Annotated in this window: 54 protein-coding genes and 7 pseudogenes (2 of these 61 only partly in view); 26 read left to right on the forward strand and 35 right to left on the reverse strand. The window is 60.2% G+C overall.

The genetic code is table 11. The features are described from left to right. The 15 genes and pseudogenes from QNJ43_RS08100 to QNJ43_RS08170 form a co-directional block, all read right to left on the reverse strand. Nucleotides 1–34 carry the 5' end (the start) of a biotin/lipoyl-containing protein gene (locus tag QNJ43_RS08100; protein ID WP_300468908.1) on the reverse strand. 179 nt of this gene lie to the left of the window's left edge, so 34 of the gene's 213 nt are visible here — the first part of the coding sequence; it begins with the start codon at nucleotides 32–34; its stop codon lies beyond the left edge, outside the window. Between the two features lie 177 nt (nucleotides 35–211). Next, nucleotides 212–760 carry a phosphoribosyl-dephospho-CoA transferase MdcG domain-containing protein gene (locus tag QNJ43_RS08105; protein WP_300468911.1) on the reverse strand — a complete coding sequence of 183 codons (549 nt, stop codon included), beginning with the start codon at nucleotides 758–760 and terminating at the stop codon, nucleotides 212–214. A 177-nt stretch (nucleotides 761–937) separates the two neighbouring features. Beyond that, on the reverse strand, nucleotides 938–1411 hold the full coding sequence (locus QNJ43_RS08110; RefSeq protein WP_300468914.1) for a hypothetical protein: 474 nt from the start codon (nucleotides 1409–1411) through the stop codon (nucleotides 938–940). After that, nucleotides 1387–1905, reverse strand: coding sequence for a hypothetical protein (locus tag QNJ43_RS08115; protein WP_300468917.1), 519 nt, complete (start codon nucleotides 1903–1905; stop codon nucleotides 1387–1389). The genes QNJ43_RS08110 and QNJ43_RS08115 overlap by 25 nt, the downstream gene beginning before the upstream one ends. A gap of 25 nt (nucleotides 1906–1930) precedes the next feature. Continuing rightward, nucleotides 1931–2572, reverse strand: coding sequence for a biotin-independent malonate decarboxylase subunit gamma (gene mdcE / locus QNJ43_RS08120; protein ID WP_300468919.1), 642 nt, complete (start codon nucleotides 2570–2572; stop codon nucleotides 1931–1933). Beyond that, on the reverse strand, nucleotides 2520–2828 hold the full coding sequence (locus tag QNJ43_RS08125) for a hypothetical protein (protein ID WP_300468921.1): 309 nt from the start codon (nucleotides 2826–2828) through the stop codon (nucleotides 2520–2522). Before QNJ43_RS08125 ends, mdcE begins: the two co-directional genes overlap by 53 nt. 33 nt (nucleotides 2829–2861) lie before the next feature. Next, nucleotides 2862–3818 carry a biotin-independent malonate decarboxylase subunit beta gene (locus tag QNJ43_RS08130; RefSeq protein ID WP_300468924.1) on the reverse strand — a complete coding sequence of 319 codons (957 nt, stop codon included), beginning with the start codon at nucleotides 3816–3818 and terminating at the stop codon, nucleotides 2862–2864. An 11-nt stretch (nucleotides 3819–3829) separates the two neighbouring features. Further along, nucleotides 3830–4147: a malonate decarboxylase acyl carrier protein gene (mdcC, locus tag QNJ43_RS08135; protein WP_300468926.1), complete on the reverse strand. Its 318-nt coding sequence runs from the start codon at nucleotides 4145–4147 to the stop codon at nucleotides 3830–3832. 19 nt (nucleotides 4148–4166) lie between these two features. Then, a pseudogene (mdcA, locus tag QNJ43_RS08140) lies at nucleotides 4167–5790 on the reverse strand (malonate decarboxylase subunit alpha). 360 nt (nucleotides 5791–6150) lie between these two features. Beyond that, nucleotides 6151–6711 (reverse strand): biotin--[acetyl-CoA-carboxylase] ligase, encoded by a 561-nt coding sequence (locus QNJ43_RS08145; protein ID WP_300468928.1) that lies wholly within the window; start codon nucleotides 6709–6711, stop codon nucleotides 6151–6153. Between the two features lie 91 nt (nucleotides 6712–6802). Next, on the reverse strand, nucleotides 6803–7432 hold the full coding sequence (locus QNJ43_RS08150) for a sodium ion-translocating decarboxylase subunit beta (protein WP_346432911.1): 630 nt from the start codon (nucleotides 7430–7432) through the stop codon (nucleotides 6803–6805). Between the two features lie 34 nt (nucleotides 7433–7466). Beyond that, a pseudogene (locus QNJ43_RS08155) lies at nucleotides 7467–7868 on the reverse strand (sodium ion-translocating decarboxylase subunit beta); the annotation flags it as partial. A gap of 447 nt (nucleotides 7869–8315) precedes the next feature. After that, nucleotides 8316–8999 (reverse strand): EAL domain-containing protein, encoded by a 684-nt coding sequence (locus tag QNJ43_RS08160; RefSeq protein WP_300468930.1) that lies wholly within the window; start codon nucleotides 8997–8999, stop codon nucleotides 8316–8318. Then, a complete protein-coding gene (locus QNJ43_RS08165; protein ID WP_300468932.1) occupies nucleotides 8947–9372 on the reverse strand; it encodes a hypothetical protein in 426 nt (141 codons plus the stop codon). Before QNJ43_RS08165 ends, QNJ43_RS08160 begins: the two co-directional genes overlap by 53 nt. Continuing rightward, nucleotides 9369–9797, reverse strand: coding sequence for a hypothetical protein (locus tag QNJ43_RS08170; RefSeq protein ID WP_300468934.1), 429 nt, complete (start codon nucleotides 9795–9797; stop codon nucleotides 9369–9371). Before QNJ43_RS08170 ends, QNJ43_RS08165 begins: the two co-directional genes overlap by 4 nt. A 315-nt stretch (nucleotides 9798–10112) precedes the next feature. Here QNJ43_RS08170 and QNJ43_RS08175 point away from each other — a divergent pair. The 5 genes and pseudogenes from QNJ43_RS08175 to QNJ43_RS08195 all read left to right on the forward strand — a co-directional run bounded on the left by QNJ43_RS08175 (nucleotide 10113) and on the right by QNJ43_RS08195 (nucleotide 14530). Continuing rightward, a pseudogene (locus QNJ43_RS08175) lies at nucleotides 10113–11020 on the forward strand (sugar kinase). Between the two features lie 124 nt (nucleotides 11021–11144). Further along, complete coding sequence (locus QNJ43_RS08180) at nucleotides 11145–12326, forward strand: hypothetical protein (protein WP_300468936.1); 1182 nt, start codon at nucleotides 11145–11147, stop codon at nucleotides 12324–12326. A gap of 61 nt (nucleotides 12327–12387) precedes the next feature. Then, entirely contained in the window at nucleotides 12388–12936 is a 549-nt protein-coding gene (locus tag QNJ43_RS08185; protein WP_300468938.1) for a hypothetical protein, read from the forward strand. Between the two features lie 160 nt (nucleotides 12937–13096). Next, nucleotides 13097–13498 (forward strand): hypothetical protein, encoded by a 402-nt coding sequence (locus tag QNJ43_RS08190; RefSeq protein ID WP_300468940.1) that lies wholly within the window; start codon nucleotides 13097–13099, stop codon nucleotides 13496–13498. A gap of 54 nt (nucleotides 13499–13552) precedes the next feature. After that, nucleotides 13553–14530 (forward strand): hypothetical protein, encoded by a 978-nt coding sequence (locus tag QNJ43_RS08195; RefSeq protein ID WP_300468942.1) that lies wholly within the window; start codon nucleotides 13553–13555, stop codon nucleotides 14528–14530. A 102-nt stretch (nucleotides 14531–14632) separates the two neighbouring features. Here QNJ43_RS08195 and rnd read toward each other — a convergent pair whose 3' ends face one another. Further along, nucleotides 14633–15838, reverse strand: coding sequence for a ribonuclease D (gene rnd, locus QNJ43_RS08200; protein WP_300468944.1), 1206 nt, complete (start codon nucleotides 15836–15838; stop codon nucleotides 14633–14635). Nucleotides 15839–15975: 137 nt separating this feature from the next. Here rnd and QNJ43_RS08205 point away from each other — a divergent pair, with 137 nt between their 5' ends. The 4 genes from QNJ43_RS08205 to QNJ43_RS08220 all read left to right on the forward strand — a co-directional run bounded on the left by QNJ43_RS08205 (nucleotide 15976) and on the right by QNJ43_RS08220 (nucleotide 19314). Continuing rightward, complete coding sequence (locus QNJ43_RS08205) at nucleotides 15976–16380, forward strand: ParA family protein (RefSeq protein ID WP_300468945.1); 405 nt, start codon at nucleotides 15976–15978, stop codon at nucleotides 16378–16380. Between the two features lie 5 nt (nucleotides 16381–16385). Continuing rightward, entirely contained in the window at nucleotides 16386–16607 is a 222-nt protein-coding gene (locus QNJ43_RS08210) for a hypothetical protein (protein WP_300468947.1), read from the forward strand. 368 nt (nucleotides 16608–16975) lie between these two features. Then, nucleotides 16976–18757: an aspartate--tRNA ligase gene (aspS, locus tag QNJ43_RS08215; RefSeq protein ID WP_300468949.1), complete on the forward strand. Its 1782-nt coding sequence runs from the start codon at nucleotides 16976–16978 to the stop codon at nucleotides 18755–18757. An 83-nt stretch (nucleotides 18758–18840) separates the two neighbouring features. Further along, nucleotides 18841–19314, forward strand: coding sequence for an FkbM family methyltransferase (locus QNJ43_RS08220; RefSeq protein WP_300468952.1), 474 nt, complete (start codon nucleotides 18841–18843; stop codon nucleotides 19312–19314). A gap of 303 nt (nucleotides 19315–19617) precedes the next feature. On the opposite strand, the gene QNJ43_RS08225 is transcribed toward QNJ43_RS08220, so the two are convergent. From QNJ43_RS08225 to QNJ43_RS08265, 9 genes and pseudogenes are all read right to left on the reverse strand, one after another. Then, on the reverse strand, nucleotides 19618–20232 hold the full coding sequence (locus tag QNJ43_RS08225; RefSeq protein WP_300469054.1) for a glycosyltransferase: 615 nt from the start codon (nucleotides 20230–20232) through the stop codon (nucleotides 19618–19620). Further along, nucleotides 20218–20481: pseudogene (locus QNJ43_RS08230) on the reverse strand (glycosyltransferase); the annotation flags it as partial. The pseudogene QNJ43_RS08230 and the gene QNJ43_RS08225, both read right to left, overlap by 15 nt. 279 nt (nucleotides 20482–20760) lie before the next feature. After that, entirely contained in the window at nucleotides 20761–21453 is a 693-nt protein-coding gene (locus QNJ43_RS08235) for a glycosyltransferase (RefSeq protein WP_300468953.1), read from the reverse strand. After that, on the reverse strand, nucleotides 21438–21698 hold the full coding sequence (locus tag QNJ43_RS08240) for a hypothetical protein (RefSeq protein ID WP_300468954.1): 261 nt from the start codon (nucleotides 21696–21698) through the stop codon (nucleotides 21438–21440). Before QNJ43_RS08240 ends, QNJ43_RS08235 begins: the two co-directional genes overlap by 16 nt. 147 nt (nucleotides 21699–21845) lie before the next feature. Continuing rightward, nucleotides 21846–23357, reverse strand: a complete 1512-nt coding sequence (locus QNJ43_RS08245; RefSeq protein ID WP_300468955.1) for a Ppx/GppA phosphatase family protein — start codon at nucleotides 23355–23357, stop codon at nucleotides 21846–21848. A 16-nt stretch (nucleotides 23358–23373) separates the two neighbouring features. After that, entirely contained in the window at nucleotides 23374–25509 is a 2136-nt protein-coding gene (locus QNJ43_RS08250) for an RNA degradosome polyphosphate kinase (RefSeq protein WP_300469056.1), read from the reverse strand. Nucleotides 25510–25863: 354 nt separating this feature from the next. Continuing rightward, entirely contained in the window at nucleotides 25864–26457 is a 594-nt protein-coding gene (locus tag QNJ43_RS08255; RefSeq protein ID WP_300468957.1) for a class I SAM-dependent methyltransferase, read from the reverse strand. 228 nt (nucleotides 26458–26685) lie between these two features. After that, complete coding sequence (locus QNJ43_RS08260) at nucleotides 26686–27126, reverse strand: DNA polymerase III subunit chi (RefSeq protein ID WP_346432912.1); 441 nt, start codon at nucleotides 27124–27126, stop codon at nucleotides 26686–26688. 375 nt (nucleotides 27127–27501) lie between these two features. Beyond that, nucleotides 27502–29001: a leucyl aminopeptidase gene (locus tag QNJ43_RS08265; RefSeq protein ID WP_300468961.1), complete on the reverse strand. Its 1500-nt coding sequence runs from the start codon at nucleotides 28999–29001 to the stop codon at nucleotides 27502–27504. A 426-nt stretch (nucleotides 29002–29427) separates the two neighbouring features. Between QNJ43_RS08265 and lptF the strand changes: the two genes are divergently transcribed. The 6 genes from lptF to rsmA all read left to right on the forward strand — a co-directional run bounded on the left by lptF (nucleotide 29428) and on the right by rsmA (nucleotide 37165). Beyond that, a complete protein-coding gene (gene lptF, locus QNJ43_RS08270; protein WP_300468962.1) occupies nucleotides 29428–30618 on the forward strand; it encodes an LPS export ABC transporter permease LptF in 1191 nt (396 codons plus the stop codon). A 4-nt stretch (nucleotides 30619–30622) separates the two neighbouring features. Beyond that, nucleotides 30623–31705, forward strand: coding sequence for an LPS export ABC transporter permease LptG (gene lptG / locus QNJ43_RS08275; protein WP_300468964.1), 1083 nt, complete (start codon nucleotides 30623–30625; stop codon nucleotides 31703–31705). Continuing rightward, a complete protein-coding gene (locus QNJ43_RS08280; RefSeq protein ID WP_300468967.1) occupies nucleotides 31705–34116 on the forward strand; it encodes an LPS-assembly protein LptD in 2412 nt (803 codons plus the stop codon). The genes lptG and QNJ43_RS08280 overlap by 1 nt, the downstream gene beginning before the upstream one ends. Nucleotides 34117–34302: 186 nt before the next feature. Continuing rightward, on the forward strand, nucleotides 34303–35289 hold the full coding sequence (locus QNJ43_RS08285) for a SurA N-terminal domain-containing protein (protein WP_300468968.1): 987 nt from the start codon (nucleotides 34303–34305) through the stop codon (nucleotides 35287–35289). A gap of 8 nt (nucleotides 35290–35297) precedes the next feature. Further along, nucleotides 35298–36305 (forward strand): 4-hydroxythreonine-4-phosphate dehydrogenase PdxA, encoded by a 1008-nt coding sequence (gene pdxA, locus QNJ43_RS08290; RefSeq protein WP_300468970.1) that lies wholly within the window; start codon nucleotides 35298–35300, stop codon nucleotides 36303–36305. Next, entirely contained in the window at nucleotides 36305–37165 is an 861-nt protein-coding gene (gene rsmA, locus QNJ43_RS08295; protein ID WP_300468971.1) for a 16S rRNA (adenine(1518)-N(6)/adenine(1519)-N(6))-dimethyltransferase RsmA, read from the forward strand. The genes pdxA and rsmA overlap by 1 nt, the downstream gene beginning before the upstream one ends. On the opposite strand, the gene gmk is transcribed toward rsmA, so the two are convergent. From gmk to fabD, 7 genes and pseudogenes are all read right to left on the reverse strand, one after another. Beyond that, on the reverse strand, nucleotides 37151–37837 hold the full coding sequence (gene gmk, locus QNJ43_RS08300) for a guanylate kinase (RefSeq protein ID WP_300468973.1): 687 nt from the start codon (nucleotides 37835–37837) through the stop codon (nucleotides 37151–37153). The genes rsmA and gmk overlap by 15 nt on opposite strands. Nucleotides 37838–37842: 5 nt before the next feature. Continuing rightward, a complete protein-coding gene (locus QNJ43_RS08305) occupies nucleotides 37843–38727 on the reverse strand; it encodes a YicC/YloC family endoribonuclease (RefSeq protein WP_300468975.1) in 885 nt (294 codons plus the stop codon). Nucleotides 38728–38846: 119 nt separating this feature from the next. Next, the gene (mltG, locus tag QNJ43_RS08310) at nucleotides 38847–40103 is read right to left on the reverse strand and encodes an endolytic transglycosylase MltG (protein ID WP_300468977.1); all 1257 of its coding nucleotides are present in this window, start codon (nucleotides 40101–40103) and stop codon (nucleotides 38847–38849) included. 386 nt (nucleotides 40104–40489) lie between these two features. Further along, nucleotides 40490–41755 (reverse strand): beta-ketoacyl-ACP synthase II, encoded by a 1266-nt coding sequence (gene fabF / locus QNJ43_RS08315; RefSeq protein ID WP_300468979.1) that lies wholly within the window; start codon nucleotides 41753–41755, stop codon nucleotides 40490–40492. A 72-nt stretch (nucleotides 41756–41827) separates the two neighbouring features. Then, the gene (locus tag QNJ43_RS08320; protein WP_300468981.1) at nucleotides 41828–42061 is read right to left on the reverse strand and encodes an acyl carrier protein; all 234 of its coding nucleotides are present in this window, start codon (nucleotides 42059–42061) and stop codon (nucleotides 41828–41830) included. Between the two features lie 299 nt (nucleotides 42062–42360). Further along, the gene (gene fabG, locus QNJ43_RS08325; protein ID WP_300468983.1) at nucleotides 42361–43098 is read right to left on the reverse strand and encodes a 3-oxoacyl-[acyl-carrier-protein] reductase; all 738 of its coding nucleotides are present in this window, start codon (nucleotides 43096–43098) and stop codon (nucleotides 42361–42363) included. A gap of 18 nt (nucleotides 43099–43116) precedes the next feature. Beyond that, nucleotides 43117–44086 (reverse strand): annotated as a pseudogene (gene fabD, locus QNJ43_RS08330) (ACP S-malonyltransferase). 399 nt (nucleotides 44087–44485) lie between these two features. On the opposite strand from fabD, the gene rpsF reads away from it, so the two are divergent. From rpsF to alr, 6 genes and pseudogenes are all read left to right on the forward strand, one after another. Next, on the forward strand, nucleotides 44486–44920 hold the full coding sequence (rpsF, locus tag QNJ43_RS08335) for a 30S ribosomal protein S6 (protein WP_300468985.1): 435 nt from the start codon (nucleotides 44486–44488) through the stop codon (nucleotides 44918–44920). Beyond that, nucleotides 44920–45168 (forward strand): 30S ribosomal protein S18, encoded by a 249-nt coding sequence (gene rpsR / locus QNJ43_RS08340; protein ID WP_300468987.1) that lies wholly within the window; start codon nucleotides 44920–44922, stop codon nucleotides 45166–45168. The genes rpsF and rpsR overlap by 1 nt, the downstream gene beginning before the upstream one ends. Nucleotides 45169–45320: 152 nt before the next feature. Beyond that, complete coding sequence (rplI, locus tag QNJ43_RS08345) at nucleotides 45321–45887, forward strand: 50S ribosomal protein L9 (RefSeq protein WP_300468989.1); 567 nt, start codon at nucleotides 45321–45323, stop codon at nucleotides 45885–45887. 221 nt (nucleotides 45888–46108) lie between these two features. Beyond that, nucleotides 46109–47362: pseudogene (locus QNJ43_RS08350) on the forward strand (cyclopropane-fatty-acyl-phospholipid synthase family protein). Nucleotides 47363–47761: 399 nt separating this feature from the next. Beyond that, entirely contained in the window at nucleotides 47762–49246 is a 1485-nt protein-coding gene (locus tag QNJ43_RS08355) for a replicative DNA helicase (protein WP_300468991.1), read from the forward strand. A gap of 4 nt (nucleotides 49247–49250) precedes the next feature. Beyond that, on the forward strand, nucleotides 49251–50390 hold the full coding sequence (gene alr / locus QNJ43_RS08360; protein ID WP_300468992.1) for an alanine racemase: 1140 nt from the start codon (nucleotides 49251–49253) through the stop codon (nucleotides 50388–50390). 273 nt (nucleotides 50391–50663) lie between these two features. On the opposite strand, the gene QNJ43_RS08365 is transcribed toward alr, so the two are convergent. Both QNJ43_RS08365 and QNJ43_RS08370 read right to left on the reverse strand, forming a co-directional pair. Further along, entirely contained in the window at nucleotides 50664–51011 is a 348-nt protein-coding gene (locus QNJ43_RS08365; RefSeq protein WP_300468994.1) for a hypothetical protein, read from the reverse strand. After that, a complete protein-coding gene (locus tag QNJ43_RS08370) occupies nucleotides 51012–51641 on the reverse strand; it encodes an MFS transporter (RefSeq protein WP_300468996.1) in 630 nt (209 codons plus the stop codon). A gap of 204 nt (nucleotides 51642–51845) precedes the next feature. Between QNJ43_RS08370 and QNJ43_RS08375 the strand changes: the two are divergent. The 5 genes and pseudogenes from QNJ43_RS08375 to QNJ43_RS08395 all read left to right on the forward strand — a co-directional run bounded on the left by QNJ43_RS08375 (nucleotide 51846) and on the right by QNJ43_RS08395 (nucleotide 57349). After that, nucleotides 51846–52748, forward strand: a pseudogene (locus QNJ43_RS08375) (LysR family transcriptional regulator). 88 nt (nucleotides 52749–52836) lie between these two features. After that, nucleotides 52837–54222 (forward strand): DNA repair protein RadA, encoded by a 1386-nt coding sequence (gene radA, locus QNJ43_RS08380; RefSeq protein ID WP_300468998.1) that lies wholly within the window; start codon nucleotides 52837–52839, stop codon nucleotides 54220–54222. 129 nt (nucleotides 54223–54351) lie between these two features. Beyond that, nucleotides 54352–54987 carry a CvpA family protein gene (locus QNJ43_RS08385; protein WP_300469000.1) on the forward strand — a complete coding sequence of 212 codons (636 nt, stop codon included), beginning with the start codon at nucleotides 54352–54354 and terminating at the stop codon, nucleotides 54985–54987. Nucleotides 54988–55068: 81 nt separating this feature from the next. After that, entirely contained in the window at nucleotides 55069–56565 is a 1497-nt protein-coding gene (gene purF, locus QNJ43_RS08390) for an amidophosphoribosyltransferase (RefSeq protein WP_300469002.1), read from the forward strand. A 43-nt stretch (nucleotides 56566–56608) separates the two neighbouring features. Next, nucleotides 56609–57349, forward strand: coding sequence for an SDR family NAD(P)-dependent oxidoreductase (locus tag QNJ43_RS08395; RefSeq protein WP_300469004.1), 741 nt, complete (start codon nucleotides 56609–56611; stop codon nucleotides 57347–57349). Nucleotides 57350–57484: 135 nt separating this feature from the next. On the opposite strand, the gene der is transcribed toward QNJ43_RS08395, so the two are convergent. Further along, nucleotides 57485–57671 carry the 3' portion of a ribosome biogenesis GTPase Der gene (gene der / locus QNJ43_RS08400; protein ID WP_300469006.1) on the reverse strand. 1238 nt of this gene lie beyond the right edge of the window, so only the last 187 of its 1425 coding nucleotides appear in the window; the start codon falls outside the window, past its right edge — the gene reads right to left on this strand; the stop codon is at nucleotides 57485–57487.

Raw genomic sequence — 57671 nt, forward strand, 5'->3', positions numbered from 1 at the left:
CCGTAGACGGCATCTTCACTTTAACATCCATCATACACTCCATTGGTTAGATGGTTGAGATTTTGGGTAATTATTCTGTTCTACCATATATTTTTCTGAGTCTAAACGTTTCAAACGCCAATTAATTCGAGAAAATATTAATTTTATTATTTTAAAAAATTTATATAAAATGACAATATTTATAAATATTTTTTCCTTCAGAGTAATACTATTACAACTTTACACCGAGGGAGTTTTCTACTTCCATCTCGACGTCGATGGAGATTCCGCGTTCCTCGCTGAACGAGGTGACGCGCTTGTAGAAAGCCTTGACATCGCCGCCGTGCTCAGCATCGACGAGAATGTCGAGGTCAGATTCCGGCCGCACGTACGCGAGGCCGGTTACCGCCGCCAGAGCGGCGGATCCGATGAGGCCCAGACGCACGCCGCAGCTTTCGCCGAGCTTTGCGATGGGCTCGAGCCCCGGATGCGACGGGGGCGTCACCGCCACCGCGCGATCCATGACCTCATAATGCGTAATGAACCCGCTTACCTGATCGGCATCGACGATCAGCGAAGAGCGAACGCGTTCCTCTCCGATCCGGAGCGGGAACCCGAAGCCAAGCTGCCCCTGCCCTTCCCCGCACGGACGCGTCGGGTGGCAGACGATGCCGGGAATGCGATCCTCGAGGAACGTCTTGAGAACGGCCTTCTCGATCGCTTCGTCGTGCATCGTGTATGGCAGCCCCTCGAGCAGAGCTGGCACGAGTGCATCGCGCACTCCCGGTTTCTGCTCTGCGAGGACATGGCACCGGTTCAACATCGTTACCGTCCCTTGATCTAGGCAGGATCCGTCTTTGCGGATTTCTGCAGGTCGGCCTGGGCCTCGAGGAGCGTGTCGAACAGGAGGGTCTTCTCGGGCCCTTCGATCTCGATCTTTTCGTCCCACTTGGCTTCGTCAGCCGGGACGCCAGGGAGCAGTTTTAGTTTTGTGGCCGGAATGTTGGTCTTGAAGGTCCTTGGAGATCTTCACCACCCGCCCCTTGATGCGCAGGATCGTGCGCGCAACCTTCTCGATGGTCGAAGCCGCATGCGTGGTGGTCGCGGTGACGACGACTTCGTATTCTGGATAGGTGCGCTCGCGCCGATACGTGATGATTTCACCGGCCGGATTACAGACGTGGTCGGATTTGGAGATGATAAAGTTGTCGCCCATGGGCAGGTCGCCGACGACCAGTTCGCGATAGGTATCGCCGCACGGCGAAGTGACGAGCGTGATGTCGTCTCGCAGCGGCACGCCATCAAGCATCAACCAGCCGAATTCCTGACAACCGTAAAAATTCCGCACCGAGTAGCCGTAGCTCTCGGCAACCGGCAGCAGTTTCTGATCGAGCGGAGTGCCGGCGGTCAGAAGGATCGAGCCCTTCGGCATCTGAGCCTTGGCCCGAGCTTGTTGGCCTGCTCGAAGTTCGCCCGCAGGAAAGAGGATTCACCCAGGATGATCTTCGGCTGCTCGCGGCAGGCCGAAACGATGAAAGCATCCCGGCTGGAGCGTTTCAGGAAGCTCCATTCAACGCCGCAGGCAGGCAAAGCGTCTGCGGCGAAAACGTTCACAAGCGGAGGATAGCTCACCAGCATCTTCGCTTGTGGTCCGGACCCGAGTCTTTCGAAAAGGGTCCGGACCACCGCGCAGCGGCCGGAAATCTCGCTATGAGTCACGCCAACGATGTTCTGGAACGCAGAAGAGCCTGTCGTGAAGGTGAGATACGCCAAATTGAAAGGCGTATGCACCTCCTCGATGACATGGGCGGCCGTCGGGCCGTCGATTCCCTTGTCCGCCAGAGTCCGCCTCGGCACCTCCTGAAGGGTGGGAACTGTTCCGAAAGCGTTCAGGGCTTCTTCAAGTACCGTCAGATCGTCGGACATGATCATCGTCCCTTAAAAAGGATCGTCAGCGAGATGGAGCGTATTTCTCGGCGACTGCAGCGAACTCCTTGTTCATCAGATCGATGACCTTGGGTCGCACGACACGGCCGTTGCGCTCGGCACCAAGCGTACCGCGGCCCCAGGGGCCGAGCTTGTCGGCTTCACCGTTGGCAATAGCCTTCCGGATCTCCGCAATGTGCTTGATGATCGTGGGACGCATGCCATCGGTCTCGGAGGCCTGCTCTTCCACGCCGCCAAGGGCATAGAAGAACTGCGGGCCAGCCGCGAAGACCGGGTTGCCCTTGGAAAGCTCTTCCAGGGTTTCCAGATCCTTCTTGATGATGCGAGAGATCAACGTCAGCGGCATCACGTGGATCATCGTGCCAAAGGACGATTCCAGCGACAGGATGTTCGACGCCTGCAGGCCGTGACACAGGAACGCGCCGGAGATGGCGCGGCCGATGACCATCGCCACAATCGGGTGACCTTCGAGACGAGCTTCTGCCAGCGCGAGCTGGTAGGCGCCCGTGGCCTTGTTCATGCCGATGATCTCTTCGACCTTGCCGGGGCCGTTGCCCGGGGTGTCGACGATAAAGACCAGAGCACGCTTTTCCTCAGCCGGCTTGTCGGCGTCGGCAGCAAGAGAGACGTAGACGGCCTGAGCCATCTTGTACCCTTCCTTCCATGCCGATGATGCCCGCATAGACGACCGGGAACTTCTCGTTGAAGGCCTGCGCGTCGGAAGCAATGATGGTGACATCCTTGCCTTCAAGCGCCGCCGTTCCGACGACTGCACCCGGCGGACCGAATTCCGGATCGTCGAAGGTCTTGGCACCAACGGTGCCTTCCTTGAAGCTGTCGGCATCCACGATCATGTCGATCGCGTCCCGACCTCGTCCCATCATGGTTTCTTTGGCTTCCATGATTTTCTCCTGAATTGGGATATCTGACCGTGATTAGATCGTGAGACGCTTGGTCTCGGCGAGGAACTCGTCGATCGGCTTGTTCTCGGTGGCGATCGGGTCTGCGTTTCCGGCCTTGGCCCACAGATCACGGGCGTCCTTCGGCTGCAGCTCGGCCGTGAGAGCGACGAGCTTCAGCTGCTTCTCGACCAGCTCGGGGGAGGCGACGCGACGCATCGCCTCGAAGTCTGAGACCGGCAGAGGCGCAAGTTTCTGCAGAGCTTCACGGAAGTCCTTGATGGAACCCTTCACGAGGACGTCGCAGTCACCCATGATGTACTTGTGACGACCACCGGTGGTGCGGAACACGAGAGCACGATCACCAGAATCGAACTCTTCCTTGCCCATCTCCTGCTCGATCACTTCAGGACCGGTCAGGCCAAGACGGCCGTACTCGCTCATCACGATCGCGTCGGTCGCGGCGGCAACGAAGCCCATGCCGCCGAAGCAGCCGATTTTCGAACCGATCACGGAGATCACCGGCACCTTGTGACGGGCCTTCTGGATCTGATCTATCACCTCGGCGTGGGCCAGAAGACCGGCGTTGGACTCGTGCAGACGCACACCGCCCGTCTCGAACGAGATCACCACGATCGGCTTCTCTTCGTCCGTTGCGTCCGGATGCTCGGCAACGAGCTTGTCGTAGAACTCCGTGGCGAGACGGATGGTGTTCACCATCTTCGCACTGCCAACCTCACCGACGGAACCGCCGATGAAGCGGCCTTCTTGCGAGATCACGAAGACCAGGGTCTTACCAATCTTGCCGACGCCGGTGACGATACCGTCATCGAACTCGACCGCTTCGCCAAGCGTCTCCAGGTGCGGAGAGTGGAAGCGGTCAAACGGACCAGCCAACTCCGTGAAGGAGCCTTCGTCGACCAAGCCGATCGCTCGGGCCCGGGCGTCCGATTCCAGGAAGTTCTGTTCCTGAAGGTCATTCCATTTCGGCATAGGATATCTTCTTACTCTTCCGTCGCTTCCGTAAAGGCCTGGCGCAAGCGCAGCAGGACGACGGCGGGGGTAGCGTTGTTGTCATTGATCTTGAACTGGACGTCGCCGAGGAGCGTTTCGGTCGCAAAGGTCTCGATGAGCCGCTTCCAGAGCTCTTCGAAACCCGCAACCGGGGTGACGACCTTTACCGAAGCGGCCCCTTTCAGGTCCTTCGGCTCCATCAGGACTTCCATGTCACCCGAGCCGACAACACCGAGGTGAAGCGGCTTGTCGATGCTTTTGGTAGCCGCGCCGATTTTGACGTAGAATTCCAGTGTGTTCAAAGCCATGGTTTAATGATCCTTCGTATCACCAGTTGCGGAACCGAGCCGGCGGGTTGTAGAGACCACCAAACCAGGTCACGAGGTCCTGGATGCTACGGGCAGCCAACATCGAGTGGTTCGCACGCTTGCGATCGACGCCAAGATCTTCCGGCGTCATGAAGATGCGCTGCTCGCGAAGGCGCTTGGTCTCGGCTGGATCGGCCTGGAGCCCGATTTCCGTGTAATCTGCGACCGCACGAATGGCAGCCATGCGGGCTTCGATGTCCGGAGCGCGGTTGAGGTAGGCGATGCCTTCCTCGGTCACGATGTGGGTCAGGTCATCGGCGTAGATCATGACCGGAGGCAGCGGGAGGTTGGCGTTCTTGGCCAGCTTCCAGGCATCCAGTTCCTCGACGAAGACCGGAGCGCGGCCCTCACCAAACGTCTCAACGCCCTGCACGACCAGCTTCTTGCCGCCAGGCATGTTGTCGAGCGTACGATCCAGGGTCGGCTGTTCCTCACCGCACTTCAGCCAGGCATCCGTGGAGTGACGACGATCATGGGAGTCAGAACCCATGTTTGGGGAACCACCGAAGCCGGCAACGCGGTTCGCGGTAGCTGTGGAAGAGTTGCCGTACTTGTCGATCTGCAGCGTGCCGCCGATGAACATGTCGCAAGCGAACTGACCGGCAGCCTGCGAGAACGCACGGTTGGACCGCAGCGAACCGTCCGGGACGACGAAAAACACGCCCGGATGTGCCGAAACGAACTTCTCCATGCCCAGCTCACCGCCGAAGCAGTGGATCTGTTGCACCCATCCGTCTTCGATTTCGGGGATCATCGTCGGATGTGGGTTCAGAACCATGTGCGTGCAGATCTTGCCCTTCAGGCCAAGCTCAGCACCGTAGGTCGGCAGCATGAGTTCGATCTCGGAGGTCAGGAAGCCGATGCCATGGTTCAGCCGCTTCACTTCGTACTCGGTACTCGGCATAGATGCCCTTGAGGCAGAGCATCGCCAGCAGAATCTGGTTGTCCGTGATGAGAGCCGGGTTACGCGTGAACAGCGGTTCGATGAAGAACGGCTTCGGCGACTGCACGACAGCGTCGACCCAGTCGGCCGGGATATCAACGCGGGGCAGCTCGTCAACGATCTCGTTCACCTGGGCGATAACGATGCCCTGGCTGAACTTGGTCGCCTCGACGATGGTCGGCGTATCCTCGGTGTTGAAGCCGGTGTACAGATTGCCCTTCTTGTCCGCCTTGTAGGCGCAAATCAGAGAAACCTTCGGGGTCAGGCCGAGGAAGTAACGGGCGAACAGTTCCAGGTACGTGTGGATTGCGCCCAGTTCCATCTTGCCGTCACGGATGAACTCAGTAACACGGCCGGCCTGAGGGCCACCGAAAGCAAAGTCCAGCTTCTTGACGATGCCGCTTTCAAACAGGTCGAGGTGAATCGGAAGCGAAACCGTGGACTGCACAATGTGCAGATCGTGGATCTTGCCTTTATCTGCCTTGTTCAGGCACTCGGCCAAAAAGTCGACCTGTTTCTGGTTATTACCTTCAATATTGACGCGGTCGCCGGGGCGGATGACCGCCTCAAGCAGGTCCACCGTATTTTCCGGCTTAAACTGCTTGCCCGGGCCAATAAAATGGGCAGTAGCCGCCAACAAATCTGCAGTATCTGTAGATCGGCGGTCCCACTTCTTCTTTGTACCGTTAGTGGATATGGAACAAGATCTGTTTATTTGTATTAGCGCTTCAGAACCGAAGTGTTCGGTGATTGAAATGCCTCTCCGTAGTAGAAGCTGTGTGTCACGCTGCTCCTATCGCGAATGCTTAGGCTCCCATCGAGTCTGAGATCGGTTGCCGTCCCTTCCAGGCGCTCGTTACCCGCATCGAACAGGGCGTCCTGTCCGATCGTGCAGGAGCGCTCCAGCTAGGCATCGCGAACGGGAGAGAACCTCTCCTGTTCCCAACGGGCAGTCCAGATCTCGATTTGTTGGAAAATTGCTTCCAGAAGGACGTGCTCGTCAGTCTCGCGTCCCGTTTCCATTGCAAGAGAGGTAGCAATCCCCTTCAAGCACCGGCGGCACATCAGTTGCCGCCATATTCACGTTAATTCCGATCCCGGCGATGACATGCGCCATCTTGCCTTCATCGGTCAGTACCAGTTCACACAGAATGTCGCACAGCTTGCGCCCGGCGACAAGAATATCGTTCGGCCATTTCACTTCGGCCGGGATTCCTGTTGTTTGCCTTACGGCCTCGACCACGGCGACTCCGAGTAGGAGTGTGTATTTGGAGATTTCTTCAAGCGGCCGCTCGGGACGCAGAAGAATGTAGATCTCGAGCCCTTTGCCCGGTTTGGAGAACCAGAAACGCTTGCCCTTGCCTTTTCCCGCGGTTTGGTGAGCAGCTACCAATGCGAGACCCGTCTCAGCGCCGCCTTGTTGGAGGTCCGACATGAGGCGGTTCGTGGAGTCTACTTCCGACAGGAAGCAGATCGGGTCGATAAGACCTACACGCCTCTCCATGTCGCTGAAATTAGCGAGGCCGTAGAACACCGAAGCGTTGGCAGTTTGGGTCAGCATCGTGTTTTACGCTTCTTGGTTTACATTTTCGCGGACAAGCCGCAGGTGTCCGGCGCCCACCGGGTTTGAGAAGTGGGCGCCGGACATAGGATCAACCGACCAGGCCGATCGTCGAGGCGAACACGCTCACGGCGATGGCGGAGACGATTACGCCGCAGATCGAAGCACCCATTGCGAGGGGCATGATCATTGCGTACGGGCTGGCCTCAAAGGCGCAGCGCTGCGCGATCTTCGCGGTCGAAGGCATGCACGACACACCGGCAATACCGATCGCCGGGTTTAAGTTGCCCTTCGTGAGCCACCACATCAGCCAACCGCCGCCGAGGTCACCGAGAGCCGAAACGGCCAGAGCGGTGATGCCGAGGAGCAGCAGGATCGCGACGCGGGGGGCGAGCAGGGTCGAAGCTTCGCAGAGCACGCCCAGGACCAGACCCAGGAACAGGGTCGAACCGTAGGTGATCGTGTGCTCGAGGAGCTGCTGATACGGCTCGATCTCGGCTTCCTTGATCACAACGCCCATGAAGAAGGACAGAATCAGCGGAGTGGCGACCGGCAGCAGCAGGCAAAGCAGAGCCGCAGCGACGATGGTGAAGACGAACTTCGCCTGCGGGCTCACGTCTGGGAACTCGAACTGGACTTCCAGGTCGCGATACTTCGCGGGAACCAGCCAACGAACCAGGTATGGGTAACCGACGTAGCAAAGCGACAGACAGGTACAGATACGCGATGATCGAGATCGGGACGAACAGGTCCTTCGCCATGATCAGCGAGGCAAACAGCACCATCGGGCCGTCAGCACCACCGATCGAGCCAACGGCAGCGGCCTGGCCCGGCGTCAGGCTGAAGTAGTAGCCGATGACGAGGGTCACGAACGTGCCGAGCTCGGCGCACACCGCCACGGTGATCGAGGCCCAGGGTCGCGCCAGGATGAACGAAATGTCCGCCATCGTGCCGATGCCCATGAAGAGCAGACACGCGACCAACGAGTTCACGAAGGTCTTCGTCACAGCGGTACGGACGCCGCTGATGAAAGTTATACCTAATTTTAATCGCGTGTTGGCAGCCACATACTGCTTGAAGGTCTCTTCTTCTTCCTCGCGCGAGCTGATAGCAGCGATTATCGCCACTTTGCCCAGGCGGTCGGGATTGATGTCCATTCGGGGCGCCTTCTGTCCACGACAAGTGTGATTGCTCGGCGACGATCATTTGTCATCGCAATATACACCCGGCCAGGCGACCTGCTCCAAGGCGCGCGACCGGGCTGCGGCCAAGCGATCACTCGATAGTGTTTTGAAATCGACCAGTAAACCCTAAAGTCCCGATCATCGGTGAAGTACCAATTTCTCCCAATGCGCCACGACCCTCTCGCGCAGCCACCCGCGATCTTGATCTGTCAGACAAATAAATAAATTGATAAATTTAACTATAGAGCATCGCGCGCGTGCGCTCTCTTTCCACAACCAACGCGAGAGCGCGTCTGAGACTTCGCAATGCGAAAACGGCTGTTTCATAAGGGACGCCGGCCACACCCTGTGGCGGGCTACCGCATGACGAATTAGGCGTTGACGATCTCGTCAAACCCTTCTTCGCCCGCCTCCATGGCGTCATCGAGCTCGCGTTCGGCGTTGCCTTCGAAGGCCTCTCCGTTGGTCAGCGCTTCGGCAAGCTGGACATAGAGATGGCCTGGCAGGGGCGGTGCAAAGATGTATCTCTGCGCGGATGTGACGCCCAATCTGCGCGGATGTGACGCCCAATTCCCGCAGGCGTCCGATCTGTTCCATCATCTCCACACCTTCGGCGATGATTCCCATGCCAAGCTTCCCGGCGAGCTCCACAAGCATGTCGACGATGGAGGAGGAACTCACCTCCGTCCACAGCGTGTCGACGAACATCTTGTCGATCTTGATGATGTCGATACCGAGCTTTTGCAGATAGGCCAGGCCGCCGTGGCCCGTGCCTGCGTCGTCGAGCGCCACCCGAATGCCCAGCGACTGCATCTCCGCGATGATCTTGCGCGCCATGTTCATGTCGCGCAGCGGCTGGCGCTCGGTCACCTGCCGCACGATCTGGCTGTAGCTGATCCGCGAGTCCCCGTAGATCTCGATCAGATCCTCGATGATCCTCCGATCCTCGAAGTGCCCCGCGAACAGATTGACGGAAAGCTTCAGATCCGGATTTTTCGAATAGAGGTTGCCGACGTCGACAAGCGTCTGACGCATGATATGGCGCGTCATCTCAAAGATGTGGCCGGACGTCTCGGCGTACTGCATGAAATGTCCCGGAGACACGATCGATCCGTCCGGACGTTTCCAAGCGAATCAGCATCTCACAGTCGCGCAGGCCGCCGGTTTCGATATCCATGACTGGCTGGTAGTAGGGAATGAATTCGCCTTTGCGGATAGCGGCGACGAATTCATCGTTCGTTTCCTGATCCGGCTGCCACGAGATCCAGAGCGCGATGATGATGAAAATCATCGCGAGACCGCCTGCGGCCACGGCGGTCAGGACTTTCAGATTGGAGACAAGGAGCGTGGCCGCAGCGCGCGGCGCGACGATGGTCGCCTGCAACGGGTAGCGCTTGGACCGGACGTATTCGACCATCTCTTCGCCGCCATCCGCCGTCGGGTCCGCCTGTTCGTCCTTGCTTTCGCCGACGGTCAACCACCGGACATTCTGCGCGAGCCGCACTTCCACCCGCCAGTACGCCCGGAGATATTCGGGTCCTGCATAGATTGAGACGGACGGGGCGGAGATCTCCGCGATGAGGCGCACGCCGTTTCCGACGTGCCATGCCACGGTCGCCAGGTGCACGCTTTCGAAGGACTTGTCGAGAAGCCCAGCCCGACCATCGCCGCGTCCTCGCGGTAGGCGGGCACGATCGCCTCTCCCGAGCGCTCGCGCACTGGCGTTGAGCACATCGGCACGCCGTTGGAATCAACGACATCGATCGCCTGGACGAAGACGTGATCGCGGATGACCTCGCCATAGGCCAGATGATCGTGCGGCAAACACGTGATATGTCTCTCGCCGACCAGAGTCTGAAGCGCCGTCACACCGTCGGACAACGCTTCTTCGGCGCGATTCACATATCGCTCGGCCGCGACCCGCAGTTCAGTATGCGCGCGCGATTCGGCGTAGTGGTCCAAACTGAACTTGGCCACCGACAAAGGCGCGATCGCGAGTAGAACCGCGACAAAAAGTGCTCTGAAAAAGGTTTTATACCGACGGGACAAGCTGTGGATCCGAAACGCATAGGGTGACTGATCTGTTAAGAGTGCCTAATGAACGTAAATGCCGACTAAATCGCGCGAAAAATACGAGACCCGGTTGCACTGATATCCAAACTTGCAAAAACTTTCTCACCCATTCCCAAGCCCGTGATTGTCCGACAGAGAGGATGCATGGAAGCCCTGTTCATTGGTCAAGCCTTATCGACATCACCTTCATCACCGACCACCTGCCCACCGGTGACGAGAAGACGATTGCGGAGGACTACGCCGTAAGTTTTGGCGGCAACGCCGTCACCGCTGCCTTTTGCTGTGCCAAGCTTGGCTTCAAGTCCGATCTGATCGGCTCTCAGGCGAATGACTGGCTCATCCACATGTTCAACGACATGGCGGGCAAGTACGGGATCGAGATTCACGGCCGCAAGGTGCGGGAATCATCGCTGTCCTTCATCATGCCGAAGGGTTCGCAGCGTGCCATCGTGCGCTGCCGGGACGACAGCTTCCTCCACCCCTTCCCCCAGCTCAATTTCAACGGCTGCCGCGCCCTGCATCTTGACGGCTATCTCCCCGACGCGGCCCTGCACTACGCGAAGACGTGCCGTGAAGTGGGCATCCTGACATCACTTGACGGCGGTGCGGTGCGCGCGAATACCGACGAGCTGCTGCGCTACATCGATATCGCGATCGTGTCGGAGCGCTTTTGCGAGCAGATGAACCTGAATGCCCATCAGACGCTCGAATATCTGAGGAGCCGGGGCTGCCGCATCGGCGGAAACACTATGGGTGAGCGCGGCCTCATCTGGTACGATGAAGACTGGACCATGCAGGTGATGCCGTCGCTGGCCGTTCCTCTGGAAAAGATCGTCGACACGAACGGCGCCGGCGACGTTTTCCACGGTGCGTACATCTATTCTTACCTGAACAAGCCTGACGCACGCTGGAGCGATCATTTTCGCTTTTCGCGGGCGGCTTCCGTCCATGCCATCCAGCATCTGGGCAACGAGGCCAGCCTGCCGAGCCTTGAAAACGTTCAGACCGCTAACGGTATGTTCCCCGAGGCTGCTTCCGCAGAAATTGCGTAAAACGCAACATGACGCGATCCCGCCTCACGTTTGTCGCCGTTTGAACACACAGAGCCGTTTTCGCGTCCCGGATCCCGAGAAGGTCTACACGCGAAAGACCTGAACCTCAGCTTGGAGACCTCGAATGGGTGCCCATAAATTCTCGCAGGCCGGATACGCCCTGATCCTCGGCGCAGCGCTTGCCCTGCCGCAAACTGCTTTCGCGTTCGAATCGACGAACAACCCCGTGGCGGATGTGTTTCTGACCTCTCTGGAAGCCGGCGACGCCAAGAACGTGGCCGTCGAGAATGTCGCGGTTTCCGGCAATCAGATTGTCCTGAACAATCTGACGGTCGACTACGAGAGCGACGGAGACACGGGCAACGTCACCATCGGCAACCTGGCGTTCTCCGATGCAACCGTTGCAACCGACGGCAGCATCAGTGCGGCGGCCCTGGCGTTGACCGACGCCAACCTCGTCGATGACGAAGACACCATCGAATTCGCTGCAGCCGTGGTAACGGACGTGCGAATACCCTCCCCGGCCGAAATCGAGAACCCGTCCAAGGCGCTCAACGTGAAGCCCGCGTACAAGTCGCTGGAAATCACAGGGATCACCCTCAAGGCGGAAGACGAAGTGGACGTCCCGATCGAGCGAATTTCCAGCACGTTCGAGACCATGGGCACTGACGGCTCTGCGAAGGCTTCCTTCGCGATCGAGAAGTTCACGCTCGATCCCGCCGGTGTCGATGACGAGGATTTCGGTAAGACGCTGGCTGATCTCGGCTATGACGCCCTCCAGCTCGACGTCAAGGCTAAGGGCGAGTGGTCGGCGGCCGACGGCCGTCTGAACCTCGAGGATTTCCAGATCTCCGGTCAGGACATGGGCGCTTTGCACCTGTCGGCCACGATCCTAGGCGTGACGCCGGATTTCATCGGCAAGCTCGACACCGCTCAGGAGAACTTCGGCAAGTTGATGGAGCTCCTGCAGTCGCTCTCGATCTCCGATATCCGCATTCATTTCAAGAATGACACGGTTGTGGAACGCGTTCTTGACTGTCAAGCCAAGGAAGTAGGCACGGATCGTGCCGGTCTCGTAGACCAGCTTTCCTCCTCCCTGCCCGGCATTCTCAGCTTGCTCGGCAACCCGGGCTTCCAGGAGAAGGTTGCCAAGGCCGCCACGACCTTCCTGAAGGAACCGGGCACGCTGACCGCTTCGACGCATCCCGCTCAGCCGGTTCCCGTGGCTCAGGTTGTCGGCACGGCCATGATCGCGCCGCAGACGATCCCCGACGTCCTGTCGGTCGAAGTCACGGCCAATCAGTAATCTGCGGCATCAGATCGGCAGGCTTGAGAGCATAAGGCTGTCTTTCGATAGGAGTTATTCCATGCGCTCACACGCAAGCGGCCTTTATGCCTTCGGGCTGGCCGGTCTACTCATCACCACGTCCCCTGCCCTGGCAGCACGCCAAGGCTCGGAGATCGTTGCCGGCTGGTTCGAAGACATGCTCTCGGCGGGTGCAGTCACCGCGGATTACGGCGAGATTCGCCAGGACGGTAACGAGACGATCGTCGACAATGTCGATGTGAAGTTCTCCTTCAACTACGACTTCCATACCTTCAAGAACCTGTTTTTCGAATTCGAGGCCACCTCGCCGGAAATCCGCTTCACCGGATTGACCGAAACCGACAAGACATTCTCCGCCAAAGAGATCACGTCCGCCGACGGGCTTACTCTCGATTTCAAGATGGCAACCTTCCTCGTGAAGGCAAAGGTCGGAGGGAGACGGAGCCGACGGCTCCCGCCGGAGAGACTACACCGGAGAGCTCCGGAGAGGCCAAGGAGGGCACGTCGAAGTCCCCCGAAACGGTTGAAGACGATAGCACGATCGAGGCCCCAGTCGCCCACGTGTCTCAGGTCTATAACGGGGCTGTGATCTCTGACATCGAATGGCCGCGGTTCATTGAAGTGCCGATCGCTCCGGACAAGCAGGTCATTGGCCTGCTGCGCATGATTTCGCAGAATTTTATACGGTGGCGTCTGGCATCCTTCACCGTCGCCAAAGTGTCCAAACGGAACAGAAGCTGCCTGACGGGATGACCAGCTCGGGTACGGCATCCGGTCTGAAGGTCACCAATTACAAGAACGGGTATCTCGGACGCGAAATAATCAGCGATTACCAGATCACTGAACGGACGCCCGTGGTTGGCGGTGAAACGCGGATCACGCACACGACGATCAATTCCGGCACCGTTTCGGATGTCGATTACCGCCCGATACTGCGCGCCCTCGACCCTTCATTTCCAAAGGAAACGACAAGCGATACCGTTATGGGCGACCTGTCCGTCAAGGGCATTACGGTCACAGTACCGAAAGAAAACCTTACTCTCACCATGGATGACCTGTCCTTCAAAGATATGGGGCTGGCTGCAAAGAGTGGTTCGCTTTTGACGCTGCTCGACCATCTGGCATCGGGGCAGGAAGTGGATTCGAAGTAGTTCGTCGAGCCGATTTTCGAATTCATCAGCGGCTACCGTCTTGCCGATGCGCACATGCACGGGCTCCAGGTCAAGGTGAAGAACACGCTTGTCGGCCAGATCGATCACTTGAAAGTCGCCGATATCGACAACGATGGTATCGGGACCGTTCTGATCGAAGGCGCAGGCGGTCTGAATCCTGAAAACACCTCGCAGGCGGGCGTAGCGCGTTTCGCTTTGAACAATCTGCGCTTTCCCATCCGCGAGGCCATCTTCGCGGTGGCGGAAAACAAGTACTCTACGAACCTTGCCCAGCGTATGGCGGTGGTTCTCACCATTGGCGGCATCGAACTCGATGATGCCGTGCTTTCGGGCATCACCCGGACGGGCTTGTTCTCACTCGCCAAATACCGGTTGCTGCTGGAGAACTATATCGGCCCGATCCCCACGAGCATTTCGAGCACGCTCACCGATCTCGATATGCCCGTCTCGCTGGTGAACAATCCGCAGGGCCGCGCCGCGCTCAAGGATCTCGGCTTCGACGTTCTCAAGATCAACCAGGATCTGTCCGTCCACTGGGACAAGGATACCGGCGATCTTGATCTCGAGCAGGCTCACGTCTCTCTTGAGAACGGCGCGACGGCGACCGTGAAGCTGACCTTGGGCGGCGTACCGCAATTCCTCTTCGAGGACCCGCGCCGGGCGCAGGAATCGCTTGCGACCCTGACCGTTAAGCGCGGCTCCATCGTGATCGAAGACGCCTCGACGATCATCCGCATGATCGAGTTGCAGGCCAAGAAGGCCAATGTTTCGCAGCTTGAAATTCGCGCGGCTACCGTCGCGCAGATCCGGGACGCTCTCGGCCCCCTCGCATCGTCGACCTTTGCGGATGACCTGAGCGATGCGGCGGACAGGTTCATGCAGAACCCGGAACGTCTGGAAGTCCGCCTGGATCAGAAAAGCCCGATTCCCGTGACCCAGCTTCTCGGCATGGCGGCGACCGCGCCGCAGGCGATCCCGAACGTGCTCGGCGCGAACGTCAGCGCCGACTAGCGGTGGCCGGACCTCCGGACCTCCAATCAAACAAAAAAGAAGGCCCGCTCCGATGAGGAGCGGGCCTTCTTATGTAAGCCAGAAATGAAAAACGCTACCGCTCTATTCCACGGCAGCGACCTCAACTTCCTTGTTGCCCTTGCCCGCGGGCTCGTCCTGCGGCAGGTCAATCAAAATAGTGCGGCCGTGCGCAAATGCCAGCGCCAACCGTCCGTGTTTAAGCTTGATGGCGGCCTGTCCGAACAACTCTCCGCGCCAGCCTTTCAGCGCGGCGACGTCCGCATTGTCGTCGGAGGCGATCTGCTCCAACTCGTCCACGGTTGCGACCACCTTCGCGGCGACGCCGTGATCCTCGCACACGAGCTTCAGCAGAACCTTCAGCAGTTCCACCGCTGCCGCGGATCCTTCCGCCTGAAGACAGTCGCGCGGCACCGGCGGCAGATTCTTCTTCGGAATGGCGCGTGCACGAGCAACGGCGGCCAGAATATCGTCGGCCACACGTGAGCGTTCGAAACCGCGCGGGATCGTGCGCAACGCACCGAGCGCAGCGGGATCGCCCGGCTGCTGGGCAGCGATCTCGTAAATCGCCTCATCCTTGATAACCCGGCTGCGCGGCACATCGCGGCGCTGGGCCTCTTTCTCGCGCCAGGCGGCAACTTCCTTGAGAACCGCCAGCTCGATCGGCTTGCGCACGCGTATCTTTAGGCGCTTCCAGGCGTTCTCTGGCGCCATGCGGTACGTCTCGGGCGAGGTCAGGACCCGCATTTCCTCCGAAACCCAGTGCGCCCGGTTCTGCTCCTCGAGGTTCGCCTTCAGGAACAGATAGACCTCACGTAAGTGAGTCACATCGGCCAGCGCGTAGACGAGCTGTTTCTCGGTCAGCGGGCGATGCGCCCAATCGGTGAAGCAGTGCGTCTTATCGGTGCGGTGCCCGGTGATCTTTCCGACGATCTGGTCGTAGGAGACGGAATCTCCAAAGCCACACACCATGGCTGCGACCTGCGTATCGAAGACCGGTTGGGGAACGAAGCCGCCCAGATGGAACACGATTTCGATATCCTGACGGGCGGCGTGAAAGACCTTCACGACGCTTTCGTCGCGCATCAAATCGAAAAAGGGTGAGAGATCAATACCGTTGGCCATGTGGTCGACGATCACGGCGTCTTCAGGGCCTGCCAGCTGGATCAGGCAAAGCTTCGGCCAGAACGCGCTCTCGCGCATGAATTCGGCGTCGACGGTGACGAAATCGAATTTCGCGAAGCGGGAACAGGCAGCTGCAAGATCGGATGTTTTTGTAATCGGCGTCATAATTCAAGAGCTATAGCGCAGCTTGAATGCCTTGTCGCCCCTTCGCCTCCAATACGCCGCAATTCGCGCCTTGGAGAAGCGCACAAGGTGCGCTTATATGGTTGAAACACGATTTAAAAAGAGGGAGGCAGGCCCAGATGCGCACGATCCTGGTTGCGAACCGCAAAGGTGGTTGCGGAAAAACCACCGTAGCGACGACCATTGTTTCCGCACTCACCGCGCGCGGTCAATCGATCGCGCTCGCTGATGCCGATCGACAGAAGTCATCCTTGAAGTGGATCGATCTGAGACCGAAGGTCGCAACGCCGATCACGAAGCTCAACTGGACGAAAGACAAGGCGTTGGGCGATGCGCCGGACAACATCGACACAGTCGTTATCGACGGCCCCGGAGCGTTGTCGACGGCGCATGCCGAAAGCCTGATCAAGGAGGTGGACGAGATTGTCGTGCCGGTTCTGCCTTCAATCTTCGACATGGATTCCACGGATCAATCTTCGACATGGATTCCACGGATCGTTTTCTGGAGAAGATCGCGAAGCTGAAAAAGGTGCGGAAGGGAAAGGCCGATATTCAGGTCATAGCCAATCGCGTGCGGCTCAAGAGCCAAGCTCTTGCGCAAACTGGACGGCCCCTGCTGGCACATATCAGCGATCGCGTCGCCTACTCCAATCTCGCAGGTCAGGGGCTCACCATCTTCGACAGCACCACACGGGAGTTCGCCCCACTGCGCAATCAGTGGCAACCGCTCCTGCTGGCATTCGACGCCTGAGGGAAACGACTCGCGCGCGCGGTGCCTTGTCTTTCGGTCGATTGGTACCGAGACTGCGTCCGTATGGCCTTTTCGCACGGCCGCGCCGCCGGCCCTCTTGAAATCGGTCGAAGGATATCGTCACTATCGTGGGTGTTGCTTGTCGATCGACTTTCCGTCGCGCCCGGCTTGGGATGACACGCGCGGGCCCCGTTTCGATCATCAATGGCGGATATTTTACCAACCAAATCGTTCACCCCGCACGCAACGGCGCTCTTGCATTGACAACCCGCCTCGAGCATGTCTTCTGCGCCGGTCGCACCATGCGACCATTGTTGCGCGCAAACAGCGCGTGATTTGACGTCAAAAGCCCAATTGCCGAGGAATCCATGCATCTCTATAGGAGCCATACTTGCGGGGAACTGCGCGATACCCACGTCGAAGAGACCGTGCGCCTGTCCGGCTGGGTTCATTGCGTTCGAGATCATGGCGGGCTTCTGTTCATTGATCTGCGCGACCACTACGGCCTGACACAGTGTGTCGTCGATCCGGATTCCAATGCCTTCAAGATCGCGGAAACCGTTCGTTCGGAATGGGTAATCCGCGTCGAAGGCAAGGTCAAGAAGCGGTCGTACGAGACCATCAACGAGACGCTGCCGACGGGCCGGATCGAAGTTTATATCGATGAGCTCGATGTGCTCAGCGCTGCCAAGGAGCTTCCGCTGCCGGTCTTCGGCGAGCTGGAATATCCGGAAGAGACGCGGCTGAAGTATCGCTTCATCGACCTGCGCCGTGAGACGCTGCACAACACGATCGTCAAGCGCTCCGCCGTCATCGCCGCCATGCGCCGCCAGATGAACGGTGCCGGTTTCACCGAGTACCAGACCCCGATCCTCACGGCCTCTTCCCCTGAAGGCGCGCGTGACTTCCTGGTTTCCTCGCGTATCCATCCGGGCAAGTTCTACGCCCTGCCCCAGGCGCCGCAGCAGTTCAAGCAGCTGCTGATGGTTGCCGGTTTCGACCGCTATTTCCAGATTGCCCCCTGCTTCCGCGATGAGGATCCGCGCGCCGATCGTCTGCCGGGCGAGTTCTACCAGCTCGATCTGGAGATAAGCTTCGTCGAGCAGGAAGACGTCCTCACCACGATGGAGCCGGTCATTCGCGGCATCTTCGAGGAGTTTGCCGAGGGCAAGCCCGTCACGCAGGAATTCCCGCGCATCCCCTATGACGAGGCGATCCGCAAATACGGCTCCGACAAGCCGGACCTGCGCAACCCGATCGAGATGCAGGGCGTGACCGAGCACTTCGCCGGTTCCGGCTTCAAGGTCTTCGCCCGGATGATCGAATCCGATTCCAAGACCGCAGTCTGGGCGATCCCGGCCAAGACCGGAGGCTCCCGCGCCTTCTGCGACCGGATGAATTCCTGGGCGCAGTCTGCGAGCCAGCCGGGCCTCGGTTACATCTTCTGGCGTATGGAAGGTGACGAGATCCAGGGGGCAGGCCCCATTGCGAAGAAAATCGGGCCGGAGCGCACCGAAGCGATCCGCACCCAGCTTGGCCTGGAAGCGGGCGATGCCGCGTTCTTCCTGGCGGGCGATCCGAAGAAGTTCGCCGACTTCGCGGGCGCTGCGCGCACCCGCGCCGGCACCGAACTGAACCTTGTCGACGAGAACCGCTTCGCCCTGTGCTGGATCATCGATTTCCCGATGTACGAATGGGACGACGAGGAAAAGAAGATCGACTTTTCGCACAACCCCTTCTCCATGCCCAAGGGTGGCCTGGACGGGTTGGAGAACACCGATCCTCTGGAACTCAAGGCCTATCAGTACGACGTGGTGTGCAACGGCTACGAGATCGGCTCCGGCGCGATCCGTAACCACCTGCCGGAAGTCATGGTGAAGGCCTTCGGTATCGCGGGCTACAGCGAGGAAGTGCTGTACGAGCGCTTCGGCGGCATGTACCGCGCGTTCCAGTACGGTGCGCCCCCGCATGGTGGAATGGCAGCCGGTCTCGACCGCATCGTCATGCTGCTCGCCGGCAAGCAGAACCTGCGTGAGGTCACGATCTTCCCGATGAACCAGCAGGCCCAGGATCTGATGATGGGAGCACCGTCCGAGGCGACCCCGAAGCAGCTCCGCGAACTGAGCCTTCGCTTGAACGTTCAGGAATAGGATCCGTACCGCCGGGGTGGCTGAAGCTATCCCGGCGGTTTCGGGAAGGAGCGTCGTGAATGGCCCTGCAGAAGAAACGTCGTGTGTCTCAGCTCAAGAAGCTGCAGTTCACCGCACGCAAGCTGTTTAAGCCCAAGACGGTCAGCTACGCAGGCCTCCTCACCCTGTGGACCGGGGCCCCTTCCCTGCCGCAAGACATCTGCAAGGCCCTCTACAAGGAGTGCCACCAGCATCTGGAACACCAGCTTGCAACCGCGACGCTGTCGCGCGGTAACCGGGTTCTCGAAATCGGCGCCGGTATCGGACTCATCAGCCTCGTCTGCGCCCGCATTTGCGGCCCGGACGCGGTTCTCTCCTATGAAGCCAATCCGAAGATGGCGGACATCATTCGCCGGAACTTCGAGTTGAACGGAATGATCGCCAATTTGCGCAACAAGGCGGTTGCCACGCAAAGCGGTGAGATCAGTTTCTATTTCAACGACAATGTCGTTTCATCGTCCATCATAGACCGCGGTTTCGGCGGGGCGACCACGGTTGCGTGTGACGGCTTCGCATAGGTGATCCCCGAATTCGCCCCCACGACGATCGTCATGGATGTGGAAGGTGCCGAGACGAATCTGCTCGCCGACGCCCCCGCTCGACGACGTCTCGAAAATCTTGCTTGAAGTTCATCCGAAGATCGTCGGTCAGGAAGCGATCGACAAACTCATCGCAACGCTTGCGGACACAAGGGTCTGATACTGCGCCTGGACTATTCCGTCGACGACGTGGTCTTCCTGTCGCGCGACTGATCATGTCGTCGTGAGGGGAATGCAGGCCATGCAGTGCAGTGGCGCCCGTAGCCCGCGAGGCTCTGACCTTCAAGCGTTCCCGACAGCCGCAGACATGATCTCTTCGAGCTGCCGGTAGAGCTTTTCGGTATCGAGGTGCTCCAGAACGTAGTTCCGGCTGTTTGCGGACATTTTCTCGACATCGATACGACGGGACATCGCCTCGGCGATCCGATCGCGAAACGCGGCTTCGTCACGTTCAGCCACAAGGAAGTCCGTTTCTCCCTCGCTGATGAGATCGGGAATACTGGCGTGCCGGGTTGAGATGACCACGCACCCGGCCGACAGCGCCTCCTGAATCGAGGTCGGCGTGCCCTCCGTATCTCCCGAAGGGCTGGTGACGGAGTATTGCAGGAAATATTCACTCGCTGCGAGGTGCTCGCAGACTTCCTGATGCGACAACTCCCCGAGGAAATGGACCCTTTCAGTCATGCCTTCCTTGCGAACGATTTCTTCGCATTCGTTCCTCATCTCGCCGGCGCCGATAACGGTCAATGTTGCGTCGTCGCAACTCCGTGCAGCCTGGCAGAGCGCCCGAACGGTTATATCCGGTCGCTTTTTCGCGATCAGCCGCCCGATGGCGATAAAGCTGTTGGGCGTCTTTTCTCTGGGCGTAAACCGCCGTGTATCGACCCCACTGGGCAGAACGTGCGTATTGGAATGCGTCGCTCCTACGCGAGCCAGATTGTCCACGAGGGACCGCGACACCGAAAAGATGCCCGCGAACTTCGGGAGGTACTTCCTCTGCCGTTTGGACTTCAGCTTCTCCGAAGCATCCTGACCGCGGAAATAGCAGAAGACGGGAACCCCTGAATCTAACAGAGCACGACCAAGCGCGGTTCCAACGCTTCCGAACTCGCAAAGGACGACGTCTACGCCTTCGTTCTTCAAAAACCGCTCCGCAGCCTTTTTCCGATTTCCGAATACGCGTCATTTCTGCACACCGCCCAGGAGGTCCGAGATTATATTTATCGGCTGCAAGACCTTGCCGATAAGCCCGGGGGCGATGCTATTCAGTTCTAGAACCGATACCTTCCGGTCGAACGCTCTCCGCTCCTTCCAACAGCATACACACGTGTTCCCTTCAAACAGTCCCCGCACATGTGCGTTGACCATCGTGTGATGCGGATGGGGGAAATCGTACGTTACGATGCAGAGCTTCATGAGAGCTACTCACGGCCAGTCGAAATTGATTTTCTCAGTCAGCCCGAGTTTCTCGATCTTGGCCAAGGTAGAATCGCGTTGCACTGAAAGATCCGGGATACGATTGCAATGGTCCTCAACGTAGACCATGTTGATCTGATCCATCACACCCGCGTCAAGCAATGCATTGATGACGCGGTACTCCATCCCCTCGATGTCCATCTTGATTAAGGCAATTGGAACCACACAGATGTCTGCGCTCTGCAGGAGGGCTGCCTGGTCATCGCGCCAGCCCAGGAAACGAATACGGTCGGTGATGCCCGCAGCTTCCGCCTGGGCCTTCAACGGGGCTTCAAGTTCGCCCGTGCCAGCAAGCCACAGATAGGCGCCCTCGACCTTCGTAACCGCGTCGATCAGCGTGTCGAAACCTTTCGAGACATGAAGTCTGCCCATGGAGAGCAGGACGAACGCGTCCTCCGGCGTATCGAGTGAGGCGCGCGATGTGGGCGGCATCGGCTCCAGTTCGCCGAAGTTCGTCAGCATGCGTACCCGGTCAGCCGGCCAGTCACCGTCCTTGATGTAGCGTTCCAGATCGGGCGTATTCGCGATCAGCCAGTCGCATTTCTTGTAGTATTTCAGCGGGTAGTAGCCACCAAGACGCCCAACCTTCACGAAGTTTCCCCGTGGCATTCGTCGCACGGCGCGGTTCATCCACGCCACCACGACATCTCCGGAGCGAAGGCCTTGACCTCGCGGGCAAGCGCCATGCGCGCGAATATGTCGCCGATACCTTTCTGGAAATCGAGCTCAACCGGCTCCACGCCAAGCGTCCGCAGGTCGCGTGCGCGTTGTTCATCCCGCTTGATGATGACTTTCGAATCTATATCGCGCTTTTCGAGTGCACCGGCCAATTTCACGAAAAACCGCTCGGCTCCGCCCCAGGACTCGCCGACGAGGAGATGGATCACCCTAGGTTTTCTCGGTTCATTTGACACGGGATGAAGCTCCTGAGACCGATCGGGATATCGCCAACCTATTCAGCGATGAAAGAACGCCCATAGCCCATCAGCCTCTAACCGACAACACCGACACAATCCACGGCGGAGGACATCCCGCTAATCCGTCTCGGTGACCGAGTCCCCCAATCCGAGCATCTTGGCAAGCCGGGCCAGCCGTTTCCGGATCCGTTCGCCATCGAAATCGGCAAGATCGCCGGGCAACCTAAGCACGAGCGTATCGTCGCGCACGATCAGATCGGATCCGAGGATAATTCCCGGCATTGCGGCGGAAACCAGATATCCCACGCGCAGGACGCTGCCGAGGATCCGTGCCCGCTCCTTGAGGCGCGAGGGGGCGAGTTCGCGTATGCGCGGGCTCAGCGCTTCTTCCACCAGCCCCGCGTAGCGATAGTAGACAGCAAGCGCCAGATAGGCGCGTCCCGGGTGATCGATGCCGATAAAGGCAGTGTTCGAAATGATCGAAAGGCTCTGTGTGCCGCGATAATCGGGATGCGCACGCCAGCCGATATCGGTCAGCAGACAGGCCGCGACCCGCAAGCGCCGCTCTTCCTCGGTCTCTTCGATCCCCAGCGCCGCGAAAATCCGATCCGTCCAGGTGATCAGCTCCTCACTGTGCTTCGGCGATCGCGAGCGCAGAAGCGCCAATTGGCGGCACGCGACCTTGAGCGGATCCTTTTCCTGCTCTTCCGGTGACATCATTTCGTAGAGCAGGCCCTCGCGCATGCCCAGCGCCGACATCACGATCTGCGACGGGCGCACCTTGCGGATCACCTGTTCAAGCACCACGGCGCCGTAGGGAAGAAGCGGACGGCGCTGTTTGGATACGACTTCGATGCTGTCGACTGCATCGATTTCGCTATGCGCGATGACCCGGCAGAACTCCAGGGCCTCATCGGCAGGGATCGCGTAGTGGTCGATCACATGTAGCGGATAGCCGGTCTGCGCCATATGAAGGCGGGCAAGCGAGCGCCAGGTGCCGCCGACCGCGTAGAAGTTGCGCTTGTGGCCTTCAGCAAGCCAATCCGCGCCCTCTAAGGCATCCTGCGTCAACGAGGAGGCGACCTTCGATTTGCCGCCCGAGGCTTCCTCAAGCCGGATACCGCCCAACGGAAAGGTTTCCCCCTTGCCGATGGCGCCGTCCTTCACGTCGATGAGTTCCAGGCTGCCGCCACCGAGATCCCCCACGAAGCCATCCGGCTTCCAGAACCCGGCAATGACGCCATGCGCGGATCGACGCGCTTCGTCTTGGCCGGACAGCATCTCGACTGATCCGTCTAGGATTTCTTCCGCCTTGGCGAGGAATTCCGGGCCATTGTCGGCATCGCGCACGGCAGCGGTTGCCAGAACGCGGACACTTTTGACGTCGATCTGGTAGCATAACCGGCGAAAGCGCTTCAACGCGGCCAGTGCCATCGCGACGGACTCGTCGGACAAGCGATGGGTCGCGCCTACTCCGCGCCCCAGACCGGCCAACACCTTTTCATTGAATAATGCGGTCGACGCTCGAGATAGCTGTTCGTAGACGACAAGCCGTACGGAATTCGAACCGATATCGACGACGGCAACGGATCGCGCACCTTGCAGGCGACCCGGAGAGTATTCACACATGGTTGAAGATAGGGGCTCAGGTCCGCTTCGTGTGAGTGACGAACAGCCTCGGGAAGTTCTTCTGCAGCTCCTTGCCGCGTCCCGAAAGCGAAGGGTTCGTCATGAAATACTGGTGCGCATTGAACGGCTCCTCGTCGGTCGCCGGCACTATGCGCTCATGGCTGCCGTCGGGCAATACGCGCCAGCTCTGTTGATTGTCTTTCATGTTGGCAACCATGATCTGATCGAGCACCTGCTCGTGAACCGTCGGGTTCTCGATCGGCACGATTGCCTCCACGCGTCTGTCCAGGTTCCGCGGCATCAGATCGGCGGACCCGATATAGACGATGGCCTCGGGCGAAGGGAGCCCCTTGCCGTTGCCGAAACAGTAGATCCGGCTGTGCTCAAGAAAACGGCCGACGATCGATTTTACCCGGATATTTTCCGAGAAATCCGGGATCCCCGGCCTCAGACAGCAGATGCCGCGCACCACGAGATCAACCTGCACGCCCGCCTGGCTCGCCTTGTAGAGCGCGTCGATCATGCCGGCATCGACCAGCGAGTTGGTCTTCATCCACACCTGAGCGGGGCGACCGGCACGCGCGTGTTCGATTTCCGCCTCGATCAGCTCCGAGATGCGGTTGCGCATCGTGATCGGCGAGATTGCCAGCTTCTCCAGCTTGGAGGGCTGAGCGTACCCGGTGATGAAATTGAAGACCTTGGCAACGTCCTGAGAAATTACCGGATTGGCCGTGAAGTAGGACAGATCCGTGTAGATGCGAGCGGTGATCGGATGATAGTTGCCGGTTCCGATATGGCAGTAGGTCGTCATGCGCCCCTGCTCGCGACGCACCACCATTGACAGCTTCGCGTGGGTCTTGAAGTCGATGAAGCCGTAGACGACCTGCACGCCCGCGCGTTCCAGATCGCGCGCCCAGCGGATATTCGCCTCCTCGTCGAAACGCGCCTTCAGCTCCACCAGCGCCGTGACCGACTCGCCGGCTTCCGCGGCCTCAGACAGCGCCTTGACGATGGGGCTATCGTTGGAGGTGCGATAGAGCGTCTGCTTGATCGCCATCACATCCGGGTCCTGCGCCGCCTGACGCAGGAACTGGACGACGACATCGAAGGACTCGTAGGGGTGCTGAACGAGGAAGTCCTTCTCGCGGATCGCGGCGAAGCAATCTCCGCCGTGTTCGCGAACGCGTTCGGGGAAGTGGGCTGAATAAGGCTGAAATTTCAGATCGGAGAGGTCGATGCTGACGAGTTCTGACAGATTGGTCAGCGCCATCAGTCCTTCCACGAGGAAAGTATCTTCCTCTCCGACCTGCAGCGCCTCGGCGACGAAGGAGCGCAGGGAGACGGGCGTGGCCAATTCAATTTCCAGCCGGATCGCGGATCCCCTCCTCCGGCGCTTCAGGGCGCTTTCGAACAAGCGGACCAGATCTTCCGCCTCTTCCTCCAGCTCGATATCGCTGTCGCGGATGACCCGGAAGACGCCCTTTCCGTGCACCTCGTAGCCCGGAAAGAGCTGTTTGATGAACAGGCTGAGAATGCTCTCCACCGCGATGAAGCGCGTGGGATGCGCCTCATCCTCGCCGTCTCGCGCAGGCAGGGCGACGAAGCGCTGAACCTGTCCGGGAATGCGCAGCAAAGCCGTCATGGCCGCACCGCCGCCCGTCTTCACCAGATCCAGAATGAGCGAGAAGCCGAGATTGGGGATGAAGGGGAACGGGTGCGCCGGATCGATCGCCAGAGGCGTCAGAACCGGGAAGATGTGCGTCAGGAAGAAGGTCTCGAGCCACGCCCTCTCGCTCTCATCGAGATCGCCCGCATCGACAAGGACTATTCCGTTGTTCGCCAGTTTCCGGCGCAGGACAGCCCAGTTGCGCTGTTGCTCGGATTGCAGCGTCTTCACCCGATCGCTGATCTGGGAAAGCTGTTCCCACGGCGACAGACCGTCATCGGAGATCGTGCGGACATTGGCGCGTTCCTGACCCTTGAGACCGGCGAAACGCACCATGAAGAATTCATCGAGATTGTTGGCAGAGATCGACAGGAACCGCAGCCGCTCCAGCAACGGATGGCGCGGGTTCATCGATTCTTCGAGAACGCGAAGATTGAACTGAAGCCAGGAAAGCTCACGGTTTATGAAGCGCGCCGGGCTGTTCATCAGCCGCGCAACTTCGGGCGTGAGTGAGTCGGAGTGCGTGGGCGTCCCTTCGGGGCCGTTGACCGTTGTCTTTTCGCTGGACGTTGTCACTTCAGCCTTCTCGTTCATTCTTGTGCCTCCGGATTCTCAAACATCTCCTCATATAGAGATAATGTGACAGTCCGGATGCGACGGGGGAAGACGCAATTCCGCAAGACTGCCAGTCAAAGGCGCATATGCACATTTCGCGAGATGCATATGCACATTTCGCGATATGCATATGCACATTTCGCGAGATAGAGCTTTACCCGGATACCGGCCGGATGTCTCGGAAAGGGCAAAACGACATCCACAGCAGTCTCCCGCACGACGATCCTACACCTTGTGATATACAATTCGTGCATGGGGAATGACGCGGCTGTTGGGCCTGTCAACGTAGTAATAGAGCGTCCCCTCCTCCTCCAGCCCGAGGTCCGCGAAGCGCGAGAGTTCAGCCGGGGTCAACGGCCAGGGAGGTCCTGCTGCCTCAGATCCGTCGGGCCGCACGCGCGTGATCACCAGCAACTTGCCGCCCGGTTTCACCAGGCTCGCCACGGATGTGAAGGCCGCCTCGCGCATATCGCCGGTCAAGGCCTGAAGCGTGTAGCATTCATGCACGAGATCAAACGCGTTCTCCCAATCGGCGGGAAGATCAAACAGATCGGCGACGCGGAAATCGATGTCGGTATCGACAAACCGCTTTCCCGCCCAGACAATCGCATCCTCGGCAAAATCGAATGCCGTGATCTTCCATCCGGCCTGCGTTAGCGCATGGGCGTTGTCGCCGAGATCGCAGGCAATATCGACGGCCTGCCTCCCATCGCCCGCATGTTTGCGAAGCCAGTCGACCAGCATCTCCTTGGGCGCCAGATCGGCCCACGGCACGGCGGCGGGTCTTCCTTCGCCGCCTTGTAGATTTCTCGAAACCACGCCCGGCGTTCTTCCGGATCATCGCCCGTCGCGCCGGGCCGCGCGCCGGCTCGTTCGGGTGCAGCCGCCCGGCGCTGCGCAAATCCACCGTCCATGTGATCGTCGCCAGATCCAGACTGCGTCAATTCATTCTCCCGCTCCCATGTCGCAATCATTTGGGAACACGGGAACGATCAGGCAAATAAAGTTCTGGGGAAAAGAAAGGGCATCACGAGCAGGCCGGGCCTCTCACGCCTTCTTGGTGAAGTCGCCGCGGTCGTTTTCCTGCCAGTAGGTCACCTCGTGACCGGCTGCCTTCGCCTCTTTCCAGCGATGCCGGGCATCGACGACCGACTGCTCGTCGTTCTCGTCAAATATGTAGACCCCCCTGTCATAGGGCGTCAGATCGGGCGGCATGGCGCGGTCGACGAGGAAACGCACATTCGCGCCATTCGGATTTTCGGTTCCGTCGGTGAGATAGACGAGTTGATCGCCTTCCCGCCCGTCGGCCGCAGTTCCGTGAGGCAGAAACGAATCCTCTCGGTATGTCCACAGGTAACCATCGAGCGCATCGCGGCGCTCCGGTCCGCCGCTCTGAATGACCACCCGCCATCCGCGTTCCAGGAATTTTTCCACCAGGTCCTTAACCACGCTTTCCAGTGTCCGCCTTTGCAGGTGGTAGAACAGCACTTCGCTCAAGACAGTCCCCGATTTTCCAAAAAACTGAACATCTGCGCTCCAAAGCGTTATCAAGGACGGCGCTGGATTCCTCCGGATATCTCGCCTCGTCCCGTGATCGCACGACTGCGGCATACGGGCAACAGGTGGCGGTGATCTCCCCCTTCTCCACGCACAATGGCCAATTCGCTGTTGCGCGGGCTCATCGTTAACGCAATAGACATCCGCCGGGTTCAGCATCGCCCCGTTTCGTGAGATTGGTGACTCACGTCACGATCTGGAAACTGGAGGGTACGACAGGATGCCGTCCGTCGTCGCTTTCGTGAAAAAGCCCGCCTCGCAGAAGGCGATGCGGGCTTTTTCTCGTTTATCGGATCGCACAAACGATCAAGCTTCGTAGTGATCCCGCACCAGCCGATCGAGCAGACGCACGCCGAAACCCGACGCCCAGGTCTTGCTGATCTCGGTCTCGGTCGAGCCCATGGCCGTCCCGGCCACATCCAGATGGGCCCACGGCACGTCGTTGACGAAATGCTGCAGGAACTGCGCCGCGGTGATCGAACCTGCCGGACGACCGCCGGTGTTCTTGATGTCGGCGAATTTCGACTCGATCAGCTTCTCGTATTCCGGCCCGATCGGCATGCGCCACAGCTTCTCTCCCGTCGCAAGACCGGCTTCGGTCAGGCGACCCGACAATTCGTCGTTATTGGAGAAGAGGCCCGCGTGCTGATTACCGAGTGCAACGATGATGGCGCCCGTCAGCGTCGCCAGGTTGATCATGAAGGCAGGTTTGAAGCGGTCCTGCGTGTACCAGAGCGCATCGGCCAGGACGAGACGGCCTTCGGCGTCGGTGTTGATCACCTCGATCGTCGTGCCGGACATCGCGGTCACGATATCGCCGGGGCGCTGCGCATCGGCGTCGGGCATGTTCTCAACGAGCCCGATCACGCTCACCGCGTTGACCTTCGCCTTGCGCGCGGCAAGGGCGTGCATGAGGCCGGTCACGGCGGCGGCACCACCCATATCGCCCTTCATGTCTTCCATGCCGCCGGCCGGCTTGATGGAGATACCGCCCGAATCGAAGACGACTCCCTTGCCGATGAAGGCGACGGGCGTCTGCTTGGCCTTGCCGCCCTTCCACTGCATGACCGCCAGCTTCGGCGGACGGGCAGAGCCGCGCGCAACACCGAGCAGCGCGTTCATGCCGAGCTTGGCCATTTCCTTCTCGCCGAGCATCTCGATCTCGACGCCGAGCTTCTCGAGCGCCTTAGCCTTCTTGGCGAATTCCTCAGTCCCCAGCACGTTGGCCGGTTCGTTGACGAGATCACGGGCCAGGATCGCGCCATCGGCGACGCCTTCCTCGGCTTCCCAGACCTTGGCGGCCTCCTCGTGACCGGCGACGCAAACAGCCACCTTGGCGGACTTCGGCTTGTCGTCACCTTTCTTTTTCGTCTTGTACTTGTCGAAGGTGTAGCCGCGCAGTTTGGCGCCGACGGCGATATCCGCCGCCTGAGCGGCCGTGATCGCTTCACCGTCCGGGCGTTCCAGGTGGATCGACGCATGCGCGGCCTTTGCCGCGGCAATCGCGCCCATCGCAGCCCCACCGAGACGCGTCCAGTCGTATTCGGTCAGATCGGCAATCTTGCCGAGCTCGATCACCGCGATCCGGTCCAGTTTGCCCCCGGCAGGCGCGACGATATCAAGGCTCGCCATGGATGCGCCCTTGAATGCCGAGGCCTTGATCGCGCGCGTAACGGCCCCGTTGGTCGCCGCATCGATCTCGCTTGCCGCGATCCCCAACGCCAGCGACTCATCGGTGAAAATGACCGCGGTTCCTTTCTTCGGGGCCGTGGGTTTCGAAAAGCTAATACTCGGAAGCTCTGCCATATCGGATATCCAGACCTTGCTCGTTCCAAAACTCGTCGACAGACATAGGCCACGGCACGGTGTTTAGCAAAGGTGCGTAAGCGTTGAAGACGCATCGGCAACTGGCACCGAACCTGCGCCGATTGAGCAACACCGGGCGTGCAAGGAACCATTAACCCTGTTTCTTGAGAGCGTCTTCATTCGAAGATGTGTTAACTAGAACAAGTGTGAACCGGTCGTATCGGCAGATGGCGACCACACCCGCAGCCAAGGCGCAGCGTCAGGGGGACGGCATGCGCCCTTCGTCATGTTTAAAACGACGATTGACGACAGTCGGGGTATAGCTAAAAGACGGCACCGCAATGAGGAACGCGGAGCCGCGAGCGTGCAGATGCGCGGCACGCACGACCAAATCCCCAGGCCGCGGCAGGGACGGCCTTCGGACGCATGATAAAGACAATCGAGCGCTACATACTACGGCGGATTACAGGCGCCTTTCTGCTCGCTTTTGGCGCCATGATCGGCGTTGTGTGGGCAACGCAGGCGCTGCGCCAGCTCGATCTCGTCACGGCCAAGGGCCAGACAATCGTCCAGTTCCTGAAAATGACGATGCTCGCCCTCCCCTTTCTAGGCGTCATCGTGGCGCCATTCGTATTTGCCATCGCCCTCATCATCGTCCTGAACGCGCTCAACTCCGATAACGAGCTTGTCGTCATCAACGCCACGGGTGCTGCCAAGATTAAGGTTTTCAAACCCGTCATGGCGTTTGCGGTCGTGCTCAGCGTGCTGACGCTCGTCGCCTCCCTGTGGGTTTCCCCGCTGGGATTGGCGCAGCTTCGCGAGGAGCTGACGCAAGTTCGCATCGATCTGGTGGCCAACATCGTGCGGCCCGGTCGATTCATCGAGGTCGACGACGGTCTCACGTTCCACATCCGCAACCGGTCCGGCGACGGAACGCTGGAAAGCCTGATGATGGATGACCGTCGCGATCTGGAGACGACGTTCACCTATCTCGCCCAGCGCGGTCAGGTGGCGGAGATCGGCGACCGGATGCTGCTCGTCATGCATGACGGCACGATCCAGAGACGCACCAACGCGACCGGAGCGATCTCGATCGTCAAATTCGAATCATACGCCTTCGATCTGACGAGCTTGATGCCGCAGGCCTCCGCGCCGACCTTCAAACCGTCGGAACGCACGATCGGCGAATTGCTGAACCCGCCGGCGGGCGATGAGTACTACAAGCGCTACGCAGACCGGTTCCGCGCCGAAATTCACGACCGTTTCGCAGTGCCCCTCTATCCGCTCGCCTTCGGGCTGATCGTTTTCGTCTTCCTCGGACAGGCGCGCACCACCCGTCAAAGTCGCCATACGGGCGTGCTCGGCGCGTTGTTCGGTTGCGTCTTCGCACGGGTTGCGGGTTTCGGTGCGACGAATATGGCGGTCTCCGATCCCGACCTGATATTCGTTGTCTATGCGCTACCGCTCGCCATCATAGCGATCGCCGGACGGCTCTCATTGGCCGACAAGACGCCCGTCTGGATACGGATCATCGGTCACGCCATGCACGTGATCGTCGGAGCGGTCGAGACCTCTGCCGAACGGCTAACGGCCCGCTTTGCGAACGGGCGAACCTAGCACCATGACAGTCGGTTTCACCCTCTGGCGCTATTTCGCCGTCCGCTTCCTGCTCTCGATCCTGGGACTGTTCCTGTTCGCGGCGGTGCTGATCTACATCTTCGATTTTCTCGAGCTCGTGCGCCGTGGCGGCGACCGCGAAGGTTTCACGGTGATGCGCGTCGCATTGATCTCGCTTTTGCGAATCCCGGTGCTGCTGGAACAGGTCTTGCCGTTCGCCACGTTGTTCGGCTCCATCCTCGCGTTCGTCACGTTGAGTCGGAGCCTCGAAATCGTCATCGCGCGTGCATCGGGCATGTCGGTGTGGCAATTCACGGCCCCAGCCCTGATTGTCGCCGTGACTGTCGGGGCGCTGGCAATCGTCGTCTACAATCCGCTCGCCGTCGCCTTGAAGGACAACTCGGACCAGCTCTTCGGCAACAAGGAGAAGTTGCTTCTGCAGGCGTCCAACAATGCCTGGCTGCGACAGGACGGACTGAACGGGGAAACCATTCTCCATGCCAGCCAATCGACGGACCAGGGCCTGTACCTTTACGACGTCACGATTTTTGCCTTCGACAAGAGCGGCGTCTTCCGCGAGCGCGTCGAGGCGCGCGAGGCAATGCTGGGCGACGAGGCCTGGCGGCTGAAGGACGTCACCGTCTACACGACAGACGATGATCCCAAGGAATATGCGTCCTATCTGGTATCCACATATCTTGGTTCGCTGGAGGTGCGCCAGAGCATAGCATCGCCCGAATCAGTCTCCTTCTGGGACCTTCCCAGACTGATCGAACTCGCCCGAAGGTCGGGATTACCCGCCTACCGCTACACTTTGCAGTACGAAACGCTGTTTGCACGCCCTCTACTACTCGCCGCAATGGTGCTGATTGCGGCGGCGGTTTCCCTTAGGGTATCGCGATTTGGCGGTTTAGGAGGGATGATTCTGGGTGGAATAACAGCCGGGTTCATGCTTTATGTGCTCACCGAGCTTGCAAAGGATCTTGGTGGCGCCGGAATTGTATCTCCGGTCGTTGCCGCGTGGTCTCCGGGGATAGTAGCGACATTGATGGGTTTCACGATCCTACTGTATCAGGAGGACGGCTAGTGTCGGGTGTGTCCGTTCTCCCGCCCAACAGGATCGATGACCGACGCTCCCGCAGTGCGTCCACGCGCCGGTTGCAGGGGGTGTTGTTCGGTTCGATTTCGCTTGTCGCGATGCTGGCCGTCATGGCCACGGCGCCTGACATTGCGCGCGCGCAGACGAGCGACGACCAGACCATCGAAAACATGCTCACTCGCAACGCGGATCCCAACGCCCAGATGCTTCTGGAAGCGACGGAGCTTCAGTACGATTTCGACAAGGATATCGTCTCCGCCGTCGGTAACGTTCAGATCTATTACAACGGCACGGTGCTGGAGGCGGATCGCGTCACGCTCGATCGCAAGAAGGCCCGCCTGTTTGCGCAAGGCAATGTACGCCTGACGGCACCTGATGGAAACGTGGTCAAGACGAACTCTCTGGAACTGAGCGACGATTTTCACGACGGGTTCGTTCGCCAACTTCGGATCGAGACGATCCAGCGTACCCGTTTCACCGCCGAGAGCGCGGAGCGCAAGAATGGCGAGACGACGACATTCCATAACGGCACCTATACGGTCTACACGAAGCCGACCAACCCTCCGGGCAAGCCGCCTCTGTGGCGCATTCGTGCGACCAAGATCGTCCATAATCAGAAAGAACGGACGGTCTATTACGAAGGCGCGCGCATAGAGTTCTGGGGCGTCCCGATCGCCTATCTGCCCTTCATGTCGCATCCCGATCCGACCTTAACGCGCAAGTCCGGCTTTCTGACGCCGACGACCGTCTACGACGACAAGATCGGTATCGGCGTTGCGGTCTCCTATCATTGGGTTCTGGGACCGGACAAGGATCTGACCTTCACGGCGACGCCTCTGTCGAAACAGGGACCGTTGCTGGAAGCGATGTGGCGCCAGAGGCTGGAGAACGGCAAATATTCGATATCGGCCGCCGGCATCCACCAGACGAACCCGGAGAACTTCTCTGGCTCCAGCGGCGAACGCGAATGGCGCGGCTATATCAACACCAAGGGTGAATTCACGATCAATCAGCGCTGGAAATGGGGCTGGGATCTTTCGCGGGTGTCCGACCGTGCCTTTGTCAAAGACTATGAAATCGACAGCGATTCTCTGACGTCGAGCCTCTATCTGACCGGCCAGAGCGAGCGCAACTATTTCGATATTCACACATACGCCTTCCAGATCACCCAGGAAGACGATCCGGATGACGACGATCCGAATGCTGGCGCGCCCTTCTCCAAGGTCGGCGCGAACCTGCAGGACAAGCAGCCGATCGTCCATCCTGTTGTGGATTACAACTACATATGGGCGGATCCGGTCGTCGGCGGTGAGCTCTCTTTTGCCGGCAACCTGACGAGCCTCACCCGGAACGAGACGGACGCTTTCTCCTATGCCGGTGTCAACCGGTTCTGCGGTGTCGAAGGCACCTTCACTCGCATGTCGTTCAAGGCGCAGTGGCGGCGGACGCTGATCGATCCCTACGGCCAGATGTTCACGCCGTTTGCCTACATGCGAGCCGATCGCTATTCCCTGCAGTCGGCTGACAAGAACATGTCCGCCTTGACCGACGAGGCCTTCGTTGCCCGTGCCATATCCGCGGTCGGGCTGGAATACCGCTATCCCTTCCTGCTCACGGTAGGCAGCACCAGTCACGTGATCGAGCCGATTGCCCAGATCATCGTGCGCCCCTCCGAACAGCGAATCGGCGAACTGCCCAACGACGATGCGCAGAGCCTGGTGTTCGATGACACCAACCTGTTCCAGTGGGACAAGTTCTCCGGCTACGACCGCACCGAAGGCGGCACGCTTGCAAATATCGGCTTCCAGTACAAGGGCCAATTCCGCGGCTTCGGCTCCGTCAACGCCTTGTTCGGGCAGTCTTTCCATCTGGCGGGAACGAACTCCTATTCGACCGAGGACGTGCTTGCCACGGGCGCGAATTCTGGGCTGGACTCATCTGATTCCGATTACGTCTCGCGCATCTATTTCGACACCAATATCGGCATGCGTTTCGGCGCTCGGGCTCGCTTCGACAACGACGACTTCTCGGTACACCGGGCCGAGATCCAGGCGAGCGGACCACGAGGTCCGGTTACCGCGTCGCTGGCCTACGTCTTCCTGGGTGCCAAACCGGCTCAGGGTATCGATGATGATCGCGAAGAGATCCTCGGCGCAGGTTCCCTCCGGCTTTTGACGAACTGGCGGGTGTTCGGTTCCGTGCGCTACGATCTGCGCAATTCCACGACCGTGCGCGACGTGCTCGGCTTCGGTTACGACGACGAAGGCTTCTCTGCCTCCCTCGCCTATGCCGAAGAGCGCAGCCGCAACGACGGCGATCCGGTCGACAAGAAGATCTATCTCCGCATCGGCCTGCGCACACTAGGCGACACGCAACTTTCGACCGATGCCGACCGTTAAGCTGGCTCCAAGATGCACGACATGTTTTATTCGTCCGACGATCGAAACGTGAATGCGTCAAGCTTTTGCCACACCACACAGGCAACGAGTTCCGGGCGCCGTGCCGACAGCAGACGCCATCGGGAATTTAAGGTTACGCGCAATTCGTCCGACAGGCAGGAACCTCCGCGCGACAAGGGAGATGTTATGAATATGCCGCCGACGACAGCAGACCGTGCGGAACGCCAGTGTGGACGCCCCGCGGTTCGGCATTGGCTCGCAGCAACCTGCATGACCGTGCTCGCCTGCACCCTTCTGGCCGGAGCCCCCCAGGTCGCCTCCGCATCGACGAGCATCAAGGTGATCGTCAACGATCAGCCGATCACCAGCTATGACATTGCCCAGCGCTCGCGACTGATCCAACTCACGGCACGTAAGCCTGCCGGGATCGCCCGTCGCATGGCGCAGGATGAGCTGATCGAAGAGCGGCTCAAGATGCAGGAGGCCAAGCGTCGCGGCGTGACCGTTTCGTACGCCGAGGTGGAACAGGTCTTCGCGCGGATAGCGCAGAGGACCAAGATGTTGCCGTCCAAGCTTTCCTCAGCCTTGTTGCAGTCGGGCGTCAATCCGTCCACGCTCAAGGCCCGGATCCGCTCCGAGATTGCCTGGCACAACGTCGTGTTGCGGCGCTTCAAGGCCCAGGTGAACGTGTCCGAACAGGACGTCGTCGCCGCGATGCTGAAGAAGGACAAGAAGGACGAGAGCAAGACCACGGAATACACCCTTTCGCAGGTCATTTTCGTCGTCCCGAAAAACGCATCGACCGGTTTCAAGGCACGCTGCAAGCAGGAGGCCAACCAGCTCCGCAATCGCTTCTCCGATTGCGACAGGGGCCTGAAGCTTGCCGAGGGCCTGAAAGAGGTGGTGGTCAAGCCCGTAGGCGTGCGGCTTGCTCCCGAACTGCCCGATCAGTTGATCGATCTGATCAAGGACGTGCCGTCCGGCCATCTCAGCCATCCGGTTGAAACCGGAAACGGCGTCGAGGCTTACGCGGTCTGCAAGAAGCGTGAGATCGACAGTGACGCGGGCCTTCGCACTCAGATCAAGGACGAACTGCGCAACAAGGAAGGCCAGATGCTTTCCCGCCGCTATATCCGCGACCTGCGCCGGGACGCCGTCATCGAATATCGCTGAGGCGTACCATGCCGCTTGTCGTCACCATGGGCGATCCTGCGGGGATCGGTCCGGAGCTGCTGTTGGCGATCTGGCGTGACCGCGCTCAGCTTTCCATGCCGCCCTTCTACGTGTTGGCGGATTCTGCGGTGATGGAAGCGCGCGCCTCCGATCTCGGTTTCGATATTCCCATTGCCGTCTGCACGCCCGAGGAAGCGAGCGAGCGCTTTGACGAGGGACGACTTCCCGTCGTCGCCCTGAAAAACTACGCCGATACGCGCTGCGGTGCTGATATCCCCGCCTCTCCCGAAGTGATCGTGGAAGCAATCGCGACGGCTGTGGAGCACGTGAAGGCAGGCCGGGCGAGCGGTGTCGTCACCGCCCCGATTACCAAGAAATCACTCTACGCGGCCGGCTTCCAGCATCCGGGGCACACGGAATTCCTCGGCGCCCTGGCGCAACAGTATTGGCCGGTAGAGCCCGCAGAACCCGTCATGATGCTCGCCGGGCCCGACCTGAGAACGGTACCGGTTACGGTTCATATCCCGGTCGACGCGATCTCCGCTGCGTGGACGCAGGAGCGCATCACGACCGTCGCCCGGATCGTTGCCAAGGATCTGCGTAATCGTTTCGGTATTGTGGAACCGCGTCTGGTCCTTGCCGGGCTCAACCCGCATGCGGGCGAAGGCGGCACCATCGGCACGGAAGACGAAGACGTGTCACATCCCGCGGTCGAAGAATTGCGGGCGGAAGGAATCAATATCGCCGGCCCTCTGCCGGGCGATACCCTGTTCCACGCAAGAGCCCGGAAAACATACGACGCGGCCCTGTGCGCCTATCACGACCAGGCCCTTATCCCGGTGAAAACCCTCGCCTTCGATGAAACCGTGAACGTGACGCTCGGCCTGCCGTTCGTGCGCACCTCACCCGACCATGGCACGGCTTTCGATATTGCCAGCAGGGGCATTGCGTGCCCGGACAGTCTGGTCGCGGCGATCCGTCTTGCGGCCACGCTTTGCGAAGGCGACGTGCGCTGATGGCACAGATCGACGATTTGCCGCCGCTGCGCGATGTCATCCGCCGTCACGGGCTCGATGCGCGCAAATCTCTCGGCCAGAACTTCCTGCTTGATCTGAACCTCACCGCCCGGATCGCCCGTGCCTCTGGTCGGCTGGAGGGCATAACGGTGATCGAGGTCGGTCCGGGCCCGGGCGGGCTTACGCGCGGCCTGCTGGCGGAAGGCGTGGCAAAGGTTATCGCGATCGAGAAAGACCGTCGCTGTCGCCCGGCACTTGAGGAAATAGCCGCCGCCTATCCCGGCCGTCTGGAGATCATCGAAGATGACGCTCTGACGGTGGATGCCACGCACCTCACTGATGGGCCCGCCCGGATTGTCGCGAACCTGCCCTACAACGTGGCGACGCCGCTTCTGAGCGGCTGGCTGGAAGGCCCCTGGCCGCCCTTCTGGGACTCACTCACGCTGATGTTCCAGAAGGAAGTCGCCGAGCGCATCGTCGCGCATGCGGGCGACAAGGCTTACGGGCGGCTCGCAGTGCTGGTGGGATGGCGCACCCATGCGGAGATCGTGCTGGAATTGCCTCCGCAGGCCTTTACACCGTATCCGAAGGTCTCGTCGGCTGTGGTGCAGCTCCTGCCGCGCGCTGAGTCTCTTGCGTGCGATATGAAGACCCTGGAGCGCGTGACGGCCGCAGCCTTCGGACAGCGCCGCAAGATGCTGCGCGCCGCGCTCAAATCGTTGGGGGGCGAAACCTCGGCACTCATCGAGAAGGCCGGATTGAAGCCAACCGCGCGTGCCGAGGAAATTCCGGTTGAAGGATTTGTGGCGCTCGCCAATGCGTTCGATGTAGCAAAGGCTGCTACGTCAAACGCATCCTGAGAGATCGCCCTTTCGCGCTTCGTTTTGAAGCGCTTCCACGAACGTCTTCATACCGAGATTGCGCACCCGGCGGCGGCGTTCGGCGCTCAGGATCTTCTGGATCTCGTGGAAGGTCTTGTTGAGATCATCATTGATCAGCACGTAATCGTATTCGTTCCAGTGCTCGATTTCAGAGCGGGCATTCTGGAGACGCTTGTCGATCACTTCGGCGCTGTCTTCGGCACGGCGCTCAAGTCGTGACCGCAGCTCCTTTATGGAAGGCGGCAGGATGAACACGGAAACCACATCTGCGCGGGCAGCTTCGTAGAGCTGCAATGTACCCTGCCAATCGATATCGAACAGAACGTCCTTTCCGCCCGAAAGAGCGGTTTCGACAGGTTCGCGCGGAGTGCCGTAGAAATTGCCGTGCACTTTGGCCGATTCAAGAAGATTGCCCTCATCGCGCATCGACAGGAACTGCTTCCTGGAAATGAAACGGTAGTGCGCCCCATCGATCTCGCTGCCGCGCCGCTCGCGGGTCGTTACCGACGCGGAAAGCGTCAATTCGCGGTCCTGTTCCAGCAGGCTGCGCGCGATCGTGGACTTGCCGGCCCCGGAGGGGGACGATAGCACGAACATCAGGCCGCGGCGATGCGGAACTTCGAGAGTGGCGAGAGAGGCGTTGGCGGACATGAACGTTATTCCAGATTCTGTATCTGCTCGCGCAACTGATCGATCGTGGTCTTTAGGTCGAGGCCGATCGCAGTGAGCGAGGTATCATTCGACTTGGAGCACAAGGTATTTGCCTCCCGATTGAATTCCTGAGCCAGGAAATCAAAGCGCCGACCGATCGGACCGCCTCCCGCCATCAGCTCGCGTGCGGCTGCGACGTGAGCCTTCAACCGATCCAGTTCCTCACGAACGTCCGCCTTTGTCGCCAGAAGAACCGCCTCCTGATAGAGACGGTCTTCATCGAATTCGCTACGCTCCATGAGGTGGCGAATCTGCTCGTCGAGGCGAGTGCGAATGGCATCCAGCTGGCGCGCGGGGCATGCCTCTGCCGCATCCGTCAGGCTGTCGATCCGGTCGATATGTCCGGAGATCACGTGCCCGACAGCGGCTCCTTCAGACTGTCGCATGGCGGCGAGAGCGGCGAGCGCCTCTTCGAACGAGGCCTGGAGCGCGGCGTGTTGGGCGGCGCGCTCTTCATCGCTGAGAACGCTTTCCTGGACCTCGAAGACGCCGCGAAAGGCGAGAATGCCCTCTGCGGTCGCGGGCGCGACGCCGGTGCGCCTACGCACGGCCTCAAGCGCCTCGATGACGGCTTCAAGCGTGCCTTCGTTGACCCGCGGCATCGCCTCGCCAGCATCGCGCTGCACAGAAAGGGTGACATTGACGTTTCCGCGCGTCAGTACCGCTCCCACGGCTTTCCGCAGTGCGGGCTCAAGGCTTTCAAAACCATTGGTGAGACGAAAGCGGGTATCCAGCCCCTTGCCGTTGACCGAGCGCAATTCCCATGTCCAGCGGATCGCTCCGTATGCGCCCTCGGCTCGGGCAAATCCGGTCATGCTTGCTCTGGTCATTGGCTTCTCTCTGCTCGTTTGTCGGGCCGTTCGAAATACCGCCCGACGGGGGGCACCTTCAACAAGCGCTCCTGAACGCCGGAACACATTCAACGATTACCGGCCGAGCGTCGCTCGTATCAGCTTGCAGCGTCTTGCGCCGCACCGTTCGCAGGCTTTGCCTCCGGGCGAACCTCTCCGGCCGCAACGGCCTCGTCCGCCTTTTCCGCGGCAGCGGCAGCGTCCCGCCGCCCCTTCTCGACCTCGCGCCAACGCTTGACGTTGCGCTGGTGCTCTTCCAGCGTCTTGGCGAAAAGATGCCCGCCGCGACCGTCTGCAACGAAGAACATCTCTTCGGTGCGCGAGGGATTGGCGACCGCCTCCATTGCCTTGCGGCCCGGATTGGCGATTGGTCCCGGCGGCAGCCCGCGGATCTGATAGGTGTTGTAGCGGTTCGGAGCTTCCTTCTCGCTCTTCAGGAGCGTGCGCGAGCGTTGCCAGGCTTCGCCGCCGTGCAATCCGTAGAGGATCGTGGGATCGGACTCCAGCCGCCACCCCTTCTTCAGCCGGTTGACGAACACACCGGCCACCCGCGGCCGTTCATCCGCGCGCCCGGTTTCCTTTTCCACGATGGAAGCGAGAATGACCAGTTCTTCCGGCGTCTTGATCGGCAGGCCTTCGGACCGGCGCGCCCAGATCTCTGCCAGCACCTTTTCCTGCGCGTGGCGCATCCGGTCGATGATCTCCTGCTGCGTCGTGCCGCGCGTGAACTTGTAGGTCTCCGGCAGCAAGGCCCCTTCTCGCGGCATTTCCGTCAGATCTCCGACAAGGATCGGATGCTTGTTCACGCGATCGACAATCTGTGCGTTGGTCCAGCCTTCCGGAATGGTGATGGAGTGAAGGACCGCCTTGCCCTCCACCAGCATGTCCATGACACCGCGCATGCTGACCCCGACAGGGAAGACATACTCGCCCGCCTTCAACCGGTCGGTATTCTTGTAGAGCCACACGCCCCCGATGAAGATCCAGGCCTGGTCGACCACGCCGCTGCGATCGAGCGTGTTGGTGATCGTCTCTAGCCCGGAGCCCGGCGCGACGATGATCGTCGTTTCCTGTGCAAGTGGCCCCTTGCTGTCAAACTCGGTCTTCCCCCAGTAGAGAAGATCGCCGCAGGCGAGCACCGCCAGGACGGCGAATGTCAGCAGAAAATTGAAAAAGACGACGAACGGATTGCGCGCATGGCGCGAGCGCACGGGAGGTTCCGGTACGCGTTCCGGCTGGATGGCCTCACGCGGGCTCTTGGGCGCGGGCCGCATCGGGCTTTCGCCGCCGCCCGAGGTCTGGTTCGTCGCTTGATTGGTATCTGTCGAAGACGTTTCGGTTTCCGGCGAAGACACGTTTTGATGGTCAGGCGCTTCTGGCGAGTCTTGCATTAGCACGGTCTACCTGTTCGACGAAAACACCCTTGAGCGCCTCGCATTCCCATGACCACGGACGTTCGTGGTCAATGGGTGATGAAACCATGGAAAAACACAAGAACTATGCCGGACCCGTCTGCCCTATTTCCATAGTTTTCAACTTGCGCATACGCCCGAGGTCGCACGGGTGCGCCGAGATTGTGTCATTTCGCGGATTTGCAGATGTGCCATCCGCATTCAGCCCCGGAATATCCGGTCTGAAGATTTACGGCGACCGGTTGACCCGTCGCCGTAAGAATCTGTCTGTCCAAATTGAGAGGCACCGTCAATTTTGACGCGGCCTCCGAGCTGTCACGACCGTGCGATCAGTCGGCCACCCGCTTGAAGACCAGCGATGCGTTCGTGCCGCCGAACCCGAAGGAATTCGAGAGCGTAGTATCGATCTGCATCTGCTTGGGCTTGTGCGGCACCAGGTCGATCTCGGTCTCCACAGAAGGATTTTCGAGATTGATCGTCGGCGGCGCAACATTGTCGCGAATGGCGAGCACCGAGAAAATGGCTTCCACCGCACCGGCGGCACCGAGGAGGTGCCCGGTCGACGACTTGGTCGAGGACATCGTCAAGCCACCGGCAGCATCACCCATGAGACGGGTGACGGCGGCCAGTTCGATTTCGTCGCCCAACAGTGTCGAAGTCCCGTGCGCATTGACGTAGTCGATGTCGGCAGGAGCAATACCGGCACGCTTCAATGCGGCCTGCATGCACCGGTAGGCGCCGTCACCATCTTCCGCCGGAGCGGTGATGTGATAGGCGTCGCCCGACATTCCGTATCCAACGACCTCGGCATAGATCTTGGCGCCGCGGGCCTTGGCGTGCTCGTATTCCTCAAGCACGACGCAGCCGGCGCCCTCGCCCATGACGAAGCCGTCGCGATCGCGATCATAGGGGCGCGAGGCATGGAGGGGATCGTTGTTGAACCCGGTCGAAAGAGCGCGACATGCGGCAAAGCCTGCCAGCGCCAGACGTCCGATAGGCGATTCCACACCGCCCGCCACCATCACGTCGGCATCACCGAGCGCAATCAGCCGCGAGGCATCGCCGACCGCATGCGCACCGGTGGAACACGCGGTAACGACCGCGTGGTTCGGCCCCTTGAGACCGTGCCGGATGGAGACGTGTCCCGAACACAGATTGATCAGCCGTCCCGGAATGAAGAACGGGTTCAGCCTGCGCGGTCCCTTTTCCTTGAGCAGAATGGCATTCTTTTCAATGCCGATCAGCCCGCCGATACCAGATCCGATCAGCACACCGGTGCTGATCTGATCTTCGTAGATTTCCGGCTTCCAGCCCGCATCAGCCAGAGCCTGATCAGCAGCAGCGACCGCGTAGACGATGAAATCGTCCACCTTCCGCTGCTCCTTCGGCTCCATCCACTGATCGGGATTAAAGGTGCCATCGGAACCGTCGCCACGGGAAACTTCGCAAGCGACCTGACATGCGAGATCATCGATCTCGAACGAGTCGGGCCTTCCCGCTCCACTGCGTCCTTCCAGAATCCGCGACCAGGTGAGATCAACGCCGCAACCAAGTGGCGTCACCATCCCCAGACCCGTGACGACTACACGCCTCATCTTCTTCCTTCCAAAGCGGAGATCAGTTCCTGTCAGGCCGCACACACAAGCGACGGTCTGCCCTGGAACCGATTACGAGTTCTTCTCGAGGAAGCTGACTGCGTCACCGACGGTCTGAACCGCCTCAGCGGCATCGTCCGGAATCTCGACACCGAATTCCTCTTCGAAGGCCATGACGAGTTCAACGTTATCCAGGCTGTCAGCGCCCAGATCATCGATGAAGCTCGCGTTGTCGGTCACCTTCTCGGCATCCACGCCGAGGTGCTCGATCACGATCTTCTTTACGCGCTCAGCAATGTCACTCATTTTCGATTTCCTTGATGGTCTTCAAGACACTCGGCGCTGGCGCCCCACTTTTTCGGAGAACGTCCAGCGTGTTGTTAAAAGTCCCGGTCGTAGAACCCGGATGACACGACAACTTAGCATTCCGCGTACCCCGGTCGAGCCGAATGGTAGCCCGACCTTGCCGGCGGCGTATTGATCGGCGCCGGCGGCGTATCGACCGGCCGGCGGCTAGGTAACACACTTTGTTTGCCTTGACCAGACACGCCGCGGGGCTGTTGGAAAGCCTGAACCAGACTTTCAAAACGAAGGAAATTACCCTTTTAAATCATGGTCATACCGCCATTCACATGGATGGTCTGACCGGTCACGTAGGCAGCTTCCGTACTGGCAAGGTAAAGAGCCGCACTCGCGATCTCCTCGCCCATACCCAACCGACCCACGGGAATAGTCTCGAGAATCGAGGATCGCTGCTTCTCATTGAGAGCGTTCGTCATGGCAGTCTCGATGAACCCCGGGGCGATCGTGTTGACCGTAATGTTGCGGCTCGCAACTTCGCGGGCAAGCGATTTCGACATGCCGATCAGCCCTGCCTTGGCGGCAGCATAGTTGCCCTGCCCCGGATTGCCGGCGACGCCGACGATCGACGTGATACCGATGATGCGGCCATAACGGCGCTTCATCATGCCCTTGATCGCGGCCCGGGTCAGACGGAAGACGGTCGTGAGATTGACCTCAAGCACCTGGTCCCACTCTTCATCCTTCATGCGCATGAAGAGGTTGTCGCGCGTGATGCCGGCGTTGTTCACGAGAATGTCGAGACCGCCCATCGCGGCTTCGGCAGCGGGAACCAGATCGTCGACGGCTTCGCGCGACGACAGGTTCGCCGCGGCGATGTGAACCCGTTCGCCAAGATCGGAGGCCAACGCGTTGAGTTTCTCCTCGCGCGTGCCGGACAGGGTGACGGTGGCGTCGCGCGCATGAAGCGTGCGGGCTATGGCTTCGCCTATACCTCCGGTCGCTCCGGTAACGAGCGCGGTCTTTCCGGTCAGATCGAACATGCGAGCCTCTTTCGGTTTCTATTCTGTTGCAATCCGCGCCAGAAGCGCATTGATGTCTTCCGCACCGCCCACGGCGATACCCTCAAGCGACTTGTCGATGCGCTTGGCCATGCCGGTCAGTGCCTTGCCCGCGCCGATTTTGACGATGGTCGTGACACTGTTCGCCGCCAGCCAGGCAACGGATTCGCGCCAACGCACGCGTCCGGTCACCTGCTCGACCAACCGCGTGGGGATTCCCGCAGGATTCGGTGATCGGGGCAGCCAGAACATTCGCTACGAGCGGCACGGCAGGCGATGCGATTTCAATTTCAGCCAGTGCCTCGGCCATCACCTTGGCCGCAGGCGCCATAAGAGAACAATGAAACGGTGCGCTGACCGGCAGCAGGAGAGCGCGGCGCGCACCCTTGTCATTGGCAAGCCCGAGCGCACGCTCAACGGCTGCAATGTGCCCCGACACGACGACCTGCTCAGGCGCGTTGTCGTTCGCCGCCTCGCACACTTCTCCTACGGCGGCCGCGGCAGCGACCTCGCTCGCGGCTTCGAAATCGAGTCCGAGCAGTGCGGCCATGGCGCCCTCCCTGACGGGAACGGCTTCCTGCATGGCCTTGCTGCGCGTGCGAAGCAGACGGGCGGTATCGGCAAGCTTGATGCTGCCGGCCGCAGCCAGAGCGGAGTACTCACCAAGCGGGTGCCCCGCGACATAAGCCATGGACGCCTTCAGATCAGCCATGGACGCCTTCAGATCGAGGCCGCGAGCTTCGAGGACGCGCATCGCGGCGAGGCTCACTGCCATCAGGGTCGGCTGCGCGTTCGTCGTGAGCGTCAGCTCGTCCTCAGAACCTTCCCACATCACCCGGCTCAGCGATTCACCGAGCGCATCATCCACTTCTTCAAAGACCACACGCGCTTCCGGAAACGCCTCGGCAAGCGCCTCGTCCATGCCGACCGTCTGCGATCCCTGCCCGGGAAAGGTAAATGCGATACTCATGTGGATCGAAGGCCCTGCTTTTTCTGTTATCTTTGACGCCGCATTCGCACGACAAGAAAAGGCGCCTCGCCGGCGACCTCAGCACACCGGGAAGTTGGGCTTATGAGCGGGCCCAGGGGGGGCATGTCAAGTCCGCAAGGCCGTTAACCACGGATTTCGCGTTTTTTGCATTGTATTTCGATGCCAAATGCGTATAGACAGCGCTTCGAACGATTCCCGGCTGGGGACTGAACGGGAGGTCGCGGCCGATCACCGCTTGATGAAAGCATGGTCGACCGGACAGGATCCGCAAGGGATCCTGCTTCCCGTGTCTCCGCTCTCAAAGACGTCCTGCAAGGCCTTTCCCAGGCTTTGAAGAGGCTTCGCGCCGGGATCGCGTACAACTGAGGAAAGGCATTCATGGCCCTCTACGAACACGTGTTCCTGGCTCGCCAAGACATTTCTGCGCAGCAGGTCGAGCAGCTCGTCGAGCAGTTCAAGACGATCATCACCGATGGTGGCGGCACCGTCGGCAAGGTCGAGAACTGGGGCCTGCGCACGCTCGCCTATCGCGTTCACAAGAATCGCAAGGCGCACTACACGCTCATGAACATCGAAGCTCCCTATCCGGCGGTTGTCGAGATGGAGCGTCAGATGCGCCTGCACGAAGACGTGCTGCGCTTCCTGACCCTGAAGGTCGATAAGCACGAAGAAGAACAGTCCGCGATGATGCAGAAGCGCGATCGCGACGATCGTCGCCGTGGCCGCAGCGACCGTTTCGAGCGCGGTGGAGACCGGGGTGGTGATCGCGGCGGTGCACGCCGTCAGGACCGCGAGAACGAGGGTAAGAACTAATGATCGATATCGCACAACTCCCGACTCGCCGGCCCTTCTTCCGCCGTCGGAAGACCTGTCCGTTCTCCGGCGCCAACGCTCCGAAGATCGACTACAAGGACATCAAGCTGCTGCAGCGCTACGTGTCCGAGCGCGGCAAGGTCGTGCCGAGCCGCATCACGGCCGTTTCGGCCAAGAAGCAGCGTGAGCTGGCCCGCGCCATCAAGCGCGCCCGCTTCCTGGCTCTGCTGCCCTACGTGATCAGCTAAGCTTCATCAGGCCGGATTTCGATCCGGCCTGGTTTTCACGGCCCGTCGACACGACCCGCCGGACCCCTCTGGGACAGACCGGGTTTCCCGAGACCTGCCCCTAACCGTCCGACCGCTCGGTCCGGCGGGACAAACGGATAGGAGCATCCAACATGCAAGTCATTCTTCTTGAGCGCGTTGCGCGCCTCGGCCAGATGGGCGACACTGTTCGCGTGCGCGACGGCTATGCTCGCAACTACCTCCTGCCCCAGGGCAAGGCACTGCGCGCCACCAAGGCGAACCAGCAGCGCTTCGAGAGCGAGCGTGCCCAGCTTGAGGCCCGCAACCTCGAGCGTCGTCAGGAAGCCGAGCAGGTTGCAGCCAAGCTCGACGGCGAGGCCTTCGTCGTTATCCGCTCCGCTGGCGCCACCGGCCACCTCTACGGTTCGGTCTCCACGCGTGACATCGCCAACGAGCTGACCGCCGGCGGCTTCTCTGCAGCACGTAACCAGGTTCGCCTGGATGCGCCGATCAAGACGATCGGTCTGCACGACGTCATCATCGTCCTGCACCCGGAAGTCGAGGTCACCGTTCAGGTCAACGTCGCCCGCTCTGCGGACGAAGCCGAGCGCCAGGCGCGCGGTGAAGATCTGACGCAGCGTGATGTCGACGACTTCGAGTTCGAGGAAGACGAAGAAGCCGAAGGCGCGGCCGAGGGTGAAGAGCCTGCTGAGACCTAATTCAAGGCCTTGATCAGCTTGTTTTTTCCCAGCTGTTGAGAACGGCTCCCCTGCGGGCGCCGTTTTTCTTTGCCGTGACGTCAATATAATCCTGCCTTGCAAACTCTTGATTTAAAATTGAAATGGAGCGACCCTCGTCTAGTCACCAGTCGTATATCAACCGATGATGAGCTGCTCGAGGAGGTGACGGCTGTCGTCACCAGTAGACGAAGGGATAGGCAATGGGGCGGTTGCGTGCCACCTATTTAGGTAAACTTATCAAATTTGGTTCTCTCACGGTTAGATACCCCGACGGAAAGCGTGAAACCTATGGCGATGGTACAGGCACGCCTGTAACCATGGAACTTGTCAACAAGGCCGCGGAACGGATTTTGATCCTGGATCCGGCCCTGAAGGTTGGTGAGCTTTTCATGGACGGACGGATGCGGGTCACTGAAGGGCGCATCTACGACTTTCTGGAAGTGATCACCGAGAACACCTACGGTCTCCCCGTTACCTGTTTGTGGCGCATGTTGGACAAGCTGCGGGTCGCGACCCGCCGAATCCACCAGCACAACAAGCTTCGACGCTCCAAGAGCAACGTTGCACACCACTACGATCTGGATGGGAGCCTTTACCGGCTCTTTCTTGATTCCGACCGCTAGTATTCGTGCGGCTGTTTCGAAAGCCCCGATGACAATCTTGAAAATGCGCAGTTCGCCAAAAAGCGGCATATCGCGGCCAAGATGTGCCTCGAGGGTGGAATGGACGTTCTCGATATCGGATGCGGCTGGGGCGGTATGGGCCTCTATCTGGCGGGCCTTTGCGACGCCAATGTTACCGGCCTGACGCTGTCAGAAGAACAGTACGGTATCGCCAACGGTCGCGCCGTTGACGCCGGCCTTTCCGATCGCGCTCGTTTCGAATTGCAGGACTATCGCGATTGCAAGGGTCAGTTCGACCGTATCGTTTCCGTTGGCATGTTCGAGCATGTGGGCGTCGGGAATTTCCCGACCTTCTTCAATACCGCACGGCAGCTGATGAAGCCGGATGGCGTGATGCTTCTTCACTCCATCGGGCGCTTCGACGATCCGGGGGCGACGAACGCCTGGGTCGACAAGTACATCTTCCCGGGCGGGTACATCCCTGCCCTGTCGGAGGTGCTGCCGGTCATCGAGCAATCCGGTCTCAAGATCACCGATATCGAGATCCTGAGGCTGCACTACGCCGAAACGCTCAAAGCCTGGCGCGAGCGTTTCCTGGCCCGTCGCGACGAGGCCAAGGCTCTCTATGATGAACGGTTCTGCCTGATGTGGGAGTTCTATCTCGCCGCATCCGAAACGGCGTTCCGTTATCAGGACATGATGGTGTTCCAGATCCAGATCACGCGCGATCAGGAGGCGGTGCCTCTGACATGCGACTACATTCTGGGAGCAGAAGCGCGGCTGCGCGAACGCGAACGGAAGGTTCCCCATCTCCGCCTCGCCGGAGAGTAATAAAACGAAAAGCTCGTATCGCCGCGAGATCCGCCTTCTACGCCGGCTATTCATTATTCCTTTTCAGCGCCTTCATTTTTCATGATCATAAATGGCATGATTCCGGACTCCGGCATAAATATGATATATTATCTGTCAACGCTCGGAAGATGAGTTTTCTGCAGTTACCCAAGCGAATCGCACTAAATTAACAACTCTGCCCAACGGAATCGGCGTCGTACGGTTTTTCCCTACGACAGGGGTTTCGGAGACGCCTGCATAAGGCTAACCAGAATAGGCCGGGGCACGACGTTCGCGACACAAGCGGACGACGATGGGGCTCGGGCATTTGTAGATCAAGCCCGCGTCCGGATATCAGGTGAGCGCGCCCTCGCAGGTGCGCTCCAGGAGACTTTGCATATGAACAATGCAGCGCCCAAATTGGAGCCGGCCAATACGCTTTCGCGCACCGCACCTCATAACGCGGAAGCCGAACGGCAGCTTCTGGGCGCCATTCTCGTGAACAACGAAACCTTCTATCGGGTCTCCGACTTTCTCGAGGCCGCGCATTTCTATCTGACGCCGCACCAGCAGATCTACGAGATGATCGGCAAGCTGATCCGGGCGGGCAAGGTCGCCTCCCCGATCACGTTGAAGACCTACTTCGCCGCCGACACCCAGATCGCCGACCTGAGCGCGACTCAGTACCTGATGCGGCTGGCCGCGGATGCGACGTCGATCATCAACTCTGAGGATTACGGACGTACGATCTACGATCTGGCCATACGGCGCGATCTGATCCGCATCGGCGAAGACATGGTCAACATCGCCTTCGATGCGCCGATCGACATGCCTCCGTCGGCACAGATCGACGATGCGGAGCGACGTCTGTTCGCACTGGCGGAAACGGGTGGTGCGAGCGCAGGCTTCGTCACCTTCGGCGAGGCCATCACGTCGACCATCGATATGGCCGCGGCCGCCTTTCAGCGCGAAGGTGCGCTGTCGGGCATCTCCACGGGCCTGCGGAATCTCGATGCCCGCATGGGCGGCCTGCAGCATTCGGATCTTATCGTGCTTGCCGGACGTCCGGGCATGGGCAAGACCTCGCTTGCCACCAATATCGCTTACAACGTGGCATCCGCTTATCGGGCGGAGGAATTGCCCGACGGCACGATGAAAACGGTCGATGGCGGGGTCGTCGGCTTCTTCTCACTGGAAATGTCGGCCGAACAGCTCGCCACCCGTATCATTTCCGAGCAGACGGAGATTTCGTCGTCCAAGATCCGGCGCGGTGATATTTCGGAAGCGGATTTCGAGATGCTGGTCGCGGCCTCCCAGCATATGCAGCAGGTGCCGCTCTATATCGACCAGACCGGTGGCATCTCGATTTCGAACCTCGTGACCCGCGCGCGCCGTCTGAAGCGCCAGCGCGGCCTCGATCTGCTCGTGATCGACTACATTCAGCTTCTTTCTGGTTCCGGCAAACGCTCCGACAACCGCGTGCAGGAAATCACGGAAATCACCACGGGCCTGAAAGCTCTCGCGAAAGAGCTCAACGTCCTCATCATTGCGCTTTCACAGCTCTCTCGTCAGGTCGAGTCGCGTGACGACAAGAGGCCTCAGCTCTCTGACCTTCGCGAATCGGGTTCGATCGAGCAGGATGCCGACGTGGTCATGTTCGTGTTCCGAGAGGAATACTATCTCGGCAAGACCATGCCTCAGGAGGGCTCGGAAGACTTCTTCAAGTGGCAGGCGGACATGGACCGCGTGGCCGGACGGGCCGAGGTGATCATCGGCAAGCAGCGTCACGGTCCCACAGGCACCGTCGATCTGCAGTTCGCCGGCGAGTACACCCGCTTCTCCGATCTGGCTCAGGTCGAGCACCTGCCCGAACGTACGGAATAGTTCAATGGCGAATACCCCTTCCGACGGCCTTGCTTGCGGTCGATTGACCATCGATCTGGAGGCTCTGGCCGATAACTGGCAAAGCCTCGCGGATCGAACCGGGGCAACGGAATGCGGAGCCGCTATCAAGGGCGACGGATACGGCCTTGGCCTTGAGAAGATGGCACGCGCTCTTTCACGTGCCGGGTGCCGCACGTTCTTCACCGCCGTTCCGCAGGAGGGCATTCGCGCGCTCGCTGCTGCGCCCGAGACCCGTGTCTTCGTGCTGGCCGGTCTTCTTCCCGGCATGGCGGAAGCCTACCGTGAAACCGGGCTCATTCCCGTTCTCAACTGCTCGGTCGAAATTCATGAATGGGCGGAGTATTGCGCGAGCATCGGCGAACGGCTTCCGGCTGCGATCCATCTTGATACCGGCATGAACCGCATGGGCCTCAATCTTGAGGAGACCCGTGCCATTGCCGCGGCAAAGGACGTGCTCGCGCGGTTTGATCTCGTTCTAGTCATGAGTCATCTCGTGTGCGGCGACGATCCGGCAAATCCGCTCAACGGGCTGCAGCTTCGCCGTTTCGAGGAGATGACGGCGTATTTCCCAGAGGTGCCGCGCTCGCTTGCCAATTCTTCCGGCATCTTCCTCGGGCCCGAATACTATTTTGACGTCGCCCGCCCCGGCATCTCGCTTTATGGCGGCGATGCCATGGATGACGGTCCGAACCCGATGCGGACGGTCGTGACGGCAGAGGCACGTATCCTGATCACCCATGGCGCGGCCAAGGGCGAGACCGTCGGATACGGCGCAGTCGAAACGCTTCAGCGCGATTCCCGTATTGCCATCGTCGGCGTCGGATATGCCGACGGCTATCACCGCCTGGCAGGCGCCGGTGAAAAGCGGATCGCGGCAAAGGCTTGGATCAACGGCCACACGGTTCCTCTCGTCGGGCGCGTATCGATGGATCTGATTGCGCTCGATGTCACCGATGTGCCGGAAGCCGACTGCAAGCGCGGCGACTGGGTGGAGATGTTCGGCCCGCATATCCTGGTGCACGAAGTGGCGCGGTGCGCCGATACGATCGGCTACGAATTGCTGACAGGTTTCGGCTCCCGCTATTCCCGCACCTATATCGGCGATCCGGGCGCGGAAGCGTAAGGTCGCGGACTTCGCGGTTCTCTGGTCTCAGGAGGCTTGTCCGTCTCGCCTCCTGTCGGTCCTGATGTGCAGGAGGCTGACAGCTCCGCTTAGCAGGGGCAGGGTCGCGGCAATGCCCAGTCCCGCCCGCGGCACAGCTGCGGGCCTTCAGTGCGGAAATGAGCATGTTCTGGTTGTTGGGAACCTGCACGAACGCGAAGCCTGCGCCACAGATCATCGTGAACACGATGATGGGAGCGATCCCCCAGCCATCCGGCCAGATGGCCGTCAGACCTAGCCCGAGCGCCAGCAGTCCCCCACCGATCCCGCAGAGCAATCCACCGGAGAGACGCCCTTGTCCGCCAGACGGCCCGCTCGCGGCCCGGAAAAGGCGACCATGAGCGGCCAGGGCGTCATCGCGAGCCCCGTCATGAGCACGCTTTGCCGGAACTCATGCTGAAACAGGAACGGTAGCGCCACGAGGCTCCCCATCTGGCCGGTGAAACAGCAAACCGAGGCGATGACGAAGATCCTGAAGGATCGCTCCTTCAGAAGATCGAGCGGAAAGAGCGGCGCCTCACGCGAGCTTTCGCGACGAAAGAGCCCCCAGAAGCACAAGGCGGTGATAGCGAACAGGGACAATCACAACCCCGACCGCACGGAGATCTGCCCGGCGCCGATGACGAGCGCGGAAAAGGCCTCACCGTTCAGGATGATGCTGATCGCGTCAAGCGCAAGATCACTTGCGGCAGGCTTGGGCAATGAGCCGGTTGTCAACAACGCGATCAGCCCGATTGGCACGTTGATCGCAAAGAGCCAGGGCCAGGGTGCAACCGACAGGATCCCCGCCCCGACCGTCGGGCCGAAGGCGGAGGAAAGCGCGACGACCATCGACATCCAGCCGATCGCGCTCATCCGCGAGGTCGGATAGATGAAACGAAGCAGCGCGCTTCCCAGTGCCATCAACGGCGCGACTCCAACACCTTGCAGAAAACGCCCGGCAATGAGCCAGGGGAGCGACGGCGCCATCGCATTCAGGATCGATGCGAGCGTGAACAGGATCAATCCAGCCACATAGACCTTGCGATGCCCAAGGCTTTCGCCAAGGGTCGCGCTCGGCAGGATACCCATCACGAGAGCGAGTTGATAGGACGTCACGACCCAGACTGCATCGGATGCGTACGCATCAAGCGCCGTCGAAATGCTCGGGAGGGCGACGTTGGCAATAGCCCCGTCGAGAACCACGAGCACCAGAGTGGCGAAAATCGCCAAAGAAGCGATCTTGTGTTACGGAGCCAGGAGGTCTTCCTCAGACGCGGTCAACGGCTGTGTTGCCGACATTGCATACCCTTCCCAAGCGTTCGGGAGCTTATATGCTTCGATGCCGAGATGGCGGAAGGCGCATGGATTGCATTTTATAAATGCATGGGACGCCATATATAAGTTTCTCCGGGATGCTCGAAGGTAGGTTTGCCCATGGAAACACCCGACCTCAACCTGCTCAGGGCACTCGATGTGCTTCTGGCGGAATGCAGCGTTGCGGGAGCGGCGCGCAGGCTGGGCCTCAGCGCTTCGGCAATAAGCCGCACGCTGGCGCGATTGCGCGAGGCAACCGACGATCCGCTGCTGGTACGTGCCGGACGGTAAATGGTACTGACGCCGCATGCGCGTGCGCTGCGCGACCAGGTGCCGCGGAGATCGCGTGTGCCGCGCAATCGGTCCTGCGTCCGCCCGCCGAAGCGCTGGACCTTGCGAAGCTGGAGCGCACTTTCATGATTCGCACGAGCGAAGGCTTTCTCAACCTCCATGCCGGACGTCTCGTGGACGCAGTGCGAAAAGTGGCGCCCCGTGTGCGCCTGCGTTTCGCGCCGAAACCGGACAAGGATGTCGAACCGTTGTGCGACGGTCGGCTGGATCTGGAAATCGGGGTTCTGGGGGCCGCCGGGCCCGAACTCAGACTGCAAACGCTGTTGCACGACGAATTCGTCGCGGTCGTACGGATCGAACACCCATTGACCCACGGCATCGTCGATGCCGCTGGATATACAGCTTGCGACCATGTCGTTGCATCGTGCCGCGGGTATATGCACGGGCCCGTCGACGACGAACTTTCAAAGCACGGCTTGAGCCGCAACGTCTGCACCATCGTGCCGTCATTTTCTGCTGCGATGGCTGTCGCGGAAGCAACGGATCTGGTGGCCCAGGTAACCAGAAGCGCTTATGACGCCTACCCCCCCCCACCAGGGACTTGCGAGCTTGTCCCTTCCAATCGAGGTCCCGGGCATCACGATCTCTCAGATCTGGCATCCCCGGATGGACGCAGACCCGGCCCACCGCTGGTTGCGCGGCGTGGTACGGTCCTGCTGTCGAGCCGGATGAACAAGTCAGCGCAGGGAGACTTGCCCCGGGACGGAACTCCGGCTACGCCAACGACCGATCGAGACGCCGCTAACCAATTCGGATCTTCATGGCCAAACGCACTCACCAATTCGTCTGTCAGAACTGCGGCGTGGTTACCGCGCGCTGGGCGGGAAAATGCGATTCCTGCGGCGAATGGAATACCATCGTCGAGGAAAACCTTGGCGGTATCGGCGCGAACCCGAAGCTTAAGGCGAAATCGCGCGGCCGGGTCGTGCCCCTCGTCAGCCTGATCGGAGAAACCCAGCAAGCGCCACGCATCGAAAGCGGCCTGACTGAACTCGACCGGGTGACCGGCGGCGGGTTCGTGCGCGGTTCGGCGCTTCTGGTCGGCGGCGATCCCGGTATCGGCAAATCAACCCTTCTCATTCAGGCCTCTGCAGCCCTTGCACGCGCCGGCCATCGCTCGATCTACGTTTCCGGCGAAGAGGCGATCAATCAGGTGCGTCTGCGCGCGGAACGTCTTGGGTTGGCGGATGCGCCAGTCGCTCTTGCGGCAGAAACGAGCGTGGAGGACATCATCGCCACGCTGGAGGCAGGGCCGGCCCCTGCCCTTGTCATCATCGATTCCGTTCAGACCCTGTGGAGCGATCAGGTGGATTCGGCCCCCGGCACCGTGACCCAGGTGCGCGCGGCCGCCCAGGCGATGGTGCGTTTCGCCAAGAATTCCGGTGCAACCGTCGTCATTGTCGGTCACGTGACCAAGGACGGGCAGATCGCCGGTCCGCGCGTGGTCGAGCACATGGTCGACGCCGTTCTCTACTTCGAGGGCGACGGTATGCATCAGTACCGGGTTCTGAGGGCTGTGAAAAACCGCTTCGGGCCCACGGACGAGATCGGCGTTTTCGAGATGGGCGGCACGGGATTGGCGGAAGTCGCCAATCCATCCGCGCTCTTTCTGAGCGAACGCAGCGGCGCGACGCCGGGCGCGGCCGTCTTTGCCGGGCTTGAAGGCTCCCGCCCGCTGCTGATCGAGATCCAGGCACTCGTGGCGCCCTCGCCTCTCGGCACCCCGCGCCGGGCCGTCGTTGGGTGGGAATCGAGCTGTCTTTCCATGATCCTGGCCGTTCTGGAGGCGCGCTGCGGCGTGCGTTTCGGCCAGTCCGACGTCTATCTGAATGTCGCCGGCGGCCTGCGGATCAACGAACCGGGAGCGGATCTCGCGGTCGCCGCCGCGCTCGTCTCCTCGCTCAGTGGGGTTGCCCTTCCTGCAGAGAGCGTCTATTTCGGCGAAGTGAGCTTGTCCGGAGCGGTTCGACCCGTGGCTCAGGGGTCGGTTCGCCTGAAGGAAGCCGGCAAACTGGGTTTCACGCGCGCCTATGTGCCGCGTACGAACGCCAAGGACGAATCGGGTCGCGACATCGCGGTGCATGGAATGGCGGAACTGGGCGATCTGGTCGCCGAAGTCGCCGCGGGCATGCTGGATGAGGGGTGACACCCATCTGACCGCTCCTTGATGCGCATCCGGTCGAGGAAAACGCCTCCGCGATCTCGTCGCGCGGGGACGAGCGTGATATCGAGTTCTGAGACAAACCGCTGACGAAGCGCGGGAGCCTGGTACCCCATGCCGATTACCATTCTGGACGGAATTCTGATTATCATCATGCTGATCTCGGCAGTGCTGGCGATGATCCGCGGCTTCGTGCGCGAGGTTCTGTCCATCGTTTCATGGCTCGCCGCAGCCGTCGCCGCCTACATGCTGTACGGCTCGCTGCTGCCGCTGGCGAAGAAGTACATCTCGAACGATCAAATCGCGCTGGCCGCAACCGTGGCGGTGATCTTTCTTGTGATGCTGGTCATCGTTTCCTACATCACGATGCGGATCTCCGACTTTGTGCTCGACAGCCGGATCGGCGCGCTGGATCGCTCGCTCGGGTTCGTATTCGGCGCCGCGCGCGGTCTGCTGCTCGTTGTCGTCGCGATGATGTTCTTCAACTGGTTCGTGCAGGAACCTAAGCAGCCGAGCTGGATCGCCAACGCGAAGTCGAAATCGCTTCTGAACTCCATCGGCGTCCGCTTGATCGCGGCGCTGCCGGAGGATCCGGAGTTGGAAATCATGAACCTGTTCCGCAAACGTGGCGCGACGAACGACGACGATGCCGCTACACCGTCCGGAGACGGAGCCGACAACACCGGCTATTCCGACCGTGAGCGCAACGGGATCGAACAACAAATCGAAGCCTCGCAATCTGCGAATTGAGCGAGTAATTGACGCGATGGCCGAGTTTGTCTCAGGCCGCAGCGACGGCCGGGTGTTGTGTACCGGCCCCCAGGAGTAGCTATGAGCGAGCATACGCTTTCTCCCGAAACCTTGACCGTGTCCCCGGTCGATGCCGAGGGCGACGATCGTTTTCACGATGAATGCGGTGTCTTCGGCGTCTACGGGCACACTGATGCGGGCGCGTTGACCGCCCTCGGCCTGAATGCGCTTCAACATCGCGGGCAGGAAGCCGCCGGTATCGTGTCCTTCGACGGCCGCCAGTTCTACAACGAACGCCATATCGGCCTTGTCGGCGACAACTTCACCAAGCAGGCCGTGATAGGCCGACTGAAGGGCCATCGCGCCATCGGCCATACCCGGTACTCAACCACCGGCGCCCCGGTGCTGCGCAACGTTCAGCCGCTCTATGCCGAACTGGCCGGCGGCGGGTTCGCGGTCGCCCATAACGGCAACCTGACGAATGCTCAGACGTTGCAGCGCAAGTTGCAGGACCGCGGCTCGATCTTCCAATCCACCTCCGATACCGAGACGATCATTCATTTGGTCGCCATGAGCGCCCAGCAGAGCTTCGTCGATCGGTTGATCGACGCGCTCAACCAGCTTGAAGGCGCGTATGCGGTCGTCGCGCTTTCTGAAAAGAAGCTGATCGGCGTCCGCGATCCTCTCGGCGTTCGTCCTCTGGTTCTGGGCGATCTGGAAGGCACCTACGTTCTGGCTTCCGAGACCTGCGCGCTCGACATCATCGGCGCGCGTTATGTGCGCGACGTGGAGCCGGGCGAGGTCGTCGTCATTACCAAGAACGGCATCCAGAGCCTGAAGCCCTTCGAGCAGACGCCGAACCATTCTCGGTTCTGCATCTTCGAGTACGTCTATTTCGCCCGTCCGGATTCTTCGGTGAACGGCACCAACGTTTATTCGATCCGCAAGCGGATCGGCGAGGAGCTGGCGCGGGAATCGGGCGTGGATGCCGATGTCGTGGTTCCGGTTCCCGATTCCGGCACGCCGGCAGCCATCGGGTACGCGCACGAAGCGGGGCTGCCCTTCGAACTGGGCATCATCCGCAACCACTATGTGGGCCGCACCTTCATCCAGCCGACGGATTCCATCCGTCATATGGGCGTGAAGCTGAAGCACAATGCCAACCGGGCGATGCTCGATGGCAAGCGCGTTATCCTGGTGGACGATTCCATCGTGCGCGGGACAACGTCGCTGAAGATCGTGCAGATGGTGCGCGAGGCGGGAGCGAAGGAAGTGCACATGCGCATTGCCTCGCCCCCGACGCGCGATTCCTGCTTCTACGGCGTCGACACGCCGGAGAAATCGAAACTCATCGCATCGCGCATGACGATCGAGGAGATGGCCGAGTACATCAAGGTCGACAGCCTTGCCTTCCTCACCATCGACGGGCTCTACCGCGCCGTTGGCGAGGCGGGCCGAAACGGTGAAGTGCCGCAATATTGCGATGCCTGCTTCACCGGCGACTACCCCACCCCCCTCACTGACCGTTCCGGCGCCGGTGAAATACGTCAGCTCAACCGTCTCGTGGAGGTGAGCTGAACCTTCTACCCTATCCTTTCCTCAGTTCTGGACGTCTGACGACATGACCAAGCGGTTTGACGGAAAGCTCGCCGTCGTTACCGGCGCCTCGCGCGGTATCGGCTATCAGGTGGCCAAGGGACTGGCGAAGGAGGGCGCGCATGTCATCGCGATTGCGCGGACCGTCGGCGGTTTGGAAGATCTCGACGACGAAATACAGGCGATGGGCGGCAGCATGACGCTGGTGCCCCTCGACCTGATGGATTTCGATGCCATCGACCGTCTCGGCGCCTCGATCTACGAGCGCTGGGGCAAACTGGACATGATGGTCGGCAATGCCGGGCTTCTCGGCATCCTCTCCCCCATCGGCCATATCGATCCGAAGGATTTCGAAGAGGTGATGGCGGTGAATGTCACCGCCAATTATCGCCTTCTGCGCTCGCTCGATCCGCTTCTGCGGACAGCGGACGCCGGACGGGCCGTTTTTGTGTCCTCGGGCGCCGCACACAAGTGCAAACCCTACTGGGGCATCTATTCCGTCTCCAAGGCTGCGCTGGAAACTCTTGTACGCACCTATGCGGGCGAAACGGCGACGACGGGCGACGTGCGGGCCAACCTGATCAATCCCGGCCCCATGCGCACCGCCATGCGCGCCAAGGCGATGCCCGGCGAATATCCGGAGGTGCTCCCCCACCCGAGCGAACTTGTCGCCCCCATTCTGGATATGCTGGAACCCGGTTTTGACGAGACCGGTAAGCTCTACGATTTTCCGACACGCGAATTGCGATCGTTTCCCGCGGCCTGATACGGCACGTGCTTTCAACCGTCATTGCCCGGCGAAGTCCGGGCAATACATTGAGCATTGAGGCCGCCTGCTAACTGTGGATACCCCCGGACGAAGCCGGGGGATGACGACGGAAGGGCCACGTTTTCCAAACAGCTACTGGATACGCCGCTTCTTCGCGCGACTCGCGTAGGGGTTCTCCCCCTTGCGAAAGCTCAGCCGAATGGGCGTTCCGGGCAGCTTGAAACTCTCACGGATACCGTTGATCATGTAACGCTGATAGGCGTCCGGCAGCTCGGGGCGCGAGCAGAACACCACGAAATGCGGCGGACGGGTCTTGGCC

This window comes from Breoghania sp. (assembly GCF_030066895.1).
GTDB lineage: Bacteria > Pseudomonadota > Alphaproteobacteria > Rhizobiales > Stappiaceae > Breoghania.

What these genes read in the sequence shown, in the direction of transcription:
- QNJ43_RS08110 (WP_300468914.1), bottom strand. Translation starts at nt 1,411, where the DNA reads ATGCCGAAGGGCTCGATCCTTCTGACCGCCGGCACTCCGCTCGATCAG.
- QNJ43_RS08115 (WP_300468917.1), bottom strand. Translation starts at nt 1,905, where the DNA reads ATGTCCGACGATCTGACGGTACTTGAAGAAGCCCTGAACGCTTTCGGA.
- mdcE (WP_300468919.1), bottom strand. Translation starts at nt 2,572, where the DNA reads ATGGCTCAGGCCGTCTACGTCTCTCTTGCTGCCGACGCCGACAAGCCG.
- QNJ43_RS08125 (WP_300468921.1), bottom strand. Translation starts at nt 2,828, where the DNA reads ATGGAAGCCAAAGAAACCATGATGGGACGAGGTCGGGACGCGATCGAC.
- QNJ43_RS08130 (WP_300468924.1), bottom strand. Translation starts at nt 3,818, where the DNA reads ATGCCGAAATGGAATGACCTTCAGGAACAGAACTTCCTGGAATCGGAC.
- mdcC (WP_300468926.1), bottom strand. Translation starts at nt 4,147, where the DNA reads ATGGCTTTGAACACACTGGAATTCTACGTCAAAATCGGCGCGGCTACC.
- QNJ43_RS08145 (WP_300468928.1), bottom strand. Translation starts at nt 6,711, where the DNA reads ATGCTGACCCAAACTGCCAACGCTTCGGTGTTCTACGGCCTCGCTAAT.
- QNJ43_RS08180 (WP_300468936.1), top strand. Translation starts at nt 11,145, where the DNA reads ATGGGTGCCCATAAATTCTCGCAGGCCGGATACGCCCTGATCCTCGGC.
- QNJ43_RS08185 (WP_300468938.1), top strand. Translation starts at nt 12,388, where the DNA reads ATGCGCTCACACGCAAGCGGCCTTTATGCCTTCGGGCTGGCCGGTCTA.
- QNJ43_RS08190 (WP_300468940.1), top strand. Translation starts at nt 13,097, where the DNA reads ATGACCAGCTCGGGTACGGCATCCGGTCTGAAGGTCACCAATTACAAG.
- QNJ43_RS08195 (WP_300468942.1), top strand. Translation starts at nt 13,553, where the DNA reads ATGCACGGGCTCCAGGTCAAGGTGAAGAACACGCTTGTCGGCCAGATC.
- rnd (WP_300468944.1), bottom strand. Translation starts at nt 15,838, where the DNA reads ATGACGCCGATTACAAAAACATCCGATCTTGCAGCTGCCTGTTCCCGC.
- QNJ43_RS08205 (WP_300468945.1), top strand. Translation starts at nt 15,976, where the DNA reads ATGCGCACGATCCTGGTTGCGAACCGCAAAGGTGGTTGCGGAAAAACC.
- aspS (WP_300468949.1), top strand. Translation starts at nt 16,976, where the DNA reads ATGCATCTCTATAGGAGCCATACTTGCGGGGAACTGCGCGATACCCAC.
- QNJ43_RS08245 (WP_300468955.1), bottom strand. Translation starts at nt 23,357, where the DNA reads ATGTGTGAATACTCTCCGGGTCGCCTGCAAGGTGCGCGATCCGTTGCC.
- QNJ43_RS08250 (WP_300469056.1), bottom strand. Translation starts at nt 25,509, where the DNA reads ATGAACAGCCCGGCGCGCTTCATAAACCGTGAGCTTTCCTGGCTTCAG.
- QNJ43_RS08265 (WP_300468961.1), bottom strand. Translation starts at nt 29,001, where the DNA reads ATGGCAGAGCTTCCGAGTATTAGCTTTTCGAAACCCACGGCCCCGAAG.
- lptF (WP_300468962.1), top strand. Translation starts at nt 29,428, where the DNA reads ATGATAAAGACAATCGAGCGCTACATACTACGGCGGATTACAGGCGCC.
- lptG (WP_300468964.1), top strand. Translation starts at nt 30,623, where the DNA reads ATGACAGTCGGTTTCACCCTCTGGCGCTATTTCGCCGTCCGCTTCCTG.
- QNJ43_RS08285 (WP_300468968.1), top strand. Translation starts at nt 34,303, where the DNA reads ATGAATATGCCGCCGACGACAGCAGACCGTGCGGAACGCCAGTGTGGA.
- pdxA (WP_300468970.1), top strand. Translation starts at nt 35,298, where the DNA reads ATGCCGCTTGTCGTCACCATGGGCGATCCTGCGGGGATCGGTCCGGAG.
- rsmA (WP_300468971.1), top strand. Translation starts at nt 36,305, where the DNA reads ATGGCACAGATCGACGATTTGCCGCCGCTGCGCGATGTCATCCGCCGT.
- gmk (WP_300468973.1), bottom strand. Translation starts at nt 37,837, where the DNA reads ATGTCCGCCAACGCCTCTCTCGCCACTCTCGAAGTTCCGCATCGCCGC.
- QNJ43_RS08305 (WP_300468975.1), bottom strand. Translation starts at nt 38,727, where the DNA reads ATGACCAGAGCAAGCATGACCGGATTTGCCCGAGCCGAGGGCGCATAC.
- fabF (WP_300468979.1), bottom strand. Translation starts at nt 41,755, where the DNA reads ATGAGGCGTGTAGTCGTCACGGGTCTGGGGATGGTGACGCCACTTGGT.
- QNJ43_RS08320 (WP_300468981.1), bottom strand. Translation starts at nt 42,061, where the DNA reads ATGAGTGACATTGCTGAGCGCGTAAAGAAGATCGTGATCGAGCACCTC.
- fabG (WP_300468983.1), bottom strand. Translation starts at nt 43,098, where the DNA reads ATGTTCGATCTGACCGGAAAGACCGCGCTCGTTACCGGAGCGACCGGA.
- rpsF (WP_300468985.1), top strand. Translation starts at nt 44,486, where the DNA reads ATGGCCCTCTACGAACACGTGTTCCTGGCTCGCCAAGACATTTCTGCG.
- rpsR (WP_300468987.1), top strand. Translation starts at nt 44,920, where the DNA reads ATGATCGATATCGCACAACTCCCGACTCGCCGGCCCTTCTTCCGCCGT.
- rplI (WP_300468989.1), top strand. Translation starts at nt 45,321, where the DNA reads ATGCAAGTCATTCTTCTTGAGCGCGTTGCGCGCCTCGGCCAGATGGGC.
- QNJ43_RS08355 (WP_300468991.1), top strand. Translation starts at nt 47,762, where the DNA reads ATGAACAATGCAGCGCCCAAATTGGAGCCGGCCAATACGCTTTCGCGC.
- alr (WP_300468992.1), top strand. Translation starts at nt 49,251, where the DNA reads ATGGCGAATACCCCTTCCGACGGCCTTGCTTGCGGTCGATTGACCATC.
- radA (WP_300468998.1), top strand. Translation starts at nt 52,837, where the DNA reads ATGGCCAAACGCACTCACCAATTCGTCTGTCAGAACTGCGGCGTGGTT.
- QNJ43_RS08385 (WP_300469000.1), top strand. Translation starts at nt 54,352, where the DNA reads ATGCCGATTACCATTCTGGACGGAATTCTGATTATCATCATGCTGATC.
- purF (WP_300469002.1), top strand. Translation starts at nt 55,069, where the DNA reads ATGAGCGAGCATACGCTTTCTCCCGAAACCTTGACCGTGTCCCCGGTC.
- QNJ43_RS08395 (WP_300469004.1), top strand. Translation starts at nt 56,609, where the DNA reads ATGACCAAGCGGTTTGACGGAAAGCTCGCCGTCGTTACCGGCGCCTCG.